The following is a 57,671-nucleotide window of genomic DNA, read 5'->3' on the forward strand; positions in this document are numbered from 1 at the left end:
CGTCGACAGAGGTCAGCAGGAGTAAGTAGTTCGGCAGCGTCAGTTGTTTAAAAGTGACCGCCCCCCGATGTCCTCCCATGCCCTGACCGCCCTGTCGCCGCTGGCCGGCCGCTACGCCAGCAAGGTCGAAACGCTGCGCCCCATCTTCAGCGAGTTCGGACTCATGCACCGCCGCGTGCATGTGGAAATCGAGTGGCTGCTCGCGCTGGGCGCCGACAAGGGCATCGAAGAGCTGCCGGCTTTCACCAGCGAGCAGGTCGCCAAGCTCAAGGGCATCTCGGCTGATTTCAGCGTGGATGACGGCGCGCGTATCAAGACCATCGAGGCCACCACCAATCACGACGTGAAAGCGGTGGAGTACTTCATCAAGGAGCGCATCGGCAACGATGCCTCGTTGGCGCAGGCCAAGGAATTCGTGCACTTCGCCTGCACCAGCGAAGACATCAACAATCTTTCCTACGCGCTGATGCTGCGCGACGCACGCGACCAGGTGCTGCTGCCGGCGTTCGACGGCATCATCGCCAGGCTGCGCGAACTGGCGCATGCCAATGCCGGCCTTCCGATGCTTTCGCGCACGCATGGCCAGACCGCTTCGCCGAGCACGCTGGGCAAGGAGCTGGCCAATGTGGTGGCGCGCCTGGAGCGCCAGCGCAAGCAGCTCGCTGCGGTGGAAATTCCCGGCAAGATCAATGGCGCCGTGGGCAACTACAACGCGCATGCCATCACGTATCCGGAACTCGACTGGCGCGGCTTCTCGCAACGCTTTGTGGAAAGCCTGGGCCTGGACTACAACCCGTACACCACGCAGATCGAACCGCATGACGGCGTGGCCGAGTATTGCGACGTCGTGCGTCGCGCCAACATCATCCTGATCGACTTGGCCCGCGACATCTGGGGCTACATTTCGCTGGGCTACTTCAAGCAGGCACTGAAGGCAGGCGAAGTCGGTTCCTCGACCATGCCGCACAAGGTCAACCCGATCGACTTCGAGAACGCCGAAGGCAATTTCGGTCTCGCCAATGCCCTGCTCGGCCACTTCGCCGAAAAGCTGCCGATCAGCCGCTGGCAGCGCGACCTCACCGATTCCACCGTGCTGCGCGCGCTGGGCACGGCGTTCGGTCACACCATGGTGGCGCTGGAATCGCTGAAGAAGGGCCTGGGCAAGCTCACGGTGAACGCCGACCGCCTTGCCGCCGATCTCGACGCCAGCTGGGAAGTGCTGGCCGAAGCCGTGCAGACAGTGATGCGTCGCTACGGCCTGCCGGAACCGTACGAGCAGCTCAAGGCGCTCACGCGTGGCCAGGGCATCACCAAGGATTCCATGCGCACCTTCATCACCGGCCTGGATCTGCCGGCCGATGCCAAGCAGCGCTTGCTCGACCTGACGCCGGGCGGTTACATCGGCCTGGCCGAGCCGCTCGCCAAGGACATCTAAGCGTCCGTCGGCAAGCTGACTACACAAGGGCCGCGCAACCATGCGCGGCCCTTGGTTTTTTCAGGCTGCCTTGAGCAAGCCTTCCGCCTGCATCGCCGCCTGCACAGCCGGGCGTTCGGCCACGCGTTGCTGGAACGCCAGGATGGCCGGGAAATCCGTCAGGTCGAAGCTGACGTGCTTGGCCCAGTTGGTGACGGTGAACAGATAAGCATCCGCTGCAGAGAAGCGGTCGCCTACCAGCCACTCATGCTTGGCCAGATGCTGTTCGAGCAAGGCATAACGCTTGTGCAGGTATTCCTTGCGCTCTTCACGCACAGCATCCGGCGTATCGGGCTTGAACAACGGCGAGTAGGTCTTGTGCAGCTCGGAGTTGATGTAACCCAGCACTTCCTGCAGTCGATAACGCGCCACGGTGCCATTCGCCGGTGCGAGCCCGCTCTCGGGCTTGAGATCGGCAAGGTACTGCACGATGGCCGGGCCTTCGGTCAGCAACTCGCCGTTGTCGAGTGCGAGCGCCGGCACGTAGCCCTTGGGGTTGATCTGCCAGAAATCTTCACCCTGGGCCGTGCGTTTGGCCTTCGTGTCGACCTTCTCCAGCTCGATGGGAATGCCGGCTTCCAGGGCAACGATATGCGGCGACAGCGAGCACGCGCCCGCAGCGTAATAGAGCTTCATGGTGATTCTCCGTGGGGACAGGAACAACGCGATCCACATTCGCGCGGGCCACGGATGCTAGGCCACCATGGTTACTGTTGGATACCACCTAACCGGGCGTAACCTTTAAAATCCGGTAACCGTTTGGTTATCGGACGCACCCGGAAAACACGCCATGGGCCTGCCCGTACGCAAAAGCAAAGTCACCCCGCCACCCACCTGCCCGCTCAGCGAAGTGCTGCGCTTGCTGCGTGGTGCATGGGCACCCAACGTGATCTGGCAACTCAGCGGCGACGCACGCCGGTTCGGCGAATTGCGCCACGACATGCCCAGGATTTCCGCGCGCGTGCTGAGTGCGCGATTGCGTGAACTGGAGACGCGGGGCCTGGTGGCGCGACGCGTGCTGCACACATCGCCACCGTCGGCGGAGTATTCGCTTACACCCTTGGGGCGTGAGTTGCTGCCAGCGATCAATGCACTGGCGAGCGTGGGGACGAAGTTGATCGAGGAGTGGGAGGCGGATCAGCGGAAATTGGCGGTGGGGTAAGCGCCGCGATGTGACATCGAGGCGAGGTTGGCCCCTCGCCCCAGCCCTCTCCCCGGAGGGGAGAGAGAGCAAGAACGTCATTCGACCTCGTCGGAGCCTTCGTTGACGCCTTCGAACAGGAAGGTCGACAGATAGCGTTCGCCGGTATCGGGCAGCATCGCCAGCAGCACCGAACCTTCCGGCGCATCCTTCGCCACCTGCAGCGCGGCCGCCACGGTGGCACCCGCCGAGATACCGACGAAGATGCCTTCCTTCTGCGCCAGGTCACGCGAGGTGTCGCGCGCCAGCACGTCGTCGATGGGCAGGATCTTGTCCGCCACGTCGCGGTTCAGCACGGCGGGCACGAAATCCGGCGTCCAGCCCTGGATCTTGTGCGGCGCCCATTCCTTGCCCGACAACAGCGCGGCACCGGCAGGCTCGCTCGCGATGATCTTCACCTCGGGACGCGCCACCTTCAGCACCTCGCCCACGCCGGTAAGCGTGCCGCCCGTGCCCCAACCGGTAACGAAATAGTCCAGGCGCTTGCCGGCGAAATCGCGCAGGATTTCCGGTGCCGTCGTGTTGCGGTGATAGGCGGGGTTCGCCGGGTTCTCGAATTGGCTGGCCAGGAACCAGCCGTGCTTTTCAGCCAGTTCCTTCGCCTTGCGCACCATGCCACTGCCACGCTCGGCGGCCGGCGTCAGCACCACCTTGGCGCCGTAGGCACGCATCAGCTTGCGACGCTCGATGGAGAACGAATCGGACATCACCGCCACGAAGGGATAACCGCGTGCCGCACACACCGCCGCCAGCGCCACGCCCGTATTGCCGGATGTGGCTTCGACCACCGTCTGGCCAGGCTTCAGAACGCCGCGTTGCTCGGCGTCGATGATGATGGCGTAGGCGAGACGATCCTTCACCGAGCCAGCCGGATTGAACGCCTCGACCTTGGCATACAGCGTCACGTGCTTGGGCGCCAGGCGATGCAGGCGCACGACGGGCGTGTTGCCAATGGTGTCGAGAATGCTGTCGTAGATCATGAAGTAACTCCGGAACTCGGCAGGTAAAGGAAAGGCGCAAGCCGCGATGGTGCGCGCTTCAAGGGAAAAGTTGTGTCAAGCCGCGGCGGCCGCGGGCAAGGTAGCGGCCGGTACCGTCCCGATGGGCGCACTGCCGAACCATGACAGCGTCGTGGCGAGCGCGGCAACCTCGCCAACGATCAGCAACGCGGGAGAGCGCACGTTACTCGCCATCGCCTGCTCCACGACATTGGCCAGAGTGCCTACCACGATCCGCTGTTCCGGCCGTGAACCATTTTCGATAAGGGCGAACGGCGTGGTGGCGGCGCGACCGTGATCGATCAGGTTCTGGCGAATGGCCGAAAGCTCGCTGGTCCCCATGTAGAACGCCAGCGTCTGACGCTCCTGCGCAAGGGCTTGCCAATCGAGCGTATCGATGGAGTTCCTGCAATGCGCGGTGACCAGCCGGACCGATTGGGCATGCTCGCGATGGGTGAGCGGAATGCCCGCGTAAGCCGCGCAGGCCACGGCGGCCGTGATGCCCGGCACGACTTCATAGGGAATGCCATGGCTGCGCAGGAATTCCAGTTCCTCGCCACCACGTCCAAACACGAAGGGATCGCCACCCTTGAGCCGGACCACGCGCCGCCCGGCCCTGGCGTGCTCCAGCATCAAGGCGTGGATCTGATCCTGAGTGGCGTGATGGTTTCCCGCCTGCTTGGCGACTTCGATGCGCTCGGCATCGCGGCGTGCCAGCGCCAGCACGTCGATGCTCACCAGCCTGTCGTGAAGGATAACGTCGGCTTCGTTGAGCGCGCGCAATCCGCGCAGCGTCAGCAGCCCTGGATCGCCAGGACCTGCTCCCACCAGCAAGACCGAGCCTGCCGGCGTCGCCTCGGTAGCGTCCAGCAAGCGCTCGGCCGATGCCTCGGCCAGGGCCCATTGCCCGCGACGCAGCAGGCTTTGCACTGGGCTGCTCAATAGACGTTCGTAGAAACGCCGGCGCAACGAGACATCCGGCACGCGGGCCTTGATGTGCGCGCGCATGCGCGCCATCAACGTGGCCAGCGAACCGATCACGGGATCGAGCAGCACTTCCAGGCGTTCGCGTATCAGTCGCGCAAGCATCGGCGCGTGACCGCCACTGGAAATGGCGATGACCACCGGCGAACGATCAATCACGGCAGGTACGTGGAAGCTCGACGTTTCCGCGTCGTCAACCACGTTAACGAAGATGCGGCGTGCCTCGCCGAGCGCGGCCATGTGGCGATGAAGCGAGGCGTCCGATGTGGCAGCCACGACCAGCCATGCATGATCGAGCCAGTGGTCCTCGAACGTTCCGCGCCACCATTCAACGCGCCCCGCTTCGGCCCAACCTTGCAGTGCAGGACTAAGTTCAGGCGCCCCCACCACGACCTTCGCTCCGGCTTCGAGCAAGGCCGCCGCCTTGCGCTCCCCCACCACGCCACCACCCACCACCAGCACTTGGCGGCCGGACAGATCGGCGAACAGTGGGTAGAGCTTCATCGAACCTCAGGCTCCATGAGATGCAGGGACTTGGCCATCCAAAACTAGGCAGCGCCCTGTTTCCGTACAAATGATTTCTGCACTGGAAGATATGCCCCGGTGTTATAAGCCGCCCCGGCGATCTACCGGCATCACGAAGTATTGACGCAACGCAGCAACGGCTGTATAGACGTCTAATTGTCACCGCTTCGTTACGGTAAATCATGGATCGCCATCGCCAGCCGCCGGAAACCGCTCCGCATGCCTGCAAACGCAGGGCATCGGCCTGCGGGGTTGCGCGATGTATCCGCAGCGCGCCCCTGAGCCCTTCCTCTCTCGCCTGCCTGTGGAACCCGATCCATGACGCTGACCCAGCTCCGCTACCTCGTCGCCATCGCTGATGCCGGCCTGAACATCACCCTCGCCGCGGAACGCGTGCACGCCACGCAACCGGGCCTGAGCAAACTGCTGCGCCAGCTCGAAGACGAACTCGGCTTCCAGCTGTTCCATCGCAAGGGGCGCAGCCTGCATGCCATTACGCACGCCGGCACGCACGTGCTGGAGCGCGCACGCATCATCCTTGCCGAAGCGGCCAACATTCGCTCGATCGCCGCGAACCTGCGCAACGAATCGCGCGGCACGCTGCGCATTGCCACTACCCATACGCAAGCGCGTTTCGCGCTGCCTTCGGCGGTGGCGGCGCTCAGTCGCAGCTATCCGCAGGTCAGCGTGCATCTGCAGCCGGTAAGCGATTCGGACGTGATGTCGCTGCTTGAAGGTGGCCAGGTGGATCTGGCCATCGTCAGCACGGCAGCCGGTGCCCCGCCACCGAACGGCATCGCGCTGCCCGCCTACCGCTGGAACCGCACCATCGTGGTGCCGAAGGATCATCCGCTGGCACGGCAGAAACAGTCGCCGACGCTGGCACAACTCGCCGCGCATCCGCTGATCAGCTACGACTCCTCGCTGAAGCCGGAATCGTCGCTGGTTCGCGCATTTCAAAGTGCCGGGCTCGACCCGCAGATCGTGATGACGGCAAGCGATGCGGACCTGATCAAGACCTACGTGCGCGAAGGCCTGGGCATCGGCGTGCTCGCCGAGATGGCGTATCAGCCGGAACACGATACGGATCTGCGCGAACTGGGTGCGGACAGCCTGTTTGCCGGATGCACGACCTGGATCGTGTTGCGCCGTGAAAGTGTGTTGCGCGAATACGCGCTGGATTTCATCGGTGTGTTTGCACCACATCTGGAACGGCGTGCGGTGAGTCGGGCGCTGACGTCGGGGGGCGCGGGGACGTCGCAGTGGCCGGGGGTGCCGCATTGGCGGGATCGTAGGGTGCCGTTGAAGGTGGCGGAGCCGATGGTGGAGGCGCAGTAGGCGCTGCGTGCGGCGTTGCTCGGCTTTGCTGTGAATACGCGGGCGCTTGTACCTGCTTGTGCTGTCGCTTGCTTGTTCAGCCACCGCTTTATTCCCCGGCCGTCTTATTCCCTCACCATCTCTGTTCCGTCACCGTCCCTATCACCTCACCGTCATTCCCGCGAAGGCGGGAATCCAGTGACTTTGTCTTTGCTCTATCGCTCAATTGAAGCCATACCGCGACCTGGCTCGCCTGCCGCGGGCTTCCGACCTCCTGCCGGAGGCCGGGTTACTTTTCTTTGCTTGCCCAAAGATCCCACGGGACTAGCTTCGCGTCGAAAGTAACCAAAAGAAAAGGCACCCCGGATGACGCGCCTTCCGGGCTTTCAGCCCTCCAGGTCCGCGAGCGGGCTACGGGGTTTGTCGACAGGGCATCCTGCCCTGACGCCAAACTGGCTGGCATCCCTGCCAGCCACCCTGCGGGCTGATCCTTCACCCGCCCGCCGCTGTCATACGGGGACCCCGAAGGGCCAGAGCCAAGGCAGGAACCAAGGCCGAGCCAAGGCAAGAAGCAATGCAAGGTCAACACCAAAGGGGTCGACGCAGCGGCGCGATAAAAGCTGCGACGTCCCCTGTAGGAGCGCACCTTGTGCGCGACCGCGGCGCCACGCCGTTCCCGCTCCGTGGGCTTGTCGCGCACTAGATGCGCTCCCACAGCGACAGGAAAGGTTCTAGCGGATTGGCCCCTCACCCCAACCCTCTCCCCGAAGGGGAGAGGGAGCTTGGGTCGGCTTAGTTGTGTAGCAGACCTCTCGCCGCCAACAAATCAAGCACGTGGGTTGCCAATACGAGGGGATCACCGGCGCTGCCGTCGATGCGAACCTCCGGGGTTGTCGGTTCCTCATACGGATCGCTGATGCCGGTGAAATGCGAAATCACGCCCGCGCGTGCCTGCGCGTAAAGCCCTTTGCGATCCCGCGCTTCGCACACTTCCAGCGCGGTCGCCACATGGATCTCGATGAAGTCGCCGTGCGCTTCGACCAGGGAGCGCGCTTCTGCACGCGATTCGGCGTAGGGGGCAATCGGTGCGCATACGGCGATGCCGCCGTGGCGCACGATTTCGCTGGCGACGTAGCCAATGCGCGTGACGTTGGCGTGGCGATCCTCGCGTGAGAAACCCAGGCCACGTGACAGGTGTTTGCGTACTTCGTCGCCATCCAGCACGGTCACGGCCCGGCTGGTGCGCTCGAGCAGCTGTGCAATCACGGCCTGTGCAATGGTGGATTTGCCCGCACCCGACAGGCCAGTGAAGAAGAGAGCGAAGCCTCGCGTCGCCTGCGTCGGATGGCGTTCCCGCAGAATCTTCACCACTTCGGGGAACGAGAACCACGTGGGAATCTCGCTGCCTTCGTGCAGATGCCGCCGCAACTGCGTGCCGGAGATATCGCGTACTTCGTCGTCAGGCTGTACTTCGTTGGATGGCAGGTAGGTATCGCGATTGGCCACGTAGACCATCGCGGGAAACGGCACGATGCGTATGCCCAATTCATCCTGGTGACGCTCCAGCAGATGCTGGGCGTCAAACGGCCCGTAGAACGGCTTGCCGTTGGAATCATTCCCCGGACCGGCGTGGTCTCGGCCCACGATGAAATGGCTCGCGCCGTAATTCTTGCGAATGATGGCGTGCCACAGCGCTTCGCGCGGCCCACCCATGCGCATTGCCAATGGCAACAACGAGAGGCGCGCACTGTTGGCGGGGTATTGCGGCAGCAGCGCCTGATAGCAGCGCACACGCGTGTAGTGGTCGATATCACCCGGCTTGGTGCGTCCCACGGACGGTTGCACCAGCAGTTTCGCGCCAACCTGCTGCGCGGCGCGCAAGGTCAGTTCGCGATGTGCGCGATGCATGGGATTGCGTGTCTGGAAGGCGACGATGCGATGCCAGCCTTGCGCCTCGAACCATGCCCGAAGGCTTCGCGGCGTGTCGCGGAGCACCGTGAAATCGTAGTGCGACGGACTCTGGATGCCGCGCACGCGACCACCCAGATTCACCGGGCGATAGCGATCGAGCAATTCGGCCACGCCGGGATGCGCGCGGTCCACCGTGCCGAAAACCTCGAGCGCCTCAAGGTTTCGGTCCGGTCGATAGATGTCTTCCACTTGCAGCACGGCGAGCGGGACGCCCTGCACGTCGCGCAGCGCTACCTCACTTCCAGGCACCAGCTTTTCGGCGAAGGCTTCGCTGACATCCAGCGTGATGGGAATAGGCCACAGCGTCCCGTCCGCCAGACGCGCATCCGCCACCACGCTTTCGTAGTCGCGGCGCGTTAGAAACCCTTCCAGCGGGGAAAACGCACCGTTGAGCAGCAATTCCAGGTCGCATAGCTGGCGCGTATCCAGATCCACGCCCGGCAAGCCTGCGCTGCGTTGCTTGAGTTCGGCGGCTTCCTCAGCCGAAAGATACAACTCCTTCAGCACGCCGCCGTGCGGTGCGATCAAGGAAGGACGTTGGTCGTGTGCGACAGCATCGGACTGCGCGAGGGCGCTCTGGCTCATGGTCGGACTCTTTGTTTTATCGGGGCCGCATCCGGCGTCATGCGCTGGATGTCGTTGGTATGGGTCAAGCGAGGCCGTGAAGTCCGCATTCGCGTTTCAGGCCAAAAAACCGGGTGGCATCCACATCGGTGCCGGGTTCCCATCGGTGCGTGGTGTGCACGTCGCCGATCGAGATGTAGCCCTGGTCCCACAACGGGTGGTAGGGCAACCCGTGCTTGCGCAGGTACAGGCCCACATCGCGATCGTTCCAGTCGGCGATGGGATGGAATTTCCATCGACCATCGCGCCGCTCGGCAAACGGAATGGTGGCGCGCGTACGCGCCTGGCTGCGACGCAAGCCGGCAAACCACGTTCCCGCACCCAGATCACGCAGCGCGCGTTGCATGGGTTCCACCTTGCGCAACTGGTTGTAGCGGTCGATGCCGGCAACGCCCTGCTCCCACAGGCGGCCTTCGCGCGCCTCCAGCCAGGCAGGCGTTTCCGCCGCGCCGTACACCTTCAGGTTGAGCCGCAAGCGATCGCGCAGCTCGTCAATGAATCGGTAGGTCTCCGGGAAGAGGTAGCCGGTGTCGATCAGCACCACCGGCAGATCGGGGCGCTGGCGCGTCAGCAGATGAAGCGAAACGGCCGCCTGCGCGCCAAAGCTCGATGAAAGTACGTGCGCTCCCGGCGCATACGCCAGCGCCCACACCACACGTTGCTCCGCATCCAGGCCGGCCAGCCATGTGTTCAACTCATCGAGTGCACGAGTGTCGTGCTGGGCATCGTCAAGCAATGCCTGCTTCATGCCAGCACCTCCAGGGGAATGCCACGCGTGGGCGCGCCAACAACGCTGGTGCGCACCAGGAAATCGCCAAACCCTTCATCGATGGATCGCTCGGCGGCATAGCTCGCGAAAAGTGGCGACAACGCGTCGAGAATCCCCGCTTCGTCCACGTTTTCCCGATGCACCTGATTGAGCCGCTGTCCGCGGAAATCCGCGCCGAGTCGCAAGTCGTAACGCCCCGGTCCGCGGCCTACCAGGGCGATCTCGCCGAGGTACGGACGCGAGCAGCCGTTGGGGCAACCCGACAGGCGCAACAGGATGGGCGCATCACGCAGGCCATGGGTATCGAGCAAGGCCTCGAGTTTCGGCAGCAGATCCGGCAGGTAGCGCTCGGCCTCTGCCATGGCCAGGCCGCAGGTAGGCAACGCGACGCAAGCCACCGCGTGGCGCCGGATGCCGCTGTGCTGGCGATAACCATCGAGTCCGTGAGCCGCCACGATGGCGTCGATGGCATCGCGCCGATCGGCGGAAACGTTGGCGACAATCACGTTCTGATTGCAGGTCAGGCGAAAGTCGCCCTCATGCACGTTCGCCAGTTCACGCAATCCGGTAAGCCAGCGTTGCTCGCCCACATCGGCCAGGCGCCCCGCTTCGATCTGCAGCGTGAGATGCCAGCGGCCGTTCTCGCCTTCGATCCAGCCATAGCGATCGCCGTTGTGCTCGAAGCGAAACCCGCGTCCCGGCTCCAGCGTAAAACCCAGTCGCTGTTCCAGCTCGGCCTTGAAAGCGTCGAGGCCACGGTGATCGATGGTGTACTTCAGTCGCGCATGTTTGCGTTCGCTGCGATTGCCCCAATCGCGCTGCACGGCGACGATGGCTTCCGATGTCGCCAGCAGGCGCTCGGGCGGAACAAACCCGATCACACTGGCCAGGCGCGGATACGTGGTGGGATCGCCATGCGTCGCGCCCATGCCACCGCCAATGGCGACATTGAAGCCCTTCAGCTCGCCGTGCTCGATAATGGCGATGAGGCCCAGGTCCTGGGCGAATACGTCGACATCGTTGAGCGGCGGAATCGCCAGCCCGATCTTGAATTTGCGCGGCAGATAGGTGCGGCCGTACAGCGGTTCCTCGTCTTTCGGCTCGCCTATCAGCGGCTCGCCATCCAGCCAGATCTCGTGATACGCCTTCGTGCGGGGAGACAACTCCTCTGAAAGACGTGTCGCCCACTCGTAGGCCAGCGCATGCCCGGAGGATTCGACCGGATTGGCCGTACTCACCACGTTGCGCACCACGTCACCGCAGGCAGCGATGGTGGTGGCCAAAGCATCATGGATGGCGGCGATGGTGGGCTTGAGCTTCTGCTTGATGATGCCGTGCCACTGGAACGTCTGGCGCGTGGTAATGCGCAGCGTGCCGTTGGCGTACTCGCGCGCAAGACGATCGAACACCAGCCACTGCGTCGGCGTGATCACGCCGGATGGAAGACGGGCGCGCAGCATGAAGGAATACGCCGGCTCCAGCTTCTGCTTGCGGCGTTCTTCGCGCAGGTCGCGATCGTCCTGCTGGTAGCTGCCGTGGAATTTCAGCAGCTTGTTGTCGTCATCGCTGATGGCATGGGTGACCGGGTCGCGCAGGCCATCGGCAATGGTGCCGCGCAACTGGCGACTGGCGTTCTTGATGCGTTCGAAATCGGAAAGCGTCGTCATGTCAGTACACGTCGCGGGCGTAGCGCCCCTGCTGGAGAAGCGCGGATAGCCATTCCCTGGCCTGTTCGTGCGATTGGCCGCCGTGCGTCACCGCCACGTCGACAAGCGCGGCGTGCACGTCTTTCGCCATCTGGTTTGCGTCGCCGCACACGTAAAGGTGCGCGCCGTCCTGAAGCCAGGCATAGAGTTCGCGCCCCTGCTCCCGAATGCGTTGTTGCACATAGACCTTGGCATCGCCGTCGCGCGAAAACGCCAGGTCAAGCCGATCCAGCGATCCGTCGCGCAACGCCGCCTGCCATTCGATCTGGTAGAGGAAATCGCGCGGGAACTGACGGTTGCCGAAGAACAGCCAGTTGCGCCCGTCGGCGCCGGTTTCGCGGCGCTCCTGCACGAACGCACGAAACGGTGCCACGCCCGTGCCGGGGCCGATCATGATCACGTCGCGACTTGCGTCTTTGGGGAGACGAAAGGGTTCGTTCTCTTCGATGAAGACAGGCAGGCGTTGATCGTCGCCAGCGCCTCCAATGAACGACGAAGCGGCACCCCAATGACGCTCGCCATGCGCCAGGTAATCAACCACGGCCCCGGTCAGGTGCACTTCGTCGCCGACCGCCTTCTGGCTGGAAGCAATCGAGTACAACCGTGGCGTCTGCGGGCGCAGCGTGGACACCAGTTCCTCCGCCGACCACGCGGCGGGATGTTGGCGCCAAAGGTCGATCGGCTGTTGATCGGCAAGCAGCGTCGCCAGTCGTGAGGCCTGATCCGAACGCAGTACGTTGGCCAGTTCACTGTCGCCGCTCGCGTCGGCAACCGCCGCGATCAGCGGCCGGCTGAGACGCGTGAGTTCACGCTCGTGACTCAACCAGCGACGCAGCGGAAGTTCCTTGCCGTCGTGCCGTACTGGCTGCTCGCCGTCCAGCTTCAGCACCGACAGCCATTGATCGACAAGCGCGGCGGGATTTTCCGGCCATACGCCCAGGGCATCGCCGGGTTCGTAATGGAGACTGGAACCTTCCAGCGACAGCTCCACATGGCGGATGTCGCGCCCTGCGTCGCGCGCCACGATGGCCTGGTTGTCCAGCACCGATGCCGCGAAAGGACGCTCGCGCGTATGGCTGGCACGCGACGGCACCGGCTGCAAGGTGGCGACGCGGGCAACAGGCGTGGACGCACCCAGCGCCTGCCTGGCTTGTTCCAGAGCGCGTTCGGACCACGGCCCGGCAACGGCATCGACGTCCACGTCGGCCTCGCCCAAAGGTGCCAGGCGCGTACCGCCAAGTTCGGCGAAGCGCTCATCCAGCTGGCGGCCGATGGCGCAGAACTGCGGATAGCTCGAATCGCCAAGACCCAGCACGCTGTAGCGCAGGCCGGGCAGCTTGGGCGCGCGCTTGCCCAGGATGAACTCCACCAGGCCACGCGCGTCATCGGGTGGCTCAGCGTCACCCTGGGTGCTGATCACGACGACAAGGTGGGTTTCCTTGGCAAGGTCCCGCTGTGCGTAGCCGTCGGCGCGCACCAGCCGCACTGACAATCCTGTCGCCTCGGCACGGGCGGCGAGCTGCGTGGCGATGCGCTTGGCCTGCCCGGTCTGGCTGCCGTAGAGAACGGTGAGTCGATCGCCCACGGCCTTGGCTGTCGGGGGAAGCACACCACCTCGTTGAGCCCGTTCAGCCCGTGCCGCGCTCCATGCAGCGATCCAATAGAGCTCTGCAGGCCCCAGGCCATCGGCCAACCGCTCCAGCGCGGACAGCTTGTCACCGTCGAGGGAGGCCAGACCGGTTTGCGTTGCGACGACGGCGTTCACTGTCCACCTTTGGACGTCCAGACATCTGGATAGCCAAAGTAGTCATATCGTTTTGTCATGTGAAAGGACGTGTCGGCATAACCACATGTCCGGGCACTTATTTCCCATCACGTGCGGGCACCGCTTAGACTGGCCCGGACTTTGCTACCTTGCGGTTCATGCCCACGGATTTCCTCACCTCCGCCGCCATCGGCGTGCTGGCCCAACTTGTCGATGGCGCGCTGGGCATGGCCTATGGCGTCACCTCGGCGGCGTTGCTGTTGGCGCTGGGCCTTCCGCCGGCCATGGCGAGTGCGAGCGTGCATTACGCGGAAACGTTCACCTGTGGCGCTTCCGGCGTCAGTCACCTGGTGGCCGGCAACGTGCTCAAGCGGCTGTTCTGGGCGCTGGTGGTTCCCGGCGCCATTGGCGCCACCATCGGCGCCTACGTGGTGAGCCACGTGCCGGCACTGTGGATGAAGCTGGCGCTCACACCCTATCTGATCGGCATGGGCCTGTTCCTGTTGTTTCGCCGCCAGCCCCGCCAGCGGCTGCACGAGGAGACCCCCAAGGTCAGCCGCCCACTGGGCCTGGTCGCCGGCTTCGCCGACGCGGTGGCTGGCGGCGGCTGGAGCGCCCTTACGGTTCCCACCCTGGTGGCCCGCGGCGTGCGTCCCCGCATGGTCATCGGCACGGTGCACCTGGCCAAGTGCGTGGTGAGTGCGGTGGCCAGCATCAGCTTCTTCGTCCATGTGGGATTCCCGCAGGGCGCCTCGGTGCTGGGGCTGATTGCCGGCGGCGTGGTGGCCGCGCCACTGAGTGCCCTGCTAGCCCGTCGCATGCCACCCCGCGTAGCCACTGTTCTGGCTGCGCTGGCCGTGCTGGCCATCGGCATCAATAACATCGCGCACACCTTGCTGGTTCACTGACCGGCATCAACGGGAGCGTCATCGCATTCGCTTAGAATGGCGCAATGACCTCACCATCCAGCCTCCCCATCGAAGTCCGCGGCAGCGCCAAGCAGCCGCTGGGCATGAGTCCCGCGCAGTTCCTGCGCGATTACTGGCAGAAGCGCCCGCTGCTGATCCGCCAGGCCTTCCCCGATTTCGTCTCGCCGATCGAACCCGATGACCTCGCCGGCCTCGCGATGGAAGAAACCGCGCTGTCGCGGCTGATCATCCACGACGAAAACCGCGATCGATGGAAGGTAAAGACCGGTCCGTTGACCGAGAAGGACTTCGCCAGCACGCCCAACAAGAACTGGACCCTGCTGGTGCAGGACGTGGACAAGTGGGACGCCGACGTGGCCGGCCTGCTGGAGCACTTCACCTTCCTGCCCAGCTGGCGCGTCGACGACATCATGATTTCGTACGCCGAACCGGGTGGCGGCGTGGGCGCGCACGTGGACCAGTACGACGTGTTCCTGTTGCAGGGCCTTGGCCAGCGTCACTGGGCGATCGACACCAACCCGGATGCACCCAAGGATTTCCGCCCCGACGTCGAGCTCAAGCAACTGGCCACGTTCGACCCCGACCATGAATGGCTGCTCGAACCGGGCGACATGCTTTACCTGCCGCCGGGCGTGCCACACGACGGCGTCGCCTTTGGCGGCCCGTGCCTGACCCTCTCGCTGGGCATGCGCGCGCCCTCGCGGGCCGAACTGACCGGCGACCTGGCCGATTACCTCGCCGAGCGCCTGCCCGACGAACTGCGCTACACCGACCCCGACCTCGCTCCGGCCAAAGCCGCTGGCGAAATCGACAAGGCGGCCCTGACCCGTCTGCGCGAGGCGATGCCATTCGCCGCCGCGCTGGACGATGTCACCCTCACCGACTGGTTCGGCCGCTTCATCACCCGCTATCGCAGCGCGCAGATGCCGGTTCCTCCCGAAAAGGAAGTGACCTCCAGTGCGCTGGGCAAGCAGCTCGAGGGCGGCGCGTCCCTGCTTCGCCATCCCTGGGCCCGCATGGCGTGGGCACGTGGCAAGCGAGGCGCCACGCTGTTCGTGAACGGACATGCCTACCCGGCCGCCGCCAGGCTGGCGGAGCAACTGTGCGGCGAACGCGAATTCACGCCCGGCCAGCCCATCGCCGAGGACGAACTGGCCTTGCTGCTCGCCCTGGTCAACGACGGCCACTTGATCGCCCGCAAGGGAAAGCGCCGATGACCGAACGGGACGCCGCCGACGATGCAGCCAAGGGCCGCGAAGGCGTGCTGGACGCCAGCGATCGTGTGCAACTGGCAGCTGCCCGGCTGCAGCTGCTGGTCGAGGCGCGCCACCGCATCGCCATCTACCAGCCTGCGCTTTCGGACGACGTCTACGGCTCGACCCCGGAACTGGCGGAGCTGCGTCGCCTCGCTACCTCGGGACGTGGCGCGGAGATCCGCCTGATCCTGCACGCGCCGGAAGACGCGCTGCGCGACAACCATCGCCTGATCGCCCTGGCCCAGCGCCTGCCCAGCGCCGTGCTGGTGCGCACGCCGCAGGAAGACGTGGATCTTGCCTACGCCTCGTCCTACCTGCTCACGGACCAGGGCGGCTACCTGTTCCAGCCGGACGCTCGCCGCGCCGACGGCCGCGCCTCGCTGGCCGATCGCGCCGCACACGCGCCCCTGATGCAGCATTTCAATGAGGTGTGGGAGCGCTCGGCCCGGGCCACCGCGTGGTCGCCACTGGATCTCTAGCCACAGGCTGAACGGGAAGCCATTTGCCTGCATGGCGTGTCATGGCACGGCAAAACGAACGCTTCACCGTAGAAATCCGCGACCTACGACGATGGTCGATACCCCTGAACTCGAAATATCGACCATCGTCCCCATCTGAATGAGGTCTTTTGGGTTGCCGCGTCGCAGCAGCCCAAGGCTATAATTAACGGGATTTTTCCCAGCCATCCGGCCAACCCCGGTCGGACCGGCTGCATGCTTCCCTTCCTCACCGGTGGTGACGTGAGCACTAATCTGATTCGCGAGTTCTTCGATTCCTCCCAGCTCGCCGGCGGCAACGCCGATTACGTTGAACAGCTCTATGAAGCGTGGCTGGCCGACCCTTCGTCGGTCGAAGCCACCTGGAGCAAATACTTCGAGACTTTCAAAGGCCGCGAGTCGGGGGACGTGCCCCACTCTGCGGCCATTGCGCGTATAGAGGCCGCACAAAAGCAGCGTCGCAACGGCGTTGCCGTCGCTGCCGGCCCGGTTGATGACGCCCACGCCCGCAAGCAGGCCGGCGTGCTGCGCATCCTCACCGCGTACCGCTCGCGCGGTCACCTCGCCTCGAACCTCGACCCGCTCGGACTGGCCGAGAAGCTGCCGGCGCCGGATCTGGAACCCTCGTTCCACGGTCTGTCCGATGCCGACCTGGATACCGAGTTCGATTGCGGCAACTTTGCCGGTGGCGGCCAGCGCATGAAGCTGCGCGACCTGCTGGCTCGACTGAAGAAGGTGTACACCAACACCCTCGGCGTCGAGTTCATGCACATCAGCAACCATGAGCAGCGCAACTGGATCTACACCCGTCTTGAGCAGGCCAACGGCAATGCCGGCCTGGATGCCGCCGGCAAGAAGCGCATCCTCGCCGAGCTGACCGCCGCCGAGGGCCTCGAGCGCTACCTGCACACCAAGTACGTCGGCCAGAAGCGCTTCTCGCTGGAAGGCGGCGACAGCCTGATCCCGATGGTGGACGACATGGTCCGCGCCGCCGGCGACAACGGCATCAAGGAAGTCGTGATCGGCATGGCCCACCGCGGCCGCCTGAACATGCTGGTAAACATCCTCGGCAAGCCGCCGCGCACGCTGTTCAACGAATTCGAAGGCAAGTGGGATCACCCGGATGATCCGGCCCACTCCGGCGACGTGAAGTACCACATGGGTTTCTCCGCCGACGTCAAGACGCCGAACGGCGGCACGCACGTGGCGCTGGCGTTCAACCCGTCGCACCTTGAGATCGTCAACCCGGTGGTGGCCGGTTCGGTGCATTCGCGCCAGATCCGTCGCCGCGACACCGAGCGCAAGCAGTCGATGGCCGTCATCGTGCACGGCGACTCGGCGCTGGCCGGCCAGGGCGTGAACATGGAACTGTTCAACATGTCCCAGGCCCGCGGCTTCAAGATCGGCGGCAGCCTGCACATCGTGGTGAACAACCAGGTGGGCTTCACCACGTCCAACCCGCAGGACACCCGTTCCACGCTGTACTGCACCGACCTGGCCAAGATGGTCAACGCGCCGGTGTTCCACGTGAACGGCGATGATCCGGAAGCCGTCATCCAGGCCACGCGCCTGGCGTACGACTTCCGCAAGCAGTTCCGCAAGGACGTGGTCATCGACCTGGTGTGCTACCGCCGCCATGGCCACAACGAAGCCGACGAGCCGTCAGCGACGCAGCCGGTGATGTACCAGATCATCCGCAAGCGTCCGACCACGCGCGATCTCTACGCGCAGGAACTGGTCAAGCAGGGCGTGATCGCCGAAGGCGACGGCCAGAAGATGTTCGAGGACTACCGCGCACGCCTGGAAGCCGGCGAGCCGATGACCGAGCTGACCACCGCGCTCATCAAGGACATCGAAGTGGACTGGGACAAGTTCATCGGCGGCAAGCTGACGAACGACACCCACACGGGTTACTCCAAGCAGCGCCTGGTGGAACTGGCCAACCAGATCCTGGTGACGCCCAAGGACATGACGCTGCAGTCGCGCGTGGCCAAGATCTATGAAGATCGCGCCAAGATGGCTTCCGGCGAACAGGCCGGTGACTGGGGCTTCGCCGAGAACCTGGCCTACGCCACGCTGATCGACGAGAACTACAACCTGCGCCTGGTCGGCCAGGACGTGGGTCGCGGCACGTTCTTCCATCGTCATGCCGTGCTGCATGACCAGAAGACCGGCTACACCTACATGCCGCTGGCCAACGTGCGCGATGGCGCCGACGTCGAAGTGATCGACTCGCTGCTCAGCGAAGAAGCGGTCATGGCGTTCGAATACGGCAGCGCCACCACCGATCCGTACACCATGCACATCTGGGAAGGCCAGTTCGGCGACTTCGCCAACGGTGCGCAGGTGGTGATCGACCAGTTCATCAGCTCGGGCGAGTCCAAGTGGAATCGCCTGTGCGGTCTGGCGCTGTTCCTGCCGCATGGCTACGAAGGCCAGGGTCCGGAGCACTCCTCCGCCCGCCTTGAGCGCTTCCTGCAGCTGTGCGCCATGGAGAACATGCAGGTCTGCGTGCCCACCACGCCGGCGCAGGCGTTCCACATGATCCGCCGCCAGATGGTGCGCCCGACGCGCAAGCCGCTGATCGTGATGACGCCCAAATCGCTGCTGCGCCACAAGCTGGCCGTGTCCACGCTGGATGAGCTCGCCAACGGCAGCTTCCAGCTGGTGATTCCGGAGCATCGCGATCTGGCCGCCAAGAAGGTCAAGCGCGTGGTGCTGTGCTCGGGCAAGGTCTACTACGACCTGCTCGAAGACGCCGAGAAGCGTGGTGCCAACGACGTCGCCATCGTGCGCGTGGAACAGCTTTACCCGTTCCCGCGTGCGCAGGTCACGGCCGAACTGGAAAAGTACCCTTCCGCCAAGGAAGTGGTGTGGTGCCAGGAAGAGCCGATGAACCAGGGCGCGTGGTTCCAGATCCGTCATCACCTGCAGGCCTGCGTCAACAACAAGCAGAGCCTGTCGTACGCCGGTCGCGCCCGTTCCGCGGCGCCGGCAGCGGGTCACCTGAACACGCACGTCGCCGAGCAGGCGGCGCTGGTCGAGCAGGCACTGGTCTCGCCGATCGGCACCGATCACGCTGCTGAATAAAAAATCCTAAAAAGTGCGGCCATGGATGGCCGCTATTTGAATCTGGCGTTCAAGGATGGACGCACTACTCCAAGGAATTCACATGAGCATCGAAGTCAAAGTTCCCGTTCTGCCCGAATCCGTTTCCGACGCCACCATCGCCACCTGGCACAAGCAGGCCGGTGAAGCGGTCAAGCGCGACGAAAACCTGGTGGACCTGGAAACCGACAAGGTTGTGCTCGAAGTGCCCTCGCCCGTCGATGGTGTGCTGAAGGAAATCAAGTTCCAGTCCGGCGACACCGTGACCAGCCAGCAGGTCATCGCGGTGATCGAGGAAGGCGCAGCCGCCGCTGCTCCGGCCCCGGCCGCTGCTGCCCCGGCTCCCGCTGCCGCCGCTCCGGCCCAGGCCGCTGCCCCGGCGATGGCTTCCGCCGGCAACGCTGATCTTTCCCCGGCCGGCCTGCGCGTGGCCACCGAACAGAACATCGATGCGTCGAAGGTTGCCGGTACCGGCCGCGACGGCCGCGTCACCAAGGAAGACCTGCTCAACGTCGGCAAGGGTGGCGCCGCTCCGACCTCTGCCGCGCCGGCTGCCAAGCCGACCCCGGGTTCGCGTCCGGAAGAGCGCGTGCCGATGACCCGCATGCGCGCCCGCATCGCCGAGCGCCTGATGCAGTCGAAGAACTCCATCGCCATGCTCACCTCGTTCAACGAAGTGAACCTGGCCGAAGTGGTGAAGATGCGCAAGGCGCTGGGCGAGTCGTTCGAGAAGGCCAACGGCGTGAAGCTGGGCTTCATGAGCTTCTTCGTGAAGGCCGCTGCCGAAGCGCTGAAGCGTCACCCGCTGGTGAACGCCTCGGTCGACGGCAACGACATCGTCTATCACGGCTACCAGGACATCTCCATTGCGGTCTCGACCGACAAGGGCCTGGTGACGCCGGTGCTGCGCGACGTGCAGGACATGAACTTCGCCGACGTCGAGCGCGGCATTGTCGATTACGCCAAGAAGGCGCGTGACGGCAAGCTGGGCCTGGACGACCTGCAGGGCGGCACCTTCACCATCACCAACGGCGGCACCTTCGGTTCGCTGCTGTCCACCCCGATCGTGAACCCGCCGCAGAGCGCCATCCTGGGCATGCATGCCATCAAGGAGCGCGCCATCGTCGAGAACGGCCAGGTAATCGCCGCCCCGATGATGTACCTGGCGCTGTCCTACGACCACCGCATCATCGACGGCAAGGACGCGGTGCTGTTCCTGGTCGACATCAAGAACCAGCTTGAGAACCCGCAGCGCATGTTGCTGGGAATCTGAGCGCGCATGTGAGCGCCCCGCTCACATGCAATAGGTACGAAGCTCTGGCGGCGGGCAGTGGCATTGAATCCACGCTCGCCGCACCTATCTTCCGCAACACAAGTGACGCCCTCCCCAGCGCGCCACACAGCAAGGAAAAACCATGAGCGAAAAATTCGACGTCATCGTCATCGGCGCCGGCCCGGCCGGCTATGTGGCCGCGATCCGCGCCGCGCAGCTGGGCCTGAAGACCGCCTGCGTGGACGCGTTTGTCGGCAAGGACGGCAAGCAGGCCCTCGGCGGCACCTGCCTCAACGTGGGCTGCATCCCGTCCAAGGCACTGCTGGATTCGTCCAAGCAGTACTACAACATCGCGCACAACCTGCCGGTGCACGGCATTACGGTGGAAGGCGCCAAGGTTGACCTGGGCACGTTCATTGGCCGCAAGGACAAGATCGTCAAGCAGTTCACCGGCGGCATTGGCCAGCTGTTCAAGGCCAACAAGATCACGCCGTTCTTCGGCAAGGGCAAGCTGCTCAAGGGCAACGAAGTCGAGATCACCGGCAACGACGGTTCCAAGCAGACCATCAGCGCTACCAACGTGATCCTCGCCACCGGCTCGGTGCCGATCGAACTGCCGTTCGCCAAGTTCGACAACACGATGATCGTCGACAACGCCGGCGCGCTGGACTTCACCGAAGTGCCCAAGCGCCTTGGCGTGATCGGCGCGGGCGTGATCGGCCTGGAACTGGGCAGCGTGTGGAAGCGCCTGGGTTCGGAAGTGACCGTGCTCGAAGCGCTGCCGGATTTCCTCGGCGCCGCGGACGCGGACATCGCCAAGATCGCGCTGAAGGAATTCACCAAGCTGGGCCTGGACATCAAGCTGGGCGCCAAGCTGTCGAAGGCCGAGATCAAGGGCAACGAAGTCCACCTCACCTACAACGACAAGGACGGCGACCATAACGTCGTGGTCGACAAGCTGCTGGTCGCCGTGGGCCGTCGCGCCTACGCCGATGGCCTGCTGGCCGACGACACCGGCGTGAAGCTGGACGAGCGCGGCCGCATCGTGGTCGACGAACACAACCACACCGGCGTGAACGGCGTATGGGCCATCGGCGACGCCGTGCGCGGCCCGATGCTGGCGCACAAGGGTTCCGAGGAAGGCGTGGCCGTGGCCGAGTGGATCGCCGGCAAGGCGGGCCACATCAACCTCGATACCGTGCCGTGGGTCATCTACACCGAGCCGGAAATCGCCTGGGCCGGCAAGACCGAGAAGCAGCTGAAGGAAGAAGGTGTGCCGTACAAGGTGGGCACCTTCCCGTTCGCCGCCATCGGCCGCGCCGTGGCCATGAACGAGGCCATCGGCCAGGTGAAGATGATCGCCCACGCCGAAACGGATCGCATCCTGGGCGTGCACATGGTGGGCCCGGGCGTGTCCGAGCTGATCGCCGAGTGCGTGGTCGCGATGGAGTTCAAGGGCTCCTCCGAAGACCTGGCCCGCATCGTCCACGCGCATCCGACGCTGTCCGAAGCCGTGCACGAGGCTGCCCTGTCGGTCGACAAGCGCGCCATCCACAAGGGCAACTAAGCCTTTTTGGTCGATGGCCGCAACGGCCCGCTCGTGGAAACATGAGCGGGCCGTTGCTTTTTCGGGGACGAGTGAATAGAAACAAAGGGTGGAACCCCGGTTCCTCCGTCAGCCCGCCCCCCTGTTTTCCCTTCCGCCCGTGATTCCCCGTTCTCATGCCAACCGCCCTTTGCGTCTATTGCGGCTCCAGCAGCGGCAAATACCCTGAATACGTCGAACAGGCCCGCGCCTTCGGCACCGAAATGGCCAGGCGCGGCATTGCGCTGGTCTACGGCGGCGGCAAGGTCGGCCTGATGGGCACCGTCGCCGATGCCGTGCTTGCCGGTGGCGGCAAGGTCATTGGCGTGATCCCGCGCCAGCTGGTGGACCGCGAGGTGGCGCACACTGGCCTCTCTGAGCTGGTAGTGGTCGAAACCATGCACCAGCGCAAGACGCGCATGTTCGAGCTGTCCGATGCTTTTGTCGCCCTGCCCGGTGGGTTCGGCACCATGGACGAGATGTTCGAGATGCTCACCTGGGCGCAACTGGGCCTGCATCGTTACCCGTGCGGCTTCCTTAGTGTGCGCGGCTACTACGACCGGTTGCGTGGAATGGTCGACCATATGGTCGACGAAGGCTTCATCACGCCGGGACAACACGAAAGTGTATGGTTCGGTGACGACATGCATGCGTTCTTCGATTGGATGCCGACGTACCGGGGCGAACGCGCCTCGCGGCTCATCGACAAGCGCATCGTCGACGCCTGATCGCCCACGGCACGCCGCAAAGGATTTCCCCCATGAGTTCCCCCTCCGCCTTTCGCGCCTTCCGCATTCACAACGACGCCGCCGGTTACCGCGGCGGCCTGGAAACCATCGACGCCGATGCACTGTCGCCGGGCGAAGTGCTGGTCAAGGTTGCCTACTCGTCCATCAACTACAAGGACGCCCTTGCCGGCACCGGCAAGGGGAAAATCCTGCGCCAGTACCCACTCAACGGCGGCATCGATGTTGCCGGCACGGTCGTGGCGTCGACCGACCCGGCGTTCAAGGAAGGCGACGCGGTGCTGTGCACCGGCAGCAGCCTGTCAGAGACGCGCGATGGTGGTTACGGTGAATACATCCGCCTGCCTTCGGCATGGACCATCCGCCTGCCCAACGGGCTGAGCCTGCGTGAAAGCATGATCATCGGTACAGCCGGCTTTACGGCTGCACTGGCGCTGCTGCGCATGGAAGACAACCGTCAGACGCCCTCGCTCGGTCCGATCGCCGTCACGGGCGCCACCGGCGGCGTGGGCATGCTCGCCATCGACATCTTCACGCGCGCGGGCTACGCCGTGCACGCCATCAGCGGCAAGGCCGCGCATTTCGACTTCCTGCGCGATCTCGGCGCCGCCGAATGCATCGACCGCCACCAGCTCGTCTTCAGCGGCAAACCGATGGATTCGGCCCGTTTCGGCGGGGCGCTGGATAACGTCGGTGGCAGCATGCTGGCTGGCCTGCTGCCCCTCATTGCCCCGTATGGCAATGTCGCCATCTGCGGCAATGCGGGCGGATTCGACTTTGAGAGTACGGTCATGCCGTTCATCATCCGCGGGGCCAGCCTGCTCGGCATGGCTTCCTCCGGCACGGCGCGCGATATCCGCGACCGCGTGTGGGAGCGCCTTTCCGGCGACTGGAAGCCGCAACATCTTGAGCGCATTGCCACGCGTGAAGTCACGCTGGACCAGTTGCCCGATGTGTTTCCCCGCATGCTGTCGGGTGAATCGTTCGGGCGTACCGTAGTGCGCATTGGTAGCGCAAGCTGAGCTTCCGGTTGGCTTGGAAGCTCCGCGACAGCGTCATAGAATCCAACGAAACAACAAGGGGAATTCCACCTTATGGCACGCATCCTGATCGTCGACGATTCGCCGTCGCAGCTGTTGGGCATCAAGCGCATCGTCGAAAAGCTCGGGCATGAAGCGTTGACTGCCGAGGACGGCGCCGCTGGTGTCGAGGCGGCCCGGCGCGAACGCCCCGACCTGATCCTGATGGACGTGGTCATGCCGAACCTCAATGGCTTTCAGGCCACGCGCACCATCAGCAAGGACCCGGACACGCAGCACATTCCCGTCGTGCTGGTGACCACGAAGGACCAGGAAACCGACAAGGTGTGGGGCCTGCGCCAGGGCGCCAAGGCGTACGTCACCAAACCGATCAAGGAAGAGGAACTGGTGACCACGCTCAAGGAACTGCTGCCCGCGTGATGCTGGTGATCAGTTCCACAAAAAACGGCGCCTTTCGGCGCCGTTTTTCGTTGAGGCGTGTGCTCAGCCGCGTGGATCGTAATCGCTAAATTCATCGCGCAGGCTTTCGTAGGCTTTTTTCTGCGCATCCGTATCAGCCAACGGCGCGCGAATGGAAAGCTCCACCAGCTGGTCGCCCGGATGAGCTCCCGGCAAACCGCGTCCTTTCAATCGAAGTTTGCGCCCGGATTGCGAACCCGCAGGAATGCGCAGGTCGACCGCGCCGGCCAGCGTCGGCACCGGCACGGTGGCGCCCAGCGCAGCTTCCCATGGTGCGATGGGCAATGTATGCAACACGTTTCGGCCGTCCAAACGGAATCGCGCGTCATCGCGGATGCCCACTTCCAACAGCAGGTCACCGTTAGGCGCGCCACCTGAGCCACTGTGCCCCTGCCCGGCCAGGCGAATCACCTGACCCGGCTGGATACCGGCCGGAATCTTCACCTCCAGCACGCGCTCGCCACCGCTTCCATCCTGCAGGGCCAGACGCGTGCGACCGCCATCGAACGCGGTCTGCAGATCGATCTGCACGTGGGCGTGTACATCGCCACCGCGACGCGCGCGTGGCGCACCGCGATGCGCACTGGCACCGCCGCGTCCGAACAGGCTTTCGAAGAAGTCGCTGAAATCGCCGCCGCCGTCGCCGCCGAAATCGAAACCGTGGCTCTGCCCCCAGCCCGGCGGCGGCCGGAACTGTTCGCCACCGCGATAGCCGCCGGCGCGAAGCTCGTCGTACGCGCGGCGCTTCTCGGCATCACGAAGCACTTCGTTGGCTTCGTTGATGGCCTTGAACTTGTCCTCGGCGCCCGCGTCCTTGTTGCGGTCCGGATGGTATTTCTTGGCCAGCTTGCGATAGGCGGCCTTGATGTCCGCCTCGCTGGCATCAGGCTTCACGCCAAGAATGTCGTAATAGTCTTTGAATTCCACTGCCACTCCCCGGCAATCCACCCGCCCGAACCGATGCTGCAGGAGCACCCGCAGCCCCACCGGCTGGTCGGCGAGGTTCGCCCGACTTGGTTGGGTCATGCATGGCGATGTTTCGCCACCCTCTCTATGGTCAGCCAAATGGGTGCGAAAACCGCGTGATTCAAGGCGACAAGGCGGCCTCTCGGCGCTAGCATCGCCTCTTCCCTACACCACAGGCCACCTCCCATGAGCATCCAGGTTGGCGATACCCTGCCCGACGTCGAAATCCGCGTCGTCGGCGACGGTATCGAGCAGGTTCAATCCGCATCGTTGTTCGCCGGCCGCAAGGTGGTGCTGTTCGCCGTGCCCGGCGCGTTCACGCCCACCTGCTCCAACCGCCACCTGCCCGGCTACGTGGAGCAGTTCGCGCAGTTCCAGTCGCGCGGCATCGAGGTGATGTGCCTGGCCGTGAACGATGCCTACGTCATGCAGGCATGGGCGGCCTCGCAAAAGGTACCGGCCGGACTGCTCATGCTGGCGGATGGCAACGGCAACTTCACCAAGGCGCTGGGTCTCGAACTCGACGGCAGTGGCTATGGCATGGGCCTTCGCGCTCGCCGTTTCGCCTTGTACGCGGAAGACGGCGTCGTCAAGCTGCTCAACGTCGAAGCTCCGGGCGAGTTCCGCGTCTCGACCGCCGAAGCGATGCTCGAAGCCATCGGATGACCGGAACGACACGGGTGAGGACGCGCCACGCCGTGAGCGTGAGCGTCTTCGTTATCGTTCGGCAGGGAGAGGACTTGTTGCTCCTGCGTCGAGCCAACACAGGATGGCATGACGGCTGCTGGAGCCTTCCCGCGGGTGCGCACGAGGGAGGCGAAACGCTTGAGCAGGCGGCGGTGCGGGAGCTTCGCGAGGAAACCGGGCTCAACGTACAAGAGCGCAACCTGACACTCGTTCACCTGCTTCACTGCCGTGCGGGTGACAACGGCGATGAATGGCTGGGTGCCTTTTTCGTCGCTGAATCGTGGACCGGCTCGCCCATGCTCGGCGAGCCCGGCAAGCATGACCGCATCGGCTGGCATGCCCTGTCGGAACTGCCCGCACCCTTGATTGCCTATGTACGACAAGGGATGGAGCAAGGGCTTCAAGGGACATCGTTCTCGGCTTTCGGCTGGTGAACCCGGCGCCGCCGTACACCGTTTCTTGCTGGCCGCTCGCGTAGCCTCGGCCTTCGATTCGTTCCGACAAGGGCCACACTCATGGCAGCCAGAGAACAACGCATTCCGGGACCGGACCATCCCATTTCCGTTACGCCGAGTGCCGATCACATCGTCGTGCGCGTGGCCGGCAAGATCGTCGCCGATACGCGGGCGTCATTGAGCCTTCAAGAAGCCAACTATCCCGTGGTGCACTACATCCCGCGCAAGAACGTGGACATGTCGCTACTTCAACGCACGGATCACCATACGTATTGCCCTTACAAAGGCGACTGCTCGTACTACAGCATTCCCTCGGCCGGCGAACGCGGCACCAACGCCGTCTGGACGTACGAGCATCCCTACGATGCCGTTGCCGCCATTAATGGACATCTAGCGTTCTACCCAACACGCGTGGATGCCTTCGAAGTGATACAGAACTAACAGCGGCAGCGGAATTATCGTTCGTGCCAAGGAATACTATCGGGCTCTGCCGCGCTCGATCGAAGTCACGCAACGCCCTTGCACTCAAGATTTATCTGATATTTTTCCCTTTGCCATGTCCATAGGCTGTCTCTTCTCTAGACGGCGAAGGACATGGAATATGAAGTGGCAAGTAGTGCTGGGCGTAGCCATGGTAGCCGCGATGGCGATCGCCATGGCTGCGCTCGCTTTCTATGTGCTGACCAAGCTGGAGACATACGCGCGCCGCAAAGACCAAAAAAACCTAGAGCAGCCGCCAGAGCGCGAACAATTGTTGTGTTTCGGCGTCATCATGGCAAAGCGCAACGGTGAGGCGTTACGAATCCTCCCCCAACGCAACCGATACACTGCGTCTTACAAGATTAACGACCTTCGCGTCGGGCTCGCCGAAGCATGGGAAATTAACGACAGGCAGTCCGCCATCAACGCAATTCAAGCACTCATCAGTGAAGGGCGCCGGGCCTACTTTGGTGATGACTTCAAGCGCCTGCAAATGAGCGGAAACTCGGAGGCACTTGAATATCTCAGTGGCGCCGACATTGCGCGTTGGAATCGGGTCAAGGAAGCATGGTTGAAAGAAGGGCTAGCATTGCCTGCGAACCTATCCATGGCCGCCTACGATTATGAACGCATCGCATGGTTGGCGCGTGGCTGTTTCCACTTGGGTTATCTGACAGAAGATGAAACATGGCGCCACCTGGCATGGGTTGCCGATCAGTCATGCCACGAGTTCGCTTCGTGGACCGAATACGGCGCGTCTTTTGTCCTCGGCCGAGCGGCAACATTTAGCGGTGAACCTGACACCGCCAATGGCGTGGCTGCAGTAAAGGAATTACTTAACGGCAAAGATACATGGCTTGGTCGCCCGCATCTCTGGCAGGACTACCCACTTAAGGACATCGGTCTCCGATCAGAAACGCCCCTGATTTAAGCGATAAAGCCACCTCAAGGGGAACGCTTAGCCTTAGGTCGAAGTCGGTTCGTCGAACTTCAATGCAATCGATGAATTGGGCAGTTGCCGTCTTCAATTGATCCCCTAAAAAGAAACCCGGCTAAGACCGGGTTTCTTTTGTTCGAGGAACTGAAGATCACTCGCCGTCGGCAGGTGCCTCGGGAGCTGCGTCGACCGGGCTTTCCTCGCCCTCGCCTTCGCCGTTCTCCTGTTCCGCATCCAGACGCACCACGCTCACCAGCTTTTCGTCGGTCGGCAGGCGAATCAGCGTGACGCCCTGCGTGTTGCGACTCAGCTGCGAGACTTCCGCCACACGCGTACGCACCAACGTGCCCTGATCGGAGATCAGCATCAGTTCGTGCGCTTCGCCCGCCTGGACAGCGGCAACCAACGCACCGTTACGCTCGGAACACTGGATGCCGATGACGCCCTGCGTGCCACGCCCCTTCTTGGGGAACTCATCGAGCGTGGTGCGCTTGCCGTAGCCGCGTTCCGTCGCCGTGAGGATGTCGCCCTCGGCGGCCACGATCAGCGAGACCACTTCGGCACCATCACCCAGCTTCATGCCGCGCACGCCGGTAGCCGTACGGCCCATCGAACGCACTTCCGATTCGTCGAAGCGCACCGTCTTGCCGTTGGACGCAAACAGCAGCACATCGCTGTTGCCGTCGGTGAGCGCGACATTGACCAGCGCATCACCCTCGTCGAGGTTGATGGCGATCTTGCCCTTCTGCAGCTGGAACGCGAACTCGGTCAGCGGCGTCTTCTTCACCGTGCCCTGCTTGGTGGCGAAGAACACGAAGCGATCTTCGGTGTACTCACGCACCGGCAACACGGCCTGCACCTTCTCGCCCTCACCCAGCGGCAGCAGGTTCACCATGGGCTTGCCACGCGCGTTCGGACCCGATTCGGGCATCTGGTACACGTTGAGCCAGTACACGCGACCGGTGCTGGTGAAGGTGAGCAGCGTGTCGTGCGTGTTCACCACCCACAGCTGCTCGACGAAATCCTCGTCCTTCAACGCCGAGGCCGAACGGCCCTTGCCGCCGCGACGCTGGGCGCGATACGTGCTGGCCGGCTGGCGCTTCACGTAACCGGTGTGCGACAGCGTGACCACCACGTCTTCCGGGGCGATCAGGTCGAGCACGTTGAGATCTTCCTGCGAATGCTGGATCTCGGTGCGACGATCGTCGCCGAACTCTTCCTTCACCGCTTCCAGTTCTTCGCGAATCACGGAGAGCAGGCGTGCGGGATCTTCCAGGATTTCGATGAGGCCACGAATGGTCTCCAGTACCTGGCGATATTCGTCGGACAGCTTTTCCTGTTCCAGGCCGGTCAGGCGATGCAGGCGCATCGCGAGAATTTCCTGCGCCTGCACTTCGGACAGCTGGTAACCCTCGGCTTTCAGGCCATCGCGCGGGTCCATGTCTTCCGGACGCGACGCTTCGGCACCCGCAGCCCCAAGCAGCGTCGACACCATGCCCGGCTGCCACTTGCGCGCGAGCATGCGCTCGCGTGCTTCCTGCGGCGAAGCCGAGGTGCGGATCAGCTCGATCATCTCGTCGATGTTGGCGAGCGCGACGGTGAGACCTTCAAGGATATGCGCGCGGGCGCGAGCCTTGCGCAGATCGAAAATGGTACGACGCGTCACCACTTCACGGCGGTGACGGATGAACGCTTCAAGGATGTCCTTGAGGTTCAGCAAACGCGGTTGGCCGTCCAAAAGCGCAACCATGTTGATGCCGAACGTCACCTGCAGCTGCGTCTGCTGGAACAGGTTGTTGAGCACCACGTCGGCCATCGAATCGCGGCGGATTTCGATGACCATGCGCATGCCGTCCTTGTCGGACTCATCACGCAGTTCGCTGATGCCTTCGAGCTTCTTTTCCTTCACCAGCTCGGCGATCTTTTCGATCAGGCGAGCCTTGTTCACCTGGTACGGCAGCTCGTGGACGATGATCGTCTCGCGACCGTTGGATTCGGTTTCGATCTCGGTGCGCGCACGCACCAGGATGCGACCGCGACCGGTGCGGTACGCCTCGACGATGCCCGACGAGCCGTTGATGATGCCGGCGGTCGGGAAATCCGGACCGGGGATGTAGTGCATCAGGTCGTCGATCGACAGCGTGGGCTCGTCGATCAGGGCGATGGTGGCCGCGACCACTTCGGTCAGGTTGTGCGGCGGCACGTTGGTGGCCATGCCCACGGCAATACCGGCCGAACCGTTGATCAGCAGGTTCGGCACGCGGGTGGGCAGCACCAGCGGTTCGTGTTCGCTTTCGTCGTAGTTCGGACCGAAGTTGACGGTGTCCTTGTCGATGTCGGCGAGCAGTTCCTGCGTAAGGCGCGACATGCGCACCTCGGTGTAACGCATGGCTGCTGCGTTGTCGCCGTCGACCGAACCGAAGTTACCCTGGCCGTCCACCAGCATGTAGCGCAGCGAGAATGGCTGCGCCATGCGGACGATGGCGTCATACACCGACGAATCGCCGTGCGGGTGGTATTTACCGATGACGTCACCGACCACGCGGGCCGATTTCTTATAGGGCTTGTTCCATGCATTGCCCAGTTCGTTCATGGCGAACAGAACGCGACGATGTACCGGTTTCAAGCCATCACGTACATCGGGAAGGGCGCGTCCCACGATCACGCTCATGGCGTAATCGAGGTAGCTCTGGCGCATTTCGTCTTCGATGTTGACGCGAATGACTTCTTTGGCGAGTTCTGCCATCAATCGGTTCCCTGATGAAGAATGTGGGCCCCTGCGCGCTCCCCCTGGAACCAGGCGCGGGCAGCCTTGAGACAACCTGCGAATTGTAACACGCCGGGCGCGGAATTCACAGTATTTTCACCTTGAAAATCAAGGGCTTATACGGACGTTTTGGCGCCCTTGAAAAGCATCAGTCGCGCTGTCGAAAAATTGAACAGCGCAGCGACGAGCGAGCCACCCGCCGTGGCGATCGCAGGCCAGCGATGCAGCATCGGAAAGGCCATCAAAAGCGCGGCGTAGGTGCCGTAATTGACCAGCGCACCGACGCCCATCAGCGCCATCCAGTGCGCCCATTCGGAGAACAGGCTGCGGCCACTTTCGAGGTTCTTGAAGGTCTGTCGGCGGTTCCACAACCACGTCGCCGTCGCCGCCATGGGAATGGACAGCAGGCGCGCGTAGTACGCGTTCCAGCCACACCAGCTCACCAGCGCCTGCGCAAGGCCGGCATCAACGACGAAGCCGATGATGCCGCCGATCATGAAGAGAAAGAACTGCCGCGAGAGCTTCATCGACCGAAGAGGGCCTGCATGGCCTTGGTAGTGGGACGCTCGATCACGCCACGCTCCGTCACAATCGCATCGATAAGGTCGGCAGGCGTGACGTCGAACACCGGATTCCAGGCATCCGCGCCCTCCACCACCGTGCGACGACCGGCAACAGCCAGAAGCTCGGCCGAATCGCGAAGTTCGATCTCGATGTCGTCACCCGACGCCGTCGCCATGTCCACGGTGGAAGACGGCGCCACCACCATGAACTTCACGCCGTGATGGCGCGCGGCAATGGCGAGCTGATACGTGCCGATCTTGTTGGCGGTGTCGCCGTTGGCGGCAATGCGATCCGCCCCCACGATGACCCACTGCACCGCACCCGAACGCATCAAATGCGACGCAGCCGAATCGGCAATGAGCTTGGCGGGAATGCCGTCACGCACCAGTTCCCACATGGTGAGCCGCGCGCCTTGTTGCCACGGCCGCGTTTCGCCCGCGAACACCTGATCGATGCGGCCGCCAGCGACGCCGGCGCGAATGACGCCAAGCGCGGTGCCAAAACCCGAAGTCGCCAGCGAACCCGTGTTGCAGTGGGTAAGCACGCCCGAATGCGGGGCGATGAGAGCCGCGCCGAGTTCGCCCATGTGACGGTTGGCCGCGAGGTCTTCGTCCTGGATGGCCTGCGCCTCGCGCTCCAGCGCAGTGGCATCGGCGCCCTTGGCGATGCTCGCCTTCATGCGGTCCAGCGCCCACATCAGGTTCACCGCCGTCGGACGCGCGGCACGAAGCATGGCCAGTGCGCCGTCCAGCGCCTCGCCCTGCTTCGCTGCCAACACCACGCCCCAGGCCGCGGCGATGCCGATGGCCGGTGCGCCGCGGACGGCGAGATCCTTGATGGCCAGCGTCACCTGGGCTGCGCTGGTGCAGTCGATCCAGCGTTCTTCCTGCGGAAGCAGGCGCTGGTCGAGCAGACGAAGATGGTCGCCCTGCCACTGCACGGCGCGGATGCGGTCGTAACGGTCGTAATCCATAAAACTACTTCAGCTATGCGTTGAAAACGGGAGCGGCGGCGCAAACCTGCGCCTGCCGTGAGATCAGGCGCCTTCGGGCATCACGATCCACAACACGATGTAGATCAGGATGCCCGAGCCGCCCAGCAGGGTCAGGATCACCCAGAGCAGGCGCACCAGGGTGGGATCCCAGCCAAGGTATTGGGCGATACCGCCGCAGACGCCGGCGATTTTCTTGTCCGTAAGTGATCGATGCAGACGCTTTTCCATAACCCTGCCCGTGCGTATTGAGAGGGCTCAGTTTCTCGTACTGAGCCACTGATGGATAGCCGGCGGCACTTCACGCTGGGCGCGACCGGACACGTAGATGCCGATGTGGCCGCCCTTGAAGGCGATCTGCGTGTAGTCGGTGCTGCCCACATGCTTTTCCAGCGCGCGCGAGGCATCGGGCGGAACCAGGTGATCCTGCTCGGCGAAGATGTTCAGCACCGGCTGGGTGATCATGCCCAGGTCCACCGGCTTGCCACCGATGATCAGGTCGCCCTTGATCAGCTTGTTCTGCTGATAGAACTCCTTGATGAATTCACGGAAAGCTTCGCCCGCCTGATCCGGCGAGTCAAAGATCCAGCGTTCCATGCGCAGGAAATTCTGCAGCTCTTTCGGGTTGTCGAGAATGTCGACCAAACCCACGTATTTCTGCTGGTTGAGTCGCACGGGCTTCAACGTGAGGTACACCCAGTTGAGCAATTCGGCGGGAATATTGCCCATGGTGTCGACAAACAAATCGACGTCCAAATGCTGCGACCAGCTCGACAGCATGTTGTCCGGTGTCTTGAAATCCACCGGCGTGACCATGGTAATCAGGTTTTTTACCTTCTCGCCGTGCGTCGCGGTGTAGCACAACGAGAACGTGCCGCCCTGGCAAATGCCAAGCAGGTTGATCGCTTCGACGCCGGCCGACTTGCGCACGGCATCCACGCAGCGGTCGAGATAACCGTTGATGTAGTCATCCAGCGTCAGCCAGCGATCGGCGGCATCGGGATAACCCCAATCGAGCAGGTACACGTCCTCGCCCTGTTCGAGCAGGTTGCGCACCATGGAACGGTCTTCCTGAAGATCGGTCATCCACACGGTATTGACCAGCGCATAGACGATCAGCGTGGGCGTGGTGGCCGTGGGCTTGCCCTGCCCCTTCATGCGCCAGACGGAGAGCTTGTCTTCGCGATACACCAGCTCACGCGGCGTATTGGCGTATTCGGGCTCAAGCTGATGCTTGAGGTTGTCCATGCCGGCGGCCAGCTTGCGCTGGAAGGCGGCGATTTCGCCCATCAGCGCGGCGGGGTCGAGGCGAAGCGGTGGCTGCATGAGTGTTCCTTACTTTCGCTTGACGCCGCGCGCCACGGTTTTACGGGCGGCCACGGAAGATGCCTTGGGATGACGCACATCGAGGGCTTCGTCCATGGCGCGCTTGCCGCTGCGCGACGGTGCTTTCTTTTCAGCGGGCTTGGCTGTTTCTGCCTTGCCTGCCAGCTGACGCTTGAGCGCAGCCACTTCCGCGCGCAACGCCGCCACTTCGTCACCTTCCTGCGCGGGACGCTGGCCGCGTACTTCGCGGCGCAGCTCGTGCATGCGCTTGCCTAGCGACGTCACTTCATTGCGCGTGGGCATGCCCATGTCGCGGCAGAATGCATCGAGCTGCTGTTGCTGCAATCGGCGCATGCGTCCCTGTGCATTGACCATTTCGCCGTAGGCATGGCGAAATTCCTCGGACAAGGCAATCTTGGCGTATGCCTCTTCCGCCGCGTCCACCCACAGATCGTAAAGCGCCTTGAGCGATTCGACCTGCTTGGACGACTCGGTCAGCTCGGCAATCTTGAGCTGCAACCGTTCGAAACCTTCGTTGTTCGCGCGCTGGATGAGCGACTGGTATTTGCCGGACCATTCGAGGTAGTCCTGCATGGCCGCCGCCAGCGCCTGCTGCAAGCGTTGGCGCTCGCGCGTATAGCCGAAGGCTGCCATGTGCTCGACGTCGAACTTCATCCCCGGCATGCCCTGGGGATTGGCCTGCATCCATGACTGCCAGATCTGGCCGAAGCTCTTGGCGGCTTCGCTGTCGATGCTGGCAAAGGCGTGCGCGAACGGCTGGCCGCCCAGCGTCGAAAAAAGACTCTGCAGCGATTGCTGCCAATCGGCGGGGCCCTGCCCCATGCCGCTGCTGACCGCGCCCTGCAGCCAGTCGCCATACCCTTTCAGGGCAGCCATGCTGCGCGCCATCAGGTCATCGCTGGTGCCGGCTGGCGTGAATGCTGCGGCCCCTGCCCCGAACGGCCCGGCGGAAGCCGTTTGCTGTTGCAGGTAACGGGTCCAGGCATCCCAGGATTGCTGCGCCATTGCCTGGTAATCCTTCAGAAAATCACTTGCCTGGTCGGCCATGCCCACACCCTCATCATGCTCACGGCATCGTAGCAAAAGCATGTTGCCGGAATCGCAAAAAGCGCATTAGGTGAATGCCTATAAATGCGATCGTGCGGCGCAGCAATCAGCTGGTGGTCATGTGGCGCAGGAGGTGGCGAGAAGTCCCCCCCGGCCCGCCTCACCGTCATTCCCGGGAAGGCGGGAATCCAGCGCCTTTCTTTCGGTGAAAAGTCAACGTCAAAGTCACTGGATTCCCGCCGTCGCGGGAATGACGGTGAGGGAGCACGACGCGTGGTCGGGCTTCAGGCGGCCTTTGTTCTGGCCATCACATAAAAAAAGCCCGGCTTTCGCCGGGCTTTTTTCAGTACGTGTTGACCACGACTCAGGCGCTGGTGCCTTCGTCCTCGGTCACGGCCTTCATGGACAGGCGGATACGGCCCTGCTTGTCCACTTCCAGCACCTTGACCTTGACGATGTCGCCTTCCTTCAGCTTGTCGGAGACCTTCTCCACGCGCTCGCTGGAAATCTGCGAGACGTGCACCAGGCCATCCTTGCCCGGCATGATGGTCACGAACGCGCCGAAGTCCATCAGCTTGGCAACCTTGCCTTCGTAGATGCGACCCGGCTCGACGTCGGAGACGATCTGCTCGATGCGCGCCTTGGCGGCGTTGGCTGCTTCGCGATTGACCGAGGCGATGATGACGGTGCCGTCATCGCTGATGTCGATCGTGGTACCGGTCTCTTCGGTGATCGAACGGATGGTGGCGCCACCCTTGCCGATCACTTCGCGGATCTTGTCCGGATGGATCTTGATGGTGAGCAGGCGCGGGGCGAACTCGCTCATCTCGGTGCGGGCGGTGCTGATCACCTTGGCCATTTCGCCGAGGATGTGCAGACGACCACGCTTGGCCTGTTCCAGCGCCACCTTCATGATCTCTTCGGTGATGCCGTCGATCTTGATGTCCATCTGCAGCGCGGAGATGCCATCGGCGCTACCGGCCACCTTGAAGTCCATGTCGCCGAGGTGATCTTCATCACCCAGGATGTCCGACAGCACGACGAAGTCGTTGCCTTCCTTCACCAGGCCCATGGCGATACCCGCCACCGGAGCCTTGAGCGGAACGCCGGCATCCATCATGGCGAGCGACGAACCGCACACCGAAGCCATCGACGAGGAACCGTTGGACTCGGTGATTTCCGAGACCACGCGCACCACGTACGGGAATTCTTCGATGGTCGGCTTCACTGCCTGCACGCCGCGCTTGGCGAGGCGGCCGTGGCCGATTTCGCGACGCTTCGGCGCGCCGAAGCGACCGGCTTCACCGACCGAGAACGGCGGGAAGTTGTAGTGGAACAGGAACGGATCCTTCGATTCGCCTTCCGGCGCGTCGATGATCTGCGCATCACGGGTGGTGCCCAGCGTGGTCACGACCAGTGCCTGGGTTTCGCCGCGGGTGAACAGCGCCGAACCATGGGTGCGCGGCAGCACGCCGACACGGATGGAGATCGGGCGGACGTCGTCCAGGTTGCGACCGTCGATGCGGATCTTCGTCTTGAGGACGCCGTCGCGCATGGTGCGGTATTCGAGCTCGGCGAATTCCTTCGACAGCTCGGCCTTGTCCCAGCCCTTGGCTTCGGCATCGGCGGCCAGCGAAGCGAGCACGTCGCTCTTGATGGCCGAGATGGCGTCACGGCGCTGCAGCTTGTCGCGCACCTGGAAGGCAGCTTCCAGCTGGTTGCCGACGGCACCCGTGAGGGCGGCGACGAGCGACTCGTTGCGGGCCGGAGCCTGCCAGGCCATGGACGGACGGGCAGCTTCGGTGGCCAGCTCGGCGATGGCACGGACGGCCACCTGCAGCTGCTGGTGACCGAACACCACGGCGCCGAGCATCACTTCTTCGGAGAGCAGCTTGGCTTCCGACTCCACCATCAGCACGGCGTTGGCCGTACCGGCGACGACCAGGTCCAGCTCGGAGGTCTTCAGCTCGGTGGCGGTCGGGTTGAGCAGGTACTTGCCGTTGGCGTAACCGACGCGGGCAGCGCCGATCGGGCCCTTGAACGGGATGCCGGCGAGGCTCAGCGCAGCGGAGGCACCCAGCATGGCCGGGATGTCACCGTCGATTTCCGGGTTCAGCGACACAACCTGTGCGATGACCTGCACTTCGTTCTTGAACTCTTCCGGGAAGAGCGGGCGCACCGGGCGATCGATCAGACGCGAGGTGAGCGTCTCCTTCTCGGTCGGGCGGCCTTCGCGCTTGAAGAAGCCACCGGGGATACGGCCGGCCGAGTAGAACTTCTCGACGTAATCAACCGTGAGCGGGAAGAAGTCTTGACCTTCTTTCGCCTTGGCGTTGGCCACCACGGTGACCAGCACAACCGTGCCGCCCATGCTGACCATGACGGCACCGGAAGCCTGGCGGGCGATTTCGCCCGTCTCCAGTGTGACTTCGTGATTACCGAACTGGAATGACTTGGTTACTTTCGCCACTGTCTTTTCCTGAATTGGGAAGTGCGGCCAGGGATGGCCGCTTCTTGATCTTCGCGTTCACCAATGAACGCGAACATCAACCTTAGCGACGGAGGCCGAGGCGCTCGATCAGGCTCTGGTAACGAGCCAGATCACGATCCTTCAGGTACGCAAGCAGGCGCTTGCGCTGGTTGACCAGCTTCAACAGGCCACGGCGGGAGTGGTGATCCTGCTTGTGCTCCTTGAAGTGGCCGGTGAGGTGGTCGATGCGGGCCGACAGCAGGGCGACCTGCACTTCCGGCGAACCCGTGTCGTTCGGCACGCGGCCAAAGTCAGCGATGATCTTGCCGGTCTGTTCTGCGGTAAGGGACATGTTAGATCTTCCTAAAAAAACGGGTGCGAAGCTTGCGCAACGTCACGCGATGACGTTGCGCAAGCTTCGCCTAGATGAATGAAAAGTCTGGAACAAGCTCCGTATTGTAGCGACCGGAGCCCTATGACAACAAGACCGTCATGGTCAACTGCCATGCTGGTCGGTCGAGGGCAGGTTGAAACCCCGCACGATGTGCAGCTTTCCAGCCACCGCCTCGCCCAGGATCTGCAAGCGCCCGTCGTCGGCGAACACCGCCAACTGGCCACTGAGGGCGGGATCGATCGGAATCTGCTGCCCCTGTGAGACGGCCAGGCTCTGACTGGCATCCAGTCGAAGCACCGGCAACCCGGCAAGGCCCGCGGAGACCGGCAACAACAACGCGAGCAAAGCATCGTCCCCCTGCCCGGCAGCGGCCTGAAGCTGCTCGACCGTCACCATGGCCGGCTCTTTGAACGGGTCCACCCACAGGCGGCGCAGCGCGGTCAGATGGGCACCGCACCCCAGGTCTTCGCCCAGATCCACGGCAAGGCTGCGCACATACGTGCCCGAGCCGCACTCAACGTACAGGGTGAGGCTATCGTCCGAACGGCTGACCAGGTCCAGGCGATAGACATCCACCTCACGCGAGGGGACGTCCACGGCCTCGCCGCGCCGCGCCTTGACGTAGAGCGGCTCGCCATCAAGCTTTATCGCCGAATAAACCGGCGGCACCTGGGTAATGCGTCCGCGCAACCGGGCCAGGGCGACCTCGATGGCCGCATCGGAAAGCGCGGGTACCGGTCGCGTCTGGACCACGTCGCCTTCGAGATCAGCGGTGCTGGTCGTCGCGCCCAGCTTGCACTCGGCCAGATAAGCCTTGCGCGAGCCCAGCAGCATGCCGGCAAGCTTGGTGGCCTCGCCAAAACACAGCGGCAGCAAGCCGGTAGCCAGCGGATCGAGCGCGCCGGTATGTCCGCCCTTCTCCGCGCGGAAAATACCTTTGCGAACCACCTGCAGGGCTTCGTTCGAGCTCAAGCCAAGGGGCTTGTCCAGCAAGACGATGCCGTGCAGGTCGCGGAAACGAATGTTGCTCTTCTTCTTGCTCATGAGGTCGCATAGGCCCGCTTCACTGCCCCGGCGACCCGGGTCATCTCAGTGGACACAACCTCAGTCCTCGCCCGCATCCTCAGTCTCGTCCTTGGACGACCCGGGATGGCGCTCGGCGTCCTGGCGCAGCAGGCTTTCGATGCGCTCGCCCTTGTCGACCGAGTCGTCGTACTTGAAGCGCAGCTCCGGCACGCGACGCAGGCGCATGGAACGCGACAGTTCGCGACGGAATTCCACGGCCAGCTCCTTGAGCGCCTTCACGGCCTCGGCGGAACGCTCCGGCTGCAGCGCAGTGATCCACACGGTGGCCCAGTCCAGATCACGTGTGACTTCCACGTCGGACACGCTCATCAGGGGCAGGCCGTGCTCACGCACGGCGGCATGGACCAGCAGGCCCAGTTCACGGCGCAGCTCGGCGCCGACGCGGTCGGTACGCTTGAAATCGCGTGAAGGCATGAGATGACTCCTTCGTCGTCACAGGGACGAGAGGCGAGTAGCGAGGGCGCTAACTTCGCAGTTTATCGAAAAATGCGAAGCCCGGACAAAAATGCCCGGGCTTCGGAGACTTGCCAGACGTTGGGTTTTCGCGCCCTCGCGACCACCCCTCGCCCCTTGACTCACAGCGTGCGGGCCACCTCGATACGCTCGAAGCACTCGATCTGGTCGCCGACCTTGACGTCGTTGTACTGCTTCACGGCGATACCGCATTCCATGCCGTTGCGTACTTCGTCGACGAGGTCCTTGAAGCGACGCAGCGATTCCAGCTCGCCCTGGAAGACCACGGTGTTGTCGCGGAGCACGCGGATCGGCTTGCTGCGCTTGACCGTGCCTTCGATGACCATGCAACCGGCCACCGCACCGAACTTGGAGCTGCGGAAGACTTCGCGGACCTGCGCCACGCCGATGATCTCTTCGCGCACTTCCTTGCCCAGGAGACCGGACGCTGCCTGCTTCACCTGGTCGATCACGTCATAAATGATCGAGAAGTAACGGACATCCAGACCCGAGGTATCAATGACCTTGCGTGCCGAAGCATCCGCACGGACGTTGAAGCCGATCACCAGCGCCTTGGAGGCGGCGGCGAGCGTGGCGTCGGACTCGGTGATGCCGCCGACGCCGGCTGCGATCACGTTGACCTTCACGTTCTCGTTGCCGATCGCACTGAGCGACTCGCGCAGCGCCTGCACCGAACCCTGCACGTCGGCCTTGACCAGGATGTTGAGCGTCTGCTGCTCGGCACCCTGCGCCATCTGGGCCATGATGTCTTCAAGGCGGTTGGCCTTGCTGACCATGCGCGTTTCGCGACGCTTGAGCTGACGCTCGGCGGCCACTTCACGGGCGAGGCGCTCATCGGCCACCACCACGAAGTCGTCACCGGCTTCCGGCACGCCGGACAAGCCCAGCACCTGCACGGGAATGGACGGACCGGCTTCCTGCACGGTCTTGCCGTTCTCGTCGATCAGTGCGCGCATGCGGCCGTACTCGATACCGCAGACAACGAAGTCGCCGCGCTTGAGCGTGCCCTGCTGCACCAGCACCGTGGCCACCGGACCGCGACCGCGGTCGAGGCTCGATTCGATCACCACGCCGGAGGCGGGGCCATCTTCCACGGCGGTCAGCTCCATCACTTCGGCCTGCACCGAAATGGCGTCGAGCAGATCGTCGATGCCCATGCCGGTCTTGGCCGAGATCGGCACGAACGGCGTGTCGCCACCCCATTCTTCCGGAATCACTTCCAGGTTGCCGAGACCCTGCTTGACGTGGTCCGGGTTGGCGTCGGCCTTGTCCATCTTGTTCAGCGCCACGATCAGCGGCACCTTGGCAGCGCGCGCATGCTTCACGGCTTCGGCCGTCTGCGGCATGACGCCGTCGTCGGCTGCGACCACCAGCACCACGATGTCCGTGGACTGGGCGCCGCGTGCACGCATCGAGGTGAACGCTGCATGGCCTGGCGTATCCAGGAACGTGATGACGCCCTTGGGCGTTTCCACGTGGTACGCACCGATGTGCTGCGTGATGCCACCGGCTTCGCCGGAGGCCACCTTGGTACGGCGGATGTAGTCGAGCGTCGAGGTCTTGCCGTGGTCGACGTGGCCCATGATGGTGACCACCGGCGGGCGCGGCTTCTTCTCGCCTTCCAGCTCCGCGTTCTGCGTGTGGGCAGCCAGCGCGGCTTCGGCGTTGTTCTCGCTCACGGCGACCGGCGTGTGGCCGAGCTCTTCCACCACCAGCACGGCGGTGTCGTGGTCGATGGTCTGGTTGATGGTGGCCATCACGCCCATCTTGAAGAGGGCCTTGACCACTTCCGAACCCTTCACCGCCATCTTGTTGGCGAGGTCGGCGACGACGTTGCTGTCGCCGATCATGACCTCGCGCACGACGGCAGCCGTCGGACGCGTAAAGCCATGCGGGCCACCGGAAGACGGCGCACCAGCGCGCGGCACATCGCGGTTGGAACCACGGCCGGGCTTGCCACCGCGCTTGTTGTTGGAGCGACGTGCGCGATCGGCATCACTCAGATGCAGTTCGCCAGCGGCGAAACGCTTGCCGCCAGGACCTTCCTCACGCTCACGCGCATAGCGGGTCTTGTTGCCAGCAGCGGTAGCCGCAGCAGCGGCGGCCGGTGCGGGCGCCGGTGCAGGCGCGGGCGCCGGTGCGGGCGTCACCACCACTTTCTTTTCGCGCTTACGCGGTTCATGGATGCGCGGCACGATCATGCCCAGCGAGCTATGGTCGATGCGCTGCACGACCGGCTCGGCCTGGACCTGCTTCTCGGGCTGCGCAGCCACCGGCTCGGCGGCCACCGGCGTGGGCTCGGCGCGCTCGGCCGCAGCAGCGGCTTCAGCGGCGGCCTGGCGGGCCTGCTGTTCCTTGGCATGCGCTGCCGCCTCGGCCTCGGCCTGCAGACGGCGCTGCTCTTCTTCTGCCTCGCGCTGCCGCTGGCTTTCTTCCGCGCGCAGGACTTCTTCCTGGCGGCGGCGATCGGCCTCGGCGCGCTCGTTGTCTTCGTGGTCGCGCTGCGCCTGCGATTCCTGCAGCTTGCGCACGGCCTCTTCGCGCTCGACGTCGCTGCCCGCCTCTTCGGCGATGACGCTGCGCTTGACGTAGGTGCGCTTGGTGCGGACCTCGACGTTCACCGTCTTGGCACCGCCCGTGGCACCGCGGCCGCCCGGCGTGGACAGCTTCAGTTCGCCGCGCGTGCTGCGCTTCAAGGTGATCTGGCGCGGGGACGCGCTCTCACCTTCAGCCGGTGCATCCTTGCCGTGGCTGCGCCGCAGGAAGCCCAGCAGCTTCATTTTTTCAGTACTGCTGATGATCTGCTCAGGGTCCGAAAAGGACATGCCAGCCTGACTCAGCTGCGTAAGCAGCCGATCGACAGGTACTTTCATGCTCTGGGCAAGTTGTTTGATCGTTTCACCGGACATCGTGTTCTTTCTCCGCCGTTCCCGCGCTTCACGTCCGTGCGGCCTTGCCTGCACGGCCAACCCCATCCTTGGTGGAAGGCAGTTTCAGCCTTCCTCGGCGCGCCCATCCCGGGCGCTGCCGTCCGCGGTTAGCCACCCTTCTCCAGGCGCGCAATCATCGGCGCACGTGCGGCCATGATCAGCGCTGCGGCGCGCTCTTCATCCATGCCTTCGATGTCGATCAGATCGTCGATCGCCAGATCGGCCAGGTCGTCCACCGTCACCACTTCACGCGACGCCAGCGTAAACGCCGTCGCCTCATCCATGCCCGGCAGGTGCAGGAGCTCTTCGGACGGCTGGTGCTCGTCGATGCTCTCTTCCACTGCCAGCGCCTCGGTCAGCAGCGCGTCGCGGGCGCGGGCGCGGAGTTCCTCGACGATGTCTTCGTCGAAGCCTTCCACGGCCAGCAGCTCGGCGCTCGGCACGTAGGCGATTTCTTCGACGCTGGAGAAGCCTTCCTGCACGAGGATGCTGGCGATCTCCTGGTCCACTTCCAGCTTGTCCATGAACAGCTGGCGTGCGCTTTCCTGTTCGGCCTCGCTCTTGGCGGCGACCTGGTCCTGCGTCATCACGTTGAGCTGCCAGCCGGTGAGCTTGCTGGCGAGGCGCACGTTCTGGCCACCGCGACCGATGGCCTGGGACAGCTTGTCCTCGGCCACGGCGATGTCCATGGAGTGCTTCTCTTCGTCCATGATGATGGACTGCACTTCCGCCGGCGCCATCGCGTTGATGACGTACTGGGCCTGGTTCTCGTGCCACAGGATGATGTCCACGCGCTCGCCATTGAGCTCGTTGGACACGGCCTGCACGCGCGAACCGCGCATGCCGATGCAGGCGCCGATGGGATCGGTGCGCGAATCGTGCGCGACCACGGCGATCTTGGCGCGGTCGCCCGGATCGCGGGCGCAGCCCTTGATCTCGACCAGGCCCTGGCCCACTTCCGGCACTTCGAGCTTGAACAGCTCGATCATGAATTCCGGCGCGGCGCGCGACACGAACAGCTGCGGACCGCGGGCTTCCGAACGCACTTCATAGAGGTAACCGCGCACGCGGTCGCCCACGCGGGCCGATTCACGCGGAATCGTCTTGTCGCGCGGGATGAAGGCTTCGGCGTTGCTGCCCAGATCCAGATAGACGTTGCCGCGCTCGACGCGCTTGACGATGCCGGTGACCAGCTCGCCCACGCGTTCGCGGAAGGCGTCGACCACCTGCATGCGCTCGGCTTCGCGCACGCGCTGCACGATCACCTGCTTGGCGGCCTGTGCGGCGATGCGGCCGAATTCGGCGTTCTCGATCTGCGACTCGATGTATTCGCCGATTTCGGCGCCTTCGCGCGCGTCGACGGCATCCATGTGGCGCACCTGGTGGTACGGCGATTCCATCTCGCCATCATCGGCGATGATTTCCCAGCGACGGAACGTTTCGTAATCGCCGGTATGACGATCGATGACCACGCGGATATCCGGGTCTTCGTCCGGGTAGCGCTTCTTGGCGGCAGACGCGAGCGCGGCTTCCATGGCCTGGAAAATCACTTCACGCGGCACGCCTTTTTCATTGGCATCCGCGTCAACCACCAGCAAAAGTTCTTTGCTCATTGCAGCAACTCCGTAGACGCCGTCAGCGCCCCATCGGTTTCAATTGATTTACTTCGTGGCTTTCTTGCCCGGGCTCTTACCCGGCTTGGGCTGCGGCATGTAACCAAGCGCCACCCAGTCAGGCACCACGCGCGCACTTTCGACAGCGTCATGGTCGAACTCGAAGGTCTTGCCTTCCGCTTCAAGCGAGATCCGCTCGCCATCCACCGACACTACTTTGCCGCGCAAGCGACGACGTCCTTCCAGGGGCGCCTTCAGCAGAATCTTCACTTCGCCTCCCGCCACCTTGGCAAACTGCGCCGCGGTGAACAGCGGGCGATCGATGCCCGGAGAGGAAACTTCCAGCACGTAATGGCCCGGAATGGGGTCTTCCACATCGAGCATGGCGGAGATTTCGCGGCTGGCCGCCTCGCAATCCTCGACATTGACCTCACGGCCTTCGACGTCGAGATAGACGCGCAGCGTACTCTGCCCTTGCGATGGGTTGAACTCCACGCCCATGCATTCCAGGCCGAGGTCGGCCAGGATTTCCGTAAAGCGTTGAGCCAGTGCCTGCGTATCCATGATTTCGCCTATCGTTACCAGTCGCCAGAAACAAAAAATGGGCTCTAGCGGCCCATTCCCTGCTCTTTAAAAGAGCGTCCCCGCCGATGTCCCGACCCATCCAGACTCTTCCGGGGCACCGCACAGACAGCATTGAAGCAGCCTGTGACATACGTGCGACGCTTCCTTGCGCCCAACAAAAAAGCCTCACGAGGAGGCTTTCTTGTTCTAAGAAAGATCTGGTAGCGGGGGTAGGATTCGAACCTACGACCTTCGGGTTATGAGCCCGACGAGCTGCCAGACTGCTCCACCCCGCATCAGAGTCCAGAAATATTAGCGAGATGGCCGAATTCTTGCAAGCCTTTCCGCAAAAATAATTTCACATTCACTGACAAGACGCCGTGACGGACATGCGTCCGCCACCACGCTTTTTCAACCGACGAACACGCTCTGGCACCAGCCGAACAGCGGGCCCCATGCAATGCCCAGCACCAGCAGTGCCAGCACATTGAGCGACAACACCACGCGCACCGACACGTCCTTCTGGAGATGCACCTCGGTGCCCTCCACCGGCTTGTCGAAGTACATCACCTTGACCACGCGCAGGTAGTAATACAGGCCGATGATGGCGAACACGGCGCCGACGATGGCCAGCCACATGAAGCCGGCGTGGATCGCAGCCTGGAACACCAGCAGCTTGCCGAAGAAGCCGAACAGCGGCGGCACGCCAGCCAGCGAGAACATCACCAGCATCATCAGGAACGCAGCCCACGGCGCACGCTGGTTGAGGCCCTTGAGATCGTCGATCTCTTCGCATTCGAAACCAGCGCGGGCCAGGGCGAGGATCACGCCGAAAGCGGCGGCGCTGGTCAGCGCATAGCTGATCGCATAGAACAGCGCCGAGGCATAACCCTCCGGACCGGCGTTGACCAGGCCGAGCAGCAGGTAGCCCATGTGCGAGATGGTCGAGTAGGCCAGCAAGCGCTTGAGGTTGCTCTGCACGATGGCGACAAGGTTACCGATGGCCAGCGACAGCACGGCCAGGCAAGCCAGCATCAGCTGCCAGTGATTGGCCAGGTCGCCAAGGCCGGCATCCAGCAGGCGGTAAGCCATACCGAAGGCGGCGAGCTTGGGCGCGGAACCGATGAAGATGGTCACGGCCGTCGGCGAACCCTGGTACACGTCCGGGATCCACATGTGGAACGGGGCGGCGCCCAGCTTGAAGCCGATACCCACGATCATGAAGATCAGGCCGAACACCAGCAGGTGCGGCATGCCGGTATGCGAGGCCGCCATGTGCAGGTGAGCCAGGTCCAGCGTCGCGGTGGCACCGTAGACCATCGACATGCCGTACAGCAGCATGCCCGAGGCCAGTGCACCCAGCACGAAGTACTTGATGGCCGCTTCCGACGACAGGCGCGAATCACGGTTCAGTGCGACCAGCGCGTAGGACGAGAGCGTGAGCAGTTCCAGGCCCAGGTACACCGTGATCAGGTTGCCGGCCGACACCAGCAGCATGATGCCGATCACCGCAAAGATGGTCAGCGTGTAGAACTCGCCCACGAACAGCTTGCGATCCAGCAGATACGGCTTGGCATAGACGAATACCAGCACCGTGCTCAGCAGCGCGAACACCTTGAGGATCTCACTGACGCCATCGCGGATGAACATGCCGTTGAAGGCAGTCACGGGCTGGGACGGCTGGCCGGCGATGACCAGGTAGATGCCAACCAGCAGCACGGCGATGGAGAGCCAGTGCAGCATCGGGCGCTGCTCGGGCTTCATGAAGGCATCCAACAGCAACAGCAAGCACGCTGCCGCCACCAGATAGAACTCCGGCAACAGGATCAGAATGTCATTGAAATTCGGCATGATCAGTCCTGCTTAGATCTTGTGGTTGCCAAGCTGGGTCACCAGCTGCGAGACCGATGCATCCATCAGATGGATCAGCGGCTGCGGCCAGACGCCCAGGGCCAGCACGGCGGCGGCGAAGGCACCAAGCACAAACCATTCGCGACCGTTGATGTCCTTCATCTCGGCCACGTGCGGATTGGTGATGTCACCCCACAGCACGCGCTTGACCATGTACAGCGTGTACGCGGCGCCGATGATCAGGGTGAAGGCGGCGAAGAATGCGATCCATGCGTTGGCCTGGAAGCTGGCCAGGATCACCTGGAATTCGCCGACGAAACCGCTGGTACCCGGCAGGCCGCTGTTGGCCATCGCAAACAGCACGTAGAAGAAACCGAACCACGGCATCACGTTGATGACGCCGCCGTAGTCCTTGATCTGGCGGGTATGCAGGCGGTCGTACAGCACGCCGATGCACGAGAACATCGCGCCCGACACGAAGCCGTGCGAAATCATCTGCACCATCGCGCCCTGCATGCCCAGCTTGGCCGCATCGAGGTTGTTGCTGCCGCGCACCAGCATGAAGGCGATGAAGATACCCAGGGTGACGAAGCCCATGTGCGCCACGGACGAGTACGCCACCAGCTTCTTCATGTCCTCCTGCACCAGCGCGATGTAGCCGATGTAGACCACCGCAACCAGGCTCAGGCCGATCACCAGCCAGGCGTAGGCATCGGCCGCATCCGGCACGATCGGCAAGGTGAAGCGCAGGAAGCCGTAGCCACCGATCTTCAGCATCACCGCGGCCAGCACCACCGAACCACCGGTTGGCGCTTCCACGTGGGCGTCCGGCAACCAGGTATGCACCGGCACCATCGGCACCTTCACCGCGAAGGCGATCAGGAAGGCGAAGAACAGCCAGGTCTGTTCCTTCATGGTCAGCGGCAAGGCAGCCAGCGTGGCCAGGTCGAACGAACCCGCCTTCAGGTACAGGTAGATCAGGCCCACCAGCATGAAGATGGAGCCGAGGAACGTGTAGATGAAGAACTTCAGCGTGGCATACACGCGACGCGGACCACCCCAGACACCGATGAGGATGAACATCGGGATCAGCATGGCCTCGAAGAACACGTAGAACAGCAACGCGTCGGTGGCGCAGAACACGCCGATCATCAGGCCCTCGAGCACCAGCATGGCAGCCATGTACTGGTGCGGGTTGACCTGGATGACCTCCCAGGCGCCCACGATCACCAGGATGCCCACGAAGGTGGTCAGCAGGATCAGGGCGACGGAGATGCCGTCCACCGCAAGGTTGTAGTGGACGCCGAGCGAGGCGATCCACACGTGGCTTTCGGCAAGCTGCTTGGCACTGTCACCGGCATTGAACGCCGGCAGCATGTAAAGGCTGGCCACGAAAGTGAGGATGGCCACCGCCAGCGCGATCCACCGCGCTGCGTTGGGGCGTCCGGAGCCGGCGAGCAACACCGGGACGGCACCCACGATGGGAAGCCAGATCAGCAGGCTGAGCAAATGATTGAACATGGAGCAGGTTCCCTTATTGCCCGGCCACCAGCCAATACCCGCCAAGCAGCAGGATCAGGCCGAGAATCATCGCGAAGGCGTAGTGATAGAGATAACCGGACTGCAGGCGACGCACGCCACCTGCGATGCGTTCCACCAGACCCGCCGAACCGTTGACCAGCACGCCGTCGATCACGGCGGCGTCGCCACCCTTCCACAGGGCACGACCCAGGGCCATGCCGCCGCGGGCGAACACCGCGAAGTACACCGTGTCGAACCAGTACTTGCGGTCGAGCACGATCCAGATCGGCTTGAGCGCGTTCTTGATGCGACCGGCCAGGGCCGGGTTGAACAGGTAGATGTAGGTCTGGATGACGAATGCCGCCAGCACCAGGAAGAACGGCAGCTGGAAGAAGCCATGCAAGGCCATCGCCATCCAGCCATGGAACTCCTTGCCGATCTCGCCCAGCACGTTGTTCGCTTCGTTGACGTGGATGGCGGAGCCAAACCACTCACCGAACAACATCGGCTGCACGGCCAGCAGGCCCACGATCACCGACGGAATCGCCAGCAGGATCAGCGGCAGCGTCACCACCCACGGCGACTCCTTCGGCGCGTGGTGCAGCACGCCCGGCTCGTGATGGCCATGGTCGTCGTCATGCGACGCATCGTGGTGATCATCGTGACCGGCATGCGCACTGGCGTGAGCGTGATCGTCGTGGCCGTGACCATGGGCGTGGCCATGATCGTGCACGACGGTGAAGCGCTCCTTGCCGTGGAACGTCAGGTACATCTGGCGGAAGGTGTACAGCGCGGTGACGAAGGCACCGGCCATCACGCAGAAGTAGGCATAGCTGGCACCGGCGCGATGGGACTCGCCCACGGCTTCGATGATGGCGTCCTTGGAGTAGAAGCCCGCGAAGAACGGCACGCCGCACAGCGCCAGCGAACCGATCCACATGGTGATCCAGGTGATCGGCATGTACTTGCGCAGGCCGCCCATGTAGCGCATGTCCTGCTCATGGTGCATGGCGATGATCACCGAGCCCGCACCGAGGAACAGCAGCGCCTTGAAGAAGGCATGCGTCATCAGGTGGAACACGGCGCCGGCATAGGCCGACACGCCCAGCGCCACCGTCATGTAGCCCAGCTGCGACAGCGTGGAATACGCGACGACGCGCTTGATGTCGTTCTGCACGATGCCGATCAGGCCGGTGAACAGCGCGCCGGTGGCGCCGATGATCATCACGAAGCTGAGCGCGCTCTCCGACAGTTCGAAGAACGGCGACATGCGCGCGACCATGAAGATGCCGGCGGTCACCATCGTCGCGGCGTGGATCAGTGCCGAGATCGGGGTGGGGCCTTCCATCGAGTCCGGCAGCCACACGTGCAGCGGCACCTGGGCGGACTTGCCCATCGCGCCGATGAACAGCAGGATGCAGATGACGGTGGCAGCGTCCCAATGCGTGTTCTGGGTGATCTGCAGCGTCTTGCCCACCAGGGTCGGTGCCGCGGCAAACGCGGTGGCGTAGTCCAGCGTGCCCAGGAAGTACAGCACGCCGGCGATGCCCAGCAGGAAGCCGAAGTCACCCACGCGGTTGACCAGGAACGCCTTCAGGTTGGCGAAGATCGCCGTGGGGCGCTTGTACCAGAAGCCGATCAGCAGGTACGACACCAGGCCCACCGCTTCCCAGCCGAAGAACAGCTGCATGAAGTTGTTGCTCATCACGAGCATCAACATCGAGAAGGTGAACAGCGAGATGTAGCTGAAGAAGCGCTGGTAGCCCGGGTCTTCCGCCATGTAGCCGATGGTGTAGATGTGCACCAGCAGCGACACGAAGGTGACCACCACCATCATCATGGCGGTGAGGCGGTCGATCATGAAACCGACGTGGGCACTGTAGTTGCCGATGTCGAACCAGGTGTAGATGTTCTGGTTGTAGACCGGTGCGCCGCCCGCCGTGAGCTGGTACAGCACGTAGAACGACAGGCCGCAGGCAATCGCCACGCCCAGGATGGTCGCGGTGTGCGCACCAGCCCGGCCGATGAAGCGACCGAGGAAACCCGCCAGCACGCAGCCGACGAGCGGCGCGAGGGCGATGATCAGCAGGATGGAGGTAGACAATGCCATCGGGTCAGCCCTTCATGCTGTCGATTTCGGCGACGTTGATGGTGCTGCGGTTGCGGAACAGCAGGACCAGGATCGCCAGGCCGATGGCGGTTTCCGCCGCAGCCACGGTGAGAATGAAGAACACGAACACCTGCCCTGCCACGTCGCCCAGGAAACGGGAGAACGCGACGAAGTTGATGTTCACCGCCAGCAGCATCAGCTCGATCGACATCAGCAACACGATGACGTTCTTGCGATTGATGAAGAGACTGGCCAGCGCGATGCAGAACAGCACGGCGCCCAGCACGATGAAGTGCGAAAGCGTGATCATGGGGTGGTCTCCTTGCCCGGTGCCGGCTGCGGTGCGGCGGGAACTTCCGCCGCCATCTTCACCACGCGGACGCGGTCACGTGCATTGACGCGAACCTGCTGCGAAGCCTGTTGGTGACGCACGCCACCACGATGACGCAGGGTCAGCACCACGGCCGCCACAACGCCAACCGTCAGGATCAGCGCGGCGATTTCAAACGGCAACAGGAACTGGGTGTAGAGCGCGGTACCGAGCCACGCCGTGTTGGACATGCCGGCAGCGGTGGCTGGGTTCACACCCATCGTGGCCTCGTGCATGGTGCGCACGCCGATCAGGGCGAGCATTTCGCCCAGCATGACCAGGGCCACCACGATGCCCACCGGCAGGTACTTGATGAAACCTTCCCGCACCTGCTCCTGCTTGATGTCCAGCATCATCACCACGAACAGGAACAGCACCATCACCGCACCGACGTAGACCACGATGAGTGCAATGGCGAGGAATTCGGCTTCGGCCAGCAACCAGATGCAGGCCGTGCTGAAGAACGTGAGCACCAGCGACAACACGGCGTGCACCGAGTTGCGCAGCGTGATCACGCCCAGTGCGGCCACGACCGTGACCGCCGCGAAGGCGTAGAAGCAAACGAGTTGGAACATGTTCGAATCAATCATGATGTCCCGTCCTCAACGATACGCGGCGTCTTGAGCGCGGGCAGCCGCGATGTCCTGCTCGAAGCGGTCGCCAATGGCGAGCAGCTGCGGCTTGGTCACCACGTTCTCGCCACGCTGCTCGAAGTGGTACTCATGGATGTGCGTCTCGACGATCGAGTCCACCGGGCAGCTCTCTTCGCAGAAGCCGCAGAAGATGCACTTGAACAGGTCGATGTCGTAACGCGTGGTGCGACGCTGGCCATCGCTCTCGCGCGGAGCCGAGTCGATGGTGATCGCCAGCGCCGGGCACACTGCCTCGCACAGCTTGCATGCAATGCAACGCTCTTCGCCGTTGGCGTAGCGACGCAGCGCGTGCAGGCCGCGGAAGCGGTTGGACTTGGGGATGTGCTCCATCGGATAGCGCATCGTGTACTTGGGACTGAACATGTAACGCATGGTCAGGCCCAAGCCCTTGAATAGCTCGATGAGCAGCAGGCTTTTGAAATAGTGAGTTACGCGGGACATGTTTTCTTTAGCCTCCCGTGCCGACAGTGACCCAGCCGAAATACTTCATGCAGCCGGCGACGAGGACCCAGGCAATAGCGATGGGGATGAAGACCTTCCAGCCCAGACGCATGATCTGGTCGTAGCGGTAGCGCGGGAAGCTGGCGCGGAACCACAGGAAGAAGAAGGCGAAGATGAACACCTTGACGAAGAGCCACAGGATGCTCGGCTGGCCGATAAAGCCCCAGGAAGCCGGGAAGATCGACAGCCAGCCACCGCAGAACAGGATCGCGGCCAGGAAGCTGACCAGGATCATGTTGGCGTATTCGGCCAGGAAGAACAGCGCGAAGGCCGAACCCGAATATTCCACGTGGAAACCGGCGACGATTTCCGACTCACCTTCTGCCACGTCGAACGGAGCGCGGTTGGTTTCGGCCACGCCCGAGATGAAGTAGATGATGAAGACCGGCAGCAGCGGCCACATGAACCAATCGAAGATGCCCTTGCTGCCCGCCTGCGCATGCACGATGTCGGTCAGGTTGAGCGAACCCGCCAGCACCAGCACGCAGACCAGGCACAGGCCCATGGCCAGTTCGTAGGAGATCACCTGCGCCGCCGAACGCATGGCACCCAGCAACGCGTAGCGCGAGTTGGACGCCCAGCCGGCGAGGATGATGCCGTACACACCCAGCGAGGTCATCGCCAGCAGGTACAACAGACCGGCGTTGACGTTGGCCAGCACCAGCTTGTCGTTGAACGGAATCACCGCCCACGCCGCCAGCGCCGGAACCAGGGCGATCAACGGCGCCAGGTAGTACAGCACCTTGTTCGCGCTGGTCGGAAGAATCACTTCCTTCAGCAGCAATTTCGTGACGTCTGCGAAGGCCTGGAGCAAGCCGAAGGGACCGACCTTGTTGGGTCCCATGCGCACGTGCATCCAGCCGAGCACCTTGCGTTCCCACCACACGTACAAGGCCACCGTGATGACCAACGGCAAGACGATGCACAGGATGTAGATGATCGGTAGGCCGAGCTGATTGATGAGCTGATCGACCATGTGCTTACGCCTTGCTCAGGGTGAGGACTGCGCCGTAAGGCGGCAGCGAGACAGTGTCTTCGTGGGCGGCTTCGATCCACGCCGCGCCATCGGGCACGGTCACATCGATCACCAGCGGCAACACGGCATCGGCCACGCGCACCGCACTGCCCTGCTCCAGGCCCAGTCGCTTGGCTTCATCTGCGTTGACGCGAACGGCCGGCGCCCGATTGAGCGGGTGCTTGCTGAGCGCGGTGGCGCGACGGAGCACGGCGTCCGTGCGATAGATCGGCCAGGTGGCCAGGCGGCTGACACCACCCGTAGCCGGACGCGAAGCCAGTTCGGCACGGGCCTGGTGGCCACGTTCCGTAATGCCTTCACGCAGGCCGGCGAGATCGTCGAACTCGAAGCCGGCGACATTCATCACGCCACCCAGTGCACGCAGCACCTTCCAGCCCGGACGGGACTCACCCGGTGCCTTGGCACCGGCGACGACGCTCTGCGAGAGACCGTCGACGTTGACCAGCGTGCCATCGATTTCCGGCAGCAGGCCAATCGGCAGAATTACATCGGCCACTTCGCGAAGCGCGTCGCTGGCATAGGCCGAGAAAGCGACGACCTTCTGCGCGCCCTTGAGCGCCTTGGCGAAGGCACCGCCATCGGCCACGTCCTGAGCTTCCACGCCGTACAGCACGTAGGCCTTGCGCGGCTGCGCCAGCATGGCCTGCGCGTCGAGGCCACCGTTGCCCGGCAGCACGCCGACACGGCCCAGGCCGACGGCATTCGCACCGACCGGCAGTTCGTTGTAACCCGCACCCGTGGCCTGCGCGATGAACTGCGCCACGGCGCGCAGCCAGGAGGCCTGCGGATGCGTCACGGCGGCTTCGCCGAGAATGACCACGGCGCTGCCGCTCTTGAGATCGGCGATGGCGTCCTTGTCACCCTGGTCGCACGAGGCGCCATGAATGGCATCGGCCAGCGCGGCAGGCGCGGTGGCACCGGCATCGACCACGCCCTTGGCCAGCGACAGCAGCGCATCGACCAGCGCATGCGGCGCCACGATGGCTTCGCCGGCCAGGCGGTAGTTGAAGTTGAAGCTCGCCGGATTGACGGCGTAAACCTTGGCGCCCTTCTTCACCGCCTGATGGATGCGGTGATTGAGCAGCGGCATTTCGTGGCGCAGATCCGAGCCGACCAGCAGCGCGGCCTTGACCTTGTCCAGCTCTGCCACCGGCTTGCCGAACGGCTGCGCGACGGCGTTGTCGGCGAAGTCCAGCTGACGCACGCGATGGTCGACATGGGCGCTGCCCAGGCCGCGCGCCAGACGCACCAGCAGGTCGCCTTCTTCATTGGTGGTGGCCGGATGCACCAGCACGCCCAGGTCACTGCCCGGCACGGCCTTCAGCGCTTCGGCGGTGGCACCCAGTGCGTCGTCCCACGTGGTGGTGACCCACTGGCCATTGCGCTTGACCTGCGGCGCATTCACGCGATCAGCGGCGTACAGGCCCTGGTGGCTGTAACGGTCGCGGTCGGAGAGCCAGCACTCGTTGATCGATTCGTTGTCGCGCGGCACCGTGCGCAGCACCTCACCGCGGCGCGTATGCAGCCACAGGTTGGAGCCCAGCGCATCGTGATAAGCGACGGACGGCTTGGCGATCAGTTCCCAGGCGCGTGCCTGGTACTGGAACGGCTTGTTGGTCAGCGCGCCCACCGGACAGACGTCGATGATGTTGCCCGACAGTTCCGTCTCGATGGTCTTGCCGATGTACGTACCGATCTGCAGGTTGTCACCGCGGCTCATGCCGCCCAGCTCGTAGGTGCCGGCGATTTCGCTGGTGAAGCGCACGCAGCGCGTGCACTGGATGCAGCGCGTCATCTCGGTGGCGACCAGCGGGCCGAGGTTTTCGTCGGCGATGGTGCGCTTGCGTTCGGTGTAGCGCGACACGCTGCGGCCGTAGCCCAGCGCGACGTCCTGCAGTTCGCACTCGCCGCCCTGATCGCAGATCGGGCAATCCAGCGGGTGGTTGATCAGCAGGAATTCCATCACGTCCTTCTGATACTTCAGAGCGACGTCGGTACGGGTCTTCACCTTCATGCCTTCGGCCACGGGCGTGGCGCACGCCGGCTGCGGCTTGGGCATGGGCTTGCCGCCCATTTCCACTTCCACCAGGCACATGCGGCAGTTGGCGGCGATGGGAAGCTTGCGGTGATAGCAGAAACGCGGGATGGCGATGCCGATGGCATCAGCCGCCTCGATGATCATGGCGCCCTTGCGAATCTGCGTGGGCTTGCCATCGACCTCGATGTTCACGAGGTCAAGGTTCGGTGCTGCGGGCTGCGCACTCATGCGGCGGCTCCAAGCTTGTCGTCGACGATGGAGCGACCGTTGACGATGTAGTACTCAAATTCATCCCAGAACTGGCGCAGGAAGCCCTGCACCGGCCACGCCGCGGCTTCGCCGAACGCGCAGATGGTGTGGCCTTCGATCTGGCCGGCAATGGCCTTCAGACGATGCAGGTCGTCCATGGTGCCCTTGCCTTCCACGATGCGATCCAGCACGCGGTGCATCCAGCCGGTGCCTTCGCGGCACGGCGTGCACTGGCCGCAGCTTTCCTTGTGGAAGAACTGCGAGATGCGGCGGGTGAAGCGGACCGTGCAGACGGTGTCGTCCAGCACCACGATGGCGCCCGAACCCAGACCCGTCTTGAGGTCACGCAGGGTGTCGTAGTCGAACGGCAGGCCCTTCAACTGCTCGGCGCGCAGCACCGGCATGGACACGCCGCCCGGCACCGCACCCTTCAGCGTGCGACCCGGACGCAGGCCACCGGCCATTTCCAGCAGTTCGTCGAACGTGGTACCGAGCGGCACTTCGAAGTTGCCGCCCTTCTGCACGCAACCGGACACCGAGAAGATCTTCGGGCCACCGTTCTTGGTCTTGCTCTGCGCCAGGAACCAGTCGGCACCCTTGCGCAGGATGGCCGGCACCGAAGCGTAGGTCTCGGTGTTGTTGATGGTGCTGGGCTTGCCGTACAGGCCGAAGTTCGCCGGGAACGGCGGCTTGAAGCGCGGCTGGCCCTTCTTGCCTTCCAGCGATTCCATCAGCGCAGTTTCTTCGCCGCAGATGTAAGCGCCAGCGCCAAGCGCGCCATAGATGTCGACGTTGATGCCGGTGCCCTGGATGTCCTTGCCCAGCAGACCTGCGGCATAGGCTTCCTTCAGCGCCTCTTCGAAATGCTCGAAGGGCTCGTGATGGAATTCGCCACGCAGGTAGTTGTAGGCCACGGTGGAACCCGTGCAATAGCACGCGATGGCCATGCCTTCGATCACCGCATGCGGGTTGAAGCGCAGGATGTCGCGGTCTTTGCAGGTGCCCGGCTCCGACTCGTCGGAGTTGCAGAGGATGTACTTCTGCATGTCGCCCTTGGGCATGAAGGACCACTTCAAGCCCGTCGGGAAGCCCGCGCCGCCACGGCCGCGCAGGTTGCTCTTCTTGATCTCTTCGATCAGAGCGTTCGGATCGGGCTTTTCGGCGAGGATTTTCTTCCACGCCTCATAGCCACCCACCTGGGTGTAGCTGTCCATCGCCCACGGCTTGTCGAAATGCAGCGTGGTGTAGACGACCTGATGTTCTTGCGGTGCCGGACCGTATGCCATGGCGCCCTGCCCTTACTTGAGACCGTCGAGAATCTCGTCGATCTTCTGGATCGACAGACGCTCGTGGTAATGACCATTGACGGTCATCGCCGGCGCGCTGGCGCAGGCGGCGATGCATTCTTCTTCGCGCTTGAGGTACACGCGGCCATCGGCGGTGCTTTCACCGAGCTTGATGCCCAGTTTCTGCTCGCAATGTTTCACCAGATCCTCGGCGCCGTTGAGCCAGCACGAGATGTTGGTGCAGATGGCCACGTTGTTGCGGCCCACCGGCTTGGTCTCGAGCATCGAGTAGAAGCTGGCGACCTCGTAAGCCCAGACGGCGGGCAGATCGAGGTACTTGGCAACCGCGGTGATCAGCTCATCGGTGAGGAAGCCCTGGTTCTGCTCCTGCGCGGCGAACAGCGACTGGATCAGCGCCGAACGCTTGCGGTCGGGAGGAAAACGGGCAACCCACTCTTCGATGTGATGACGAGTGTGTTCGTTGAGTACGACGAGCGGGTCGACATTCTTGACCTGCTCGTAATTTCCGGTGGCTTTCATGTAGTGGCTCCCGTGGGCTCAGCGATCGACTTCGCCGAACACGAGGTCATAAGTACCGATCATCGCCACCACGTCGGCCAGCATGTGGCCGCGCACGATGGCATCCATCGAAGAGAGATGGGCGAAGCCCGGCGCGCGCAGGTGCACGCGGAACGGTTTGTTCGCACCATCGGAGACGAGGTAGCAGCCGAACTCACCCTTCGGTGCTTCCACCGCGGCATAGGTCTCGCCTGCCGGCACGCCGTAGCCTTCGGTAAACAGCTTGAAGTGGTGGATCAGCGCTTCCATGTCCTCCTTCATGTTTTCACGATGAGGCGGAGCGACCTTGTAGTTCTGCACGATGACCGGGCCGGGGTTGGCCTTCAGCCACTTCACGCACTGCTGGATGATGCGGTTGGACTGGCGCATCTCTTCGACGCGAACCAGGTAACGGTCGTAGCAGTCGCCGCCCACGCCCACCGGAATGTCGAAATCGACTTCGGCGTACTTGGCGTACGGCTGCTTCTTGCGCAGATCCCATTCAATGCCCGAACCGCGCAGCATCACGCCCGTCATGCCCCAGGCCTGGGCCTTTTCCGGCGGAATGACGCCGATGCCGACGGTGCGCTGCTTCCAGATACGGTTGTTGGTGAGCAGTTCCTCGTACTCGTCCACCTTCTTCGGGAAGTCGCTGGTGAACGCTTCCAGGTAGTCGAGCATGGAACCTTCGCGCCAGCTGTTGAGGCGCTTCAGGTCGTTGCCCTTGTGCCAGGGCGACTCGCGGTACTGCGACATGTGGTTCGGCAGATCGCGGTAGACGCCGCCCGGGCGGTAGTACGTGGCGTGCATGCGCGCGCCCGATACGGCCTCATAGACGTCCATCAGCTCTTCGCGTTCGCGGAACGCGTAGAGGAACACCGCCATCGCACCCAGGTCGAGCGCGTTGGAGCCGATCCACATCAGGTGATTCAGGATGCGGGTGATCTCGTCGAACATGGTGCGGATGTACTGCGCACGCTCCGGCACCTCGATACCCAGCAGGGTTTCGATGGCGCGCACGTAAGCGTGCTCGTTGCACATCATCGACACGTAGTCGAGGCGATCCATGTAACCGATGGACTGGTTGAACGGCTTGGACTCGGCGAGCTTTTCCGTGCCACGGTGCAGCAGGCCCACGTGCGGATCGGCACGGACGATGGTCTCGCCGTCCATTTCCAGCACCAGGCGCAGCACGCCGTGCGCAGCAGGATGCTGCGGGCCGAAGTTCATCGTGTAGTTGCGGATTTCTTGCATGATCAGTTATTCCGCCAGTTGTCGGCCGCTTCGGCCTTGGCCTGCAGCAGGTCGGCGTCGTCACGGATGACGCGCGGCACCAGCACGCGCGGTTCGATCGACACGGGTTCGTACACCACGCGCTTCTGCTCGGGGTCGTAACGCACTTCGACGTTGCCGATCAGCGGGAAGTCCTTGCGGAACGGATGACCCACGAAGCCGTAGTCGGTAAGAATGCGGCGCAGGTCCGGGTGGCCTTCATAGAC

General features: G+C 63.5%; 49 protein-coding genes and 1 tRNA gene (1 of these 50 running past the window's edge). 16 read left to right on the forward strand and 34 right to left on the reverse strand.

All coding sequences use genetic code 11. From position 1 onward, the window contains the following. Positions 1–67: 67 nt before the first annotated feature. Positions 68–1,435, forward strand: coding sequence for an adenylosuccinate lyase (gene purB, locus DK366_RS17150; RefSeq protein ID WP_109126793.1), 1,368 nt, complete (start codon positions 68–70; stop codon positions 1,433–1,435). Between the two features lie 60 nt (positions 1,436–1,495). Here purB and gstA read toward each other — a convergent pair whose 3' ends face one another. Beyond that, complete coding sequence (gene gstA / locus DK366_RS17155; protein WP_109126794.1) at positions 1,496–2,110, reverse strand: glutathione transferase GstA; 615 nt, start codon at positions 2,108–2,110, stop codon at positions 1,496–1,498. 154 nt (positions 2,111–2,264) lie between these two features. Between gstA and DK366_RS17160 the strand changes: the two genes are divergently transcribed. After that, on the forward strand, positions 2,265–2,636 hold the full coding sequence (locus tag DK366_RS17160) for a helix-turn-helix domain-containing protein (protein WP_109126795.1): 372 nt from the start codon (positions 2,265–2,267) through the stop codon (positions 2,634–2,636). Positions 2,637–2,713: 77 nt separating this feature from the next. Here DK366_RS17160 and cysK read toward each other — a convergent pair whose 3' ends face one another. Both cysK and cysG read right to left on the reverse strand, forming a co-directional pair. Then, positions 2,714–3,655 carry a cysteine synthase A gene (cysK, locus tag DK366_RS17165; protein WP_109126796.1) on the reverse strand — a complete coding sequence of 314 codons (942 nt, stop codon included), beginning with the start codon at positions 3,653–3,655 and terminating at the stop codon, positions 2,714–2,716. Between the two features lie 75 nt (positions 3,656–3,730). Beyond that, positions 3,731–5,161, reverse strand: coding sequence for a siroheme synthase CysG (cysG, locus tag DK366_RS17170; RefSeq protein WP_109126797.1), 1,431 nt, complete (start codon positions 5,159–5,161; stop codon positions 3,731–3,733). Positions 5,162–5,500: 339 nt separating this feature from the next. Between cysG and DK366_RS17175 the strand changes: the two genes are divergently transcribed. Then, positions 5,501–6,520 (forward strand): LysR substrate-binding domain-containing protein, encoded by a 1,020-nt coding sequence (locus DK366_RS17175; RefSeq protein ID WP_109126798.1) that lies wholly within the window; start codon positions 5,501–5,503, stop codon positions 6,518–6,520. A gap of 771 nt (positions 6,521–7,291) precedes the next feature. Here the strand turns inward: DK366_RS17175 and DK366_RS17180 are convergent. The 4 genes from DK366_RS17180 to DK366_RS17195 all read right to left on the reverse strand — a co-directional run bounded on the left by DK366_RS17180 (position 7,292) and on the right by DK366_RS17195 (position 13,334). Then, positions 7,292–9,055, reverse strand: a complete 1,764-nt coding sequence (locus DK366_RS17180; protein WP_109126799.1) for a bifunctional sulfate adenylyltransferase/adenylylsulfate kinase — start codon at positions 9,053–9,055, stop codon at positions 7,292–7,294. A gap of 64 nt (positions 9,056–9,119) precedes the next feature. Beyond that, positions 9,120–9,842 carry a phosphoadenylyl-sulfate reductase gene (locus tag DK366_RS17185; RefSeq protein WP_109126800.1) on the reverse strand — a complete coding sequence of 241 codons (723 nt, stop codon included), beginning with the start codon at positions 9,840–9,842 and terminating at the stop codon, positions 9,120–9,122. Beyond that, positions 9,839–11,530 (reverse strand): assimilatory sulfite reductase (NADPH) hemoprotein subunit, encoded by a 1,692-nt coding sequence (gene cysI, locus DK366_RS17190; RefSeq protein WP_109126801.1) that lies wholly within the window; start codon positions 11,528–11,530, stop codon positions 9,839–9,841. Before cysI ends, DK366_RS17185 begins: the two co-directional genes overlap by 4 nt. Position 11,531: 1 nt before the next feature. Next, a complete protein-coding gene (locus tag DK366_RS17195; protein WP_109126802.1) occupies positions 11,532–13,334 on the reverse strand; it encodes an assimilatory sulfite reductase (NADPH) flavoprotein subunit in 1,803 nt (600 codons plus the stop codon). Between the two features lie 158 nt (positions 13,335–13,492). Here DK366_RS17195 and DK366_RS17200 point away from each other — a divergent pair, with 158 nt between their 5' ends. The 9 genes from DK366_RS17200 to pilH all read left to right on the forward strand — a co-directional run bounded on the left by DK366_RS17200 (position 13,493) and on the right by pilH (position 24,188). Next, entirely contained in the window at positions 13,493–14,242 is a 750-nt protein-coding gene (locus DK366_RS17200; RefSeq protein ID WP_109126803.1) for a sulfite exporter TauE/SafE family protein, read from the forward strand. Positions 14,243–14,286: 44 nt separating this feature from the next. Continuing rightward, positions 14,287–15,480 (forward strand): cupin domain-containing protein, encoded by a 1,194-nt coding sequence (locus DK366_RS17205; RefSeq protein WP_109126804.1) that lies wholly within the window; start codon positions 14,287–14,289, stop codon positions 15,478–15,480. Further along, on the forward strand, positions 15,477–15,998 hold the full coding sequence (locus tag DK366_RS17210) for a hypothetical protein (RefSeq protein WP_232821095.1): 522 nt from the start codon (positions 15,477–15,479) through the stop codon (positions 15,996–15,998). Before DK366_RS17205 ends, DK366_RS17210 begins: the two co-directional genes overlap by 4 nt. 234 nt (positions 15,999–16,232) lie before the next feature. Beyond that, on the forward strand, positions 16,233–19,106 hold the full coding sequence (locus tag DK366_RS17215) for a 2-oxoglutarate dehydrogenase E1 component (RefSeq protein ID WP_232821096.1): 2,874 nt from the start codon (positions 16,233–16,235) through the stop codon (positions 19,104–19,106). A gap of 82 nt (positions 19,107–19,188) precedes the next feature. Then, on the forward strand, positions 19,189–20,397 hold the full coding sequence (gene odhB / locus DK366_RS17220) for a 2-oxoglutarate dehydrogenase complex dihydrolipoyllysine-residue succinyltransferase (RefSeq protein ID WP_109126805.1): 1,209 nt from the start codon (positions 19,189–19,191) through the stop codon (positions 20,395–20,397). Between the two features lie 142 nt (positions 20,398–20,539). Continuing rightward, complete coding sequence (gene lpdA / locus DK366_RS17225) at positions 20,540–21,964, forward strand: dihydrolipoyl dehydrogenase (RefSeq protein WP_109126806.1); 1,425 nt, start codon at positions 20,540–20,542, stop codon at positions 21,962–21,964. A gap of 155 nt (positions 21,965–22,119) precedes the next feature. Beyond that, complete coding sequence (locus tag DK366_RS17230; RefSeq protein ID WP_109126807.1) at positions 22,120–22,710, forward strand: TIGR00730 family Rossman fold protein; 591 nt, start codon at positions 22,120–22,122, stop codon at positions 22,708–22,710. Between the two features lie 32 nt (positions 22,711–22,742). After that, the gene (locus DK366_RS17235) at positions 22,743–23,750 is read left to right on the forward strand and encodes an oxidoreductase (RefSeq protein WP_109126808.1); all 1,008 of its coding nucleotides are present in this window, start codon (positions 22,743–22,745) and stop codon (positions 23,748–23,750) included. 72 nt (positions 23,751–23,822) lie between these two features. After that, a complete protein-coding gene (gene pilH / locus DK366_RS17240; RefSeq protein WP_109126809.1) occupies positions 23,823–24,188 on the forward strand; it encodes a twitching motility response regulator PilH in 366 nt (121 codons plus the stop codon). 63 nt (positions 24,189–24,251) lie between these two features. Here pilH and DK366_RS17245 read toward each other — a convergent pair whose 3' ends face one another. Continuing rightward, positions 24,252–25,154: a DnaJ C-terminal domain-containing protein gene (locus DK366_RS17245; RefSeq protein ID WP_109126810.1), complete on the reverse strand. Its 903-nt coding sequence runs from the start codon at positions 25,152–25,154 to the stop codon at positions 24,252–24,254. 225 nt (positions 25,155–25,379) lie between these two features. Here DK366_RS17245 and DK366_RS17250 point away from each other — a divergent pair, with 225 nt between their 5' ends. The 4 genes from DK366_RS17250 (at position 25,380) to DK366_RS17265 (ending at position 27,746) form a co-directional block, all read left to right on the forward strand. Next, positions 25,380–25,859, forward strand: a complete 480-nt coding sequence (locus DK366_RS17250) for a peroxiredoxin (RefSeq protein ID WP_109126811.1) — start codon at positions 25,380–25,382, stop codon at positions 25,857–25,859. Further along, positions 25,856–26,314, forward strand: a complete 459-nt coding sequence (locus DK366_RS17255) for an NUDIX domain-containing protein (RefSeq protein WP_109126812.1) — start codon at positions 25,856–25,858, stop codon at positions 26,312–26,314. The genes DK366_RS17250 and DK366_RS17255 overlap by 4 nt, the downstream gene beginning before the upstream one ends. A gap of 81 nt (positions 26,315–26,395) precedes the next feature. Next, a complete protein-coding gene (locus DK366_RS17260) occupies positions 26,396–26,776 on the forward strand; it encodes a DUF427 domain-containing protein (protein ID WP_109126813.1) in 381 nt (126 codons plus the stop codon). Positions 26,777–26,936: 160 nt separating this feature from the next. Further along, a complete protein-coding gene (locus DK366_RS17265; protein ID WP_157956601.1) occupies positions 26,937–27,746 on the forward strand; it encodes a DUF1266 domain-containing protein in 810 nt (269 codons plus the stop codon). Between the two features lie 157 nt (positions 27,747–27,903). Here the strand turns inward: DK366_RS17265 and gyrA are convergent, their stop codons facing one another. The 26 genes from gyrA to DK366_RS17395 form a co-directional block, all read right to left on the reverse strand. Continuing rightward, entirely contained in the window at positions 27,904–30,498 is a 2,595-nt protein-coding gene (gyrA, locus tag DK366_RS17270) for a DNA gyrase subunit A (protein WP_109126815.1), read from the reverse strand. 137 nt (positions 30,499–30,635) lie between these two features. Next, positions 30,636–31,046, reverse strand: a complete 411-nt coding sequence (locus DK366_RS17275) for a GtrA family protein (protein WP_109126816.1) — start codon at positions 31,044–31,046, stop codon at positions 30,636–30,638. Then, positions 31,043–32,056 (reverse strand): S-methyl-5-thioribose-1-phosphate isomerase, encoded by a 1,014-nt coding sequence (gene mtnA / locus DK366_RS17280; RefSeq protein ID WP_109126817.1) that lies wholly within the window; start codon positions 32,054–32,056, stop codon positions 31,043–31,045. Before mtnA ends, DK366_RS17275 begins: the two co-directional genes overlap by 4 nt. Positions 32,057–32,119: 63 nt before the next feature. Continuing rightward, the gene (locus DK366_RS17285; protein ID WP_109126818.1) at positions 32,120–32,305 is read right to left on the reverse strand and encodes a PspC domain-containing protein; all 186 of its coding nucleotides are present in this window, start codon (positions 32,303–32,305) and stop codon (positions 32,120–32,122) included. A gap of 27 nt (positions 32,306–32,332) precedes the next feature. Continuing rightward, entirely contained in the window at positions 32,333–33,400 is a 1,068-nt protein-coding gene (locus DK366_RS17290; protein WP_109126819.1) for a class III poly(R)-hydroxyalkanoic acid synthase subunit PhaC, read from the reverse strand. 9 nt (positions 33,401–33,409) lie between these two features. Continuing rightward, on the reverse strand, positions 33,410–34,468 hold the full coding sequence (locus DK366_RS17295; protein ID WP_157956602.1) for a poly(R)-hydroxyalkanoic acid synthase subunit PhaE: 1,059 nt from the start codon (positions 34,466–34,468) through the stop codon (positions 33,410–33,412). Positions 34,469–34,832: 364 nt separating this feature from the next. Then, positions 34,833–36,938, reverse strand: coding sequence for a polyribonucleotide nucleotidyltransferase (gene pnp / locus DK366_RS17300; protein ID WP_109126821.1), 2,106 nt, complete (start codon positions 36,936–36,938; stop codon positions 34,833–34,835). A gap of 82 nt (positions 36,939–37,020) precedes the next feature. Beyond that, positions 37,021–37,290, reverse strand: a complete 270-nt coding sequence (rpsO, locus tag DK366_RS17305) for a 30S ribosomal protein S15 (protein ID WP_109126822.1) — start codon at positions 37,288–37,290, stop codon at positions 37,021–37,023. Positions 37,291–37,434: 144 nt separating this feature from the next. Continuing rightward, the gene (gene truB, locus DK366_RS17310) at positions 37,435–38,376 is read right to left on the reverse strand and encodes a tRNA pseudouridine(55) synthase TruB (protein ID WP_109126823.1); all 942 of its coding nucleotides are present in this window, start codon (positions 38,374–38,376) and stop codon (positions 37,435–37,437) included. Positions 38,377–38,436: 60 nt separating this feature from the next. Then, entirely contained in the window at positions 38,437–38,832 is a 396-nt protein-coding gene (gene rbfA / locus DK366_RS17315) for a 30S ribosome-binding factor RbfA (protein ID WP_109126824.1), read from the reverse strand. 161 nt (positions 38,833–38,993) lie between these two features. Next, a complete protein-coding gene (gene infB / locus DK366_RS17320; RefSeq protein WP_109126825.1) occupies positions 38,994–41,801 on the reverse strand; it encodes a translation initiation factor IF-2 in 2,808 nt (935 codons plus the stop codon). A gap of 128 nt (positions 41,802–41,929) precedes the next feature. After that, entirely contained in the window at positions 41,930–43,435 is a 1,506-nt protein-coding gene (gene nusA / locus DK366_RS17325) for a transcription termination factor NusA (RefSeq protein ID WP_109126826.1), read from the reverse strand. Positions 43,436–43,483: 48 nt separating this feature from the next. Continuing rightward, positions 43,484–43,999: a ribosome maturation factor RimP gene (gene rimP / locus DK366_RS17330; protein ID WP_109126827.1), complete on the reverse strand. Its 516-nt coding sequence runs from the start codon at positions 43,997–43,999 to the stop codon at positions 43,484–43,486. A gap of 219 nt (positions 44,000–44,218) precedes the next feature. Beyond that, positions 44,219–44,295: transfer RNA gene (locus DK366_RS17335), tRNA-Met, on the reverse strand. 115 nt (positions 44,296–44,410) lie between these two features. Further along, positions 44,411–45,850: an NADH-quinone oxidoreductase subunit NuoN gene (gene nuoN / locus DK366_RS17340; protein WP_109126828.1), complete on the reverse strand. Its 1,440-nt coding sequence runs from the start codon at positions 45,848–45,850 to the stop codon at positions 44,411–44,413. A 12-nt stretch (positions 45,851–45,862) separates the two neighbouring features. Then, a complete protein-coding gene (locus tag DK366_RS17345; protein WP_109126829.1) occupies positions 45,863–47,371 on the reverse strand; it encodes an NADH-quinone oxidoreductase subunit M in 1,509 nt (502 codons plus the stop codon). A 13-nt stretch (positions 47,372–47,384) separates the two neighbouring features. After that, entirely contained in the window at positions 47,385–49,481 is a 2,097-nt protein-coding gene (gene nuoL, locus DK366_RS17350; RefSeq protein ID WP_109126830.1) for an NADH-quinone oxidoreductase subunit L, read from the reverse strand. A gap of 4 nt (positions 49,482–49,485) precedes the next feature. Next, a complete protein-coding gene (nuoK, locus tag DK366_RS17355; protein ID WP_046970165.1) occupies positions 49,486–49,791 on the reverse strand; it encodes an NADH-quinone oxidoreductase subunit NuoK in 306 nt (101 codons plus the stop codon). Next, the gene (locus DK366_RS17360) at positions 49,788–50,441 is read right to left on the reverse strand and encodes an NADH-quinone oxidoreductase subunit J (protein WP_198651614.1); all 654 of its coding nucleotides are present in this window, start codon (positions 50,439–50,441) and stop codon (positions 49,788–49,790) included. The genes nuoK and DK366_RS17360 overlap by 4 nt, the downstream gene beginning before the upstream one ends. A gap of 12 nt (positions 50,442–50,453) precedes the next feature. Continuing rightward, positions 50,454–50,945: an NADH-quinone oxidoreductase subunit NuoI gene (gene nuoI / locus DK366_RS17365; RefSeq protein ID WP_046970163.1), complete on the reverse strand. Its 492-nt coding sequence runs from the start codon at positions 50,943–50,945 to the stop codon at positions 50,454–50,456. A gap of 7 nt (positions 50,946–50,952) precedes the next feature. Then, positions 50,953–51,981: an NADH-quinone oxidoreductase subunit NuoH gene (gene nuoH, locus DK366_RS17370; RefSeq protein WP_109126831.1), complete on the reverse strand. Its 1,029-nt coding sequence runs from the start codon at positions 51,979–51,981 to the stop codon at positions 50,953–50,955. Between the two features lie 4 nt (positions 51,982–51,985). Beyond that, positions 51,986–54,307, reverse strand: a complete 2,322-nt coding sequence (gene nuoG / locus DK366_RS17375; RefSeq protein ID WP_109126832.1) for an NADH-quinone oxidoreductase subunit NuoG — start codon at positions 54,305–54,307, stop codon at positions 51,986–51,988. Beyond that, complete coding sequence (gene nuoF / locus DK366_RS17380; RefSeq protein WP_109126833.1) at positions 54,304–55,614, reverse strand: NADH-quinone oxidoreductase subunit NuoF; 1,311 nt, start codon at positions 55,612–55,614, stop codon at positions 54,304–54,306. The genes nuoG and nuoF overlap by 4 nt, the downstream gene beginning before the upstream one ends. Before the next feature lie 12 nt (positions 55,615–55,626). Continuing rightward, positions 55,627–56,154, reverse strand: coding sequence for an NADH-quinone oxidoreductase subunit NuoE (nuoE, locus tag DK366_RS17385; RefSeq protein WP_109126834.1), 528 nt, complete (start codon positions 56,152–56,154; stop codon positions 55,627–55,629). 18 nt (positions 56,155–56,172) lie between these two features. Continuing rightward, positions 56,173–57,426 (reverse strand): NADH-quinone oxidoreductase subunit D, encoded by a 1,254-nt coding sequence (locus tag DK366_RS17390; RefSeq protein WP_109126835.1) that lies wholly within the window; start codon positions 57,424–57,426, stop codon positions 56,173–56,175. A 2-nt stretch (positions 57,427–57,428) separates the two neighbouring features. Then, positions 57,429–57,671 carry the final stretch of an NADH-quinone oxidoreductase subunit C gene (locus DK366_RS17395; protein WP_109126836.1) on the reverse strand. It continues 486 nt past the right edge of the window, so 243 of the gene's 729 nt are visible here — the last part of the coding sequence; its start codon lies off the right edge, out of view — the gene reads right to left on this strand; the stop codon is at positions 57,429–57,431.

Source organism: Dyella sp. C11 (genome assembly GCF_003121485.1).
Lineage (GTDB): Bacteria > Pseudomonadota > Gammaproteobacteria > Xanthomonadales > Rhodanobacteraceae > Dyella.

Coding starts and splice junctions, on each gene's coding strand:
- gstA (WP_109126794.1), bottom strand. CDS start 2,110: ATGAAGCTCTATTACGCTGCGGGCGCGTGCTCGCTGTCGCCGCATATC.
- DK366_RS17295 (WP_157956602.1), bottom strand. CDS start 34,468: ATGGCCGACCAGGCAAGTGATTTTCTGAAGGATTACCAGGCAATGGCG.
- nusA (WP_109126826.1), bottom strand. CDS start 43,435: ATGAGCAAAGAACTTTTGCTGGTGGTTGACGCGGATGCCAATGAAAAA.
- DK366_RS17175 (WP_109126798.1), top strand. CDS start 5,501: ATGACGCTGACCCAGCTCCGCTACCTCGTCGCCATCGCTGATGCCGGC.
- nuoN (WP_109126828.1), bottom strand. CDS start 45,850: ATGCCGAATTTCAATGACATTCTGATCCTGTTGCCGGAGTTCTATCTG.
- nuoH (WP_109126831.1), bottom strand. CDS start 51,981: ATGGTCGATCAGCTCATCAATCAGCTCGGCCTACCGATCATCTACATC.
- nuoL (WP_109126830.1), bottom strand. CDS start 49,481: ATGGCATTGTCTACCTCCATCCTGCTGATCATCGCCCTCGCGCCGCTC.
- DK366_RS17260 (WP_109126813.1), top strand. CDS start 26,396: ATGGCAGCCAGAGAACAACGCATTCCGGGACCGGACCATCCCATTTCC.
- DK366_RS17265 (WP_157956601.1), top strand. CDS start 26,937: ATGAAGTGGCAAGTAGTGCTGGGCGTAGCCATGGTAGCCGCGATGGCG.
- DK366_RS17255 (WP_109126812.1), top strand. CDS start 25,856: ATGACCGGAACGACACGGGTGAGGACGCGCCACGCCGTGAGCGTGAGC.
- nuoK (WP_046970165.1), bottom strand. CDS start 49,791: ATGATCACGCTTTCGCACTTCATCGTGCTGGGCGCCGTGCTGTTCTGC.
- mtnA (WP_109126817.1), bottom strand. CDS start 32,056: ATGGATTACGACCGTTACGACCGCATCCGCGCCGTGCAGTGGCAGGGC.
- nuoE (WP_109126834.1), bottom strand. CDS start 56,154: ATGAAAGCCACCGGAAATTACGAGCAGGTCAAGAATGTCGACCCGCTC.
- DK366_RS17360 (WP_198651614.1), bottom strand. CDS start 50,441: ATGATTGATTCGAACATGTTCCAACTCGTTTGCTTCTACGCCTTCGCG.
- DK366_RS17215 (WP_232821096.1), top strand. CDS start 16,233: ATGCTTCCCTTCCTCACCGGTGGTGACGTGAGCACTAATCTGATTCGC.
- DK366_RS17275 (WP_109126816.1), bottom strand. CDS start 31,046: ATGAAGCTCTCGCGGCAGTTCTTTCTCTTCATGATCGGCGGCATCATC.
- rimP (WP_109126827.1), bottom strand. CDS start 43,999: ATGGATACGCAGGCACTGGCTCAACGCTTTACGGAAATCCTGGCCGAC.
- pilH (WP_109126809.1), top strand. CDS start 23,823: ATGGCACGCATCCTGATCGTCGACGATTCGCCGTCGCAGCTGTTGGGC.
- purB (WP_109126793.1), top strand. CDS start 68: ATGTCCTCCCATGCCCTGACCGCCCTGTCGCCGCTGGCCGGCCGCTAC.
- DK366_RS17160 (WP_109126795.1), top strand. CDS start 2,265: ATGGGCCTGCCCGTACGCAAAAGCAAAGTCACCCCGCCACCCACCTGC.
- infB (WP_109126825.1), bottom strand. CDS start 41,801: ATGTCCGGTGAAACGATCAAACAACTTGCCCAGAGCATGAAAGTACCT.
- DK366_RS17205 (WP_109126804.1), top strand. CDS start 14,287: ATGACCTCACCATCCAGCCTCCCCATCGAAGTCCGCGGCAGCGCCAAG.
- DK366_RS17185 (WP_109126800.1), bottom strand. CDS start 9,842: ATGAAGCAGGCATTGCTTGACGATGCCCAGCACGACACTCGTGCACTC.
- rbfA (WP_109126824.1), bottom strand. CDS start 38,832: ATGCCTTCACGCGATTTCAAGCGTACCGACCGCGTCGGCGCCGAGCTG.
- gyrA (WP_109126815.1), bottom strand. CDS start 30,498: ATGGCAGAACTCGCCAAAGAAGTCATTCGCGTCAACATCGAAGACGAA.
- DK366_RS17180 (WP_109126799.1), bottom strand. CDS start 9,055: ATGAGCCAGAGCGCCCTCGCGCAGTCCGATGCTGTCGCACACGACCAA.
- DK366_RS17200 (WP_109126803.1), top strand. CDS start 13,493: ATGCCCACGGATTTCCTCACCTCCGCCGCCATCGGCGTGCTGGCCCAA.
- DK366_RS17230 (WP_109126807.1), top strand. CDS start 22,120: ATGCCAACCGCCCTTTGCGTCTATTGCGGCTCCAGCAGCGGCAAATAC.
- truB (WP_109126823.1), bottom strand. CDS start 38,376: ATGAGCAAGAAGAAGAGCAACATTCGTTTCCGCGACCTGCACGGCATC.
- lpdA (WP_109126806.1), top strand. CDS start 20,540: ATGAGCGAAAAATTCGACGTCATCGTCATCGGCGCCGGCCCGGCCGGC.
- rpsO (WP_109126822.1), bottom strand. CDS start 37,290: ATGTCCCTTACCGCAGAACAGACCGGCAAGATCATCGCTGACTTTGGC.
- DK366_RS17290 (WP_109126819.1), bottom strand. CDS start 33,400: ATGCAGCCACCGCTTCGCCTCGACCCCGCCGCGCTGATGGGCGAAATC.
- nuoG (WP_109126832.1), bottom strand. CDS start 54,307: ATGAGTGCGCAGCCCGCAGCACCGAACCTTGACCTCGTGAACATCGAG.
- DK366_RS17250 (WP_109126811.1), top strand. CDS start 25,380: ATGAGCATCCAGGTTGGCGATACCCTGCCCGACGTCGAAATCCGCGTC.
- DK366_RS17285 (WP_109126818.1), bottom strand. CDS start 32,305: ATGGAAAAGCGTCTGCATCGATCACTTACGGACAAGAAAATCGCCGGC.
- DK366_RS17235 (WP_109126808.1), top strand. CDS start 22,743: ATGAGTTCCCCCTCCGCCTTTCGCGCCTTCCGCATTCACAACGACGCC.
- nuoI (WP_046970163.1), bottom strand. CDS start 50,945: ATGTCCCGCGTAACTCACTATTTCAAAAGCCTGCTGCTCATCGAGCTA.
- cysK (WP_109126796.1), bottom strand. CDS start 3,655: ATGATCTACGACAGCATTCTCGACACCATTGGCAACACGCCCGTCGTG.
- odhB (WP_109126805.1), top strand. CDS start 19,189: ATGAGCATCGAAGTCAAAGTTCCCGTTCTGCCCGAATCCGTTTCCGAC.
- DK366_RS17210 (WP_232821095.1), top strand. CDS start 15,477: ATGACCGAACGGGACGCCGCCGACGATGCAGCCAAGGGCCGCGAAGGC.
- nuoF (WP_109126833.1), bottom strand. CDS start 55,614: ATGGCATACGGTCCGGCACCGCAAGAACATCAGGTCGTCTACACCACG.
- cysG (WP_109126797.1), bottom strand. CDS start 5,161: ATGAAGCTCTACCCACTGTTCGCCGATCTGTCCGGCCGCCAAGTGCTG.
- cysI (WP_109126801.1), bottom strand. CDS start 11,530: ATGACGACGCTTTCCGATTTCGAACGCATCAAGAACGCCAGTCGCCAG.
- DK366_RS17345 (WP_109126829.1), bottom strand. CDS start 47,371: ATGTTCAATCATTTGCTCAGCCTGCTGATCTGGCTTCCCATCGTGGGT.
- DK366_RS17390 (WP_109126835.1), bottom strand. CDS start 57,426: ATGCAAGAAATCCGCAACTACACGATGAACTTCGGCCCGCAGCATCCT.